Origin of the sequence: Streptomyces sp. NPDC003077, from assembly GCF_040611095.1 — a bacterium.
Lineage (GTDB): Bacteria > Actinomycetota > Actinomycetes > Streptomycetales > Streptomycetaceae > Streptomyces.
Map to the genome: position 1 here is coordinate 1 of NZ_JBEXNM010000004.1, position 54,961 is coordinate 54,961.

Annotated in this window: 49 protein-coding genes and 2 pseudogenes; 23 read left to right on the plus strand and 28 right to left on the minus strand. The window is 72.7% G+C overall.

Annotation, left to right across the window (positions count from 1 at the left end):
- Positions 1-170: 170 nt before the first annotated feature.
- The 4 genes from ABZX96_RS04005 to ABZX96_RS04020 all read right to left on the minus strand — a co-directional run bounded on the left by ABZX96_RS04005 (position 171) and on the right by ABZX96_RS04020 (position 4,606).
- Positions 171-1,022, minus strand: a complete 852-nt coding sequence (locus ABZX96_RS04005; RefSeq protein ID WP_355537418.1) for a 1,4-dihydroxy-6-naphthoate synthase — start codon at positions 1,020-1,022, stop codon at positions 171-173.
- Positions 1,023-1,134: 112 nt separating this feature from the next.
- Positions 1,135-2,073: a futalosine hydrolase gene (locus tag ABZX96_RS04010; protein ID WP_355537421.1), complete on the minus strand. Its 939-nt coding sequence runs from the start codon at positions 2,071-2,073 to the stop codon at positions 1,135-1,137.
- Between the two features lie 23 nt (positions 2,074-2,096).
- A complete protein-coding gene (locus ABZX96_RS04015; protein ID WP_355537424.1) occupies positions 2,097-2,606 on the minus strand; it encodes a hypothetical protein in 510 nt (169 codons plus the stop codon).
- A gap of 551 nt (positions 2,607-3,157) precedes the next feature.
- Positions 3,158-4,606 (minus strand): MFS transporter, encoded by a 1,449-nt coding sequence (locus ABZX96_RS04020; RefSeq protein ID WP_355537427.1) that lies wholly within the window; start codon positions 4,604-4,606, stop codon positions 3,158-3,160.
- Between the two features lie 358 nt (positions 4,607-4,964).
- Between ABZX96_RS04020 and ABZX96_RS04025 the strand changes: the two genes are divergently transcribed.
- Positions 4,965-5,870 (plus strand): DUF3027 domain-containing protein, encoded by a 906-nt coding sequence (locus tag ABZX96_RS04025; protein WP_355537430.1) that lies wholly within the window; start codon positions 4,965-4,967, stop codon positions 5,868-5,870.
- A gap of 739 nt (positions 5,871-6,609) precedes the next feature.
- Positions 6,610-10,032 (plus strand): molecular chaperone Hsp90, encoded by a 3,423-nt coding sequence (locus ABZX96_RS04030; RefSeq protein ID WP_355537433.1) that lies wholly within the window; start codon positions 6,610-6,612, stop codon positions 10,030-10,032.
- Positions 10,033-10,221: 189 nt separating this feature from the next.
- On the opposite strand, the gene ABZX96_RS04035 is transcribed toward ABZX96_RS04030, so the two are convergent.
- Together ABZX96_RS04035 and ABZX96_RS04040 are read right to left on the minus strand one after the other, a co-directional pair.
- Positions 10,222-12,804 (minus strand): HAD-IC family P-type ATPase, encoded by a 2,583-nt coding sequence (locus tag ABZX96_RS04035; RefSeq protein ID WP_355537436.1) that lies wholly within the window; start codon positions 12,802-12,804, stop codon positions 10,222-10,224.
- Between the two features lie 192 nt (positions 12,805-12,996).
- Positions 12,997-13,287: a DUF2530 domain-containing protein gene (locus tag ABZX96_RS04040; RefSeq protein WP_355537439.1), complete on the minus strand. Its 291-nt coding sequence runs from the start codon at positions 13,285-13,287 to the stop codon at positions 12,997-12,999.
- A 379-nt stretch (positions 13,288-13,666) separates the two neighbouring features.
- Here ABZX96_RS04040 and ABZX96_RS04045 point away from each other — a divergent pair, with 379 nt between their 5' ends.
- Positions 13,667-15,136 (plus strand): NCS2 family permease, encoded by a 1,470-nt coding sequence (locus ABZX96_RS04045; RefSeq protein ID WP_355537442.1) that lies wholly within the window; start codon positions 13,667-13,669, stop codon positions 15,134-15,136.
- A gap of 214 nt (positions 15,137-15,350) precedes the next feature.
- Here ABZX96_RS04045 and ABZX96_RS04050 read toward each other — a convergent pair whose 3' ends face one another.
- Positions 15,351-15,539 (minus strand): ribbon-helix-helix protein, CopG family, encoded by a 189-nt coding sequence (locus ABZX96_RS04050; RefSeq protein ID WP_355537445.1) that lies wholly within the window; start codon positions 15,537-15,539, stop codon positions 15,351-15,353.
- Positions 15,540-15,666: 127 nt separating this feature from the next.
- Here ABZX96_RS04050 and ABZX96_RS04055 point away from each other — a divergent pair, with 127 nt between their 5' ends.
- Both ABZX96_RS04055 and ABZX96_RS04060 read left to right on the plus strand, forming a co-directional pair.
- A complete protein-coding gene (locus tag ABZX96_RS04055) occupies positions 15,667-16,104 on the plus strand; it encodes a MarR family transcriptional regulator (protein ID WP_355537448.1) in 438 nt (145 codons plus the stop codon).
- Positions 16,105-16,133: 29 nt separating this feature from the next.
- Entirely contained in the window at positions 16,134-17,798 is a 1,665-nt protein-coding gene (locus ABZX96_RS04060) for an MFS transporter (protein ID WP_355537451.1), read from the plus strand.
- 156 nt (positions 17,799-17,954) lie between these two features.
- On the opposite strand, the gene ABZX96_RS04065 is transcribed toward ABZX96_RS04060, so the two are convergent.
- Both ABZX96_RS04065 and ABZX96_RS04070 read right to left on the minus strand, forming a co-directional pair.
- Positions 17,955-18,338 (minus strand): fic family toxin-antitoxin system, toxin component, encoded by a 384-nt coding sequence (locus ABZX96_RS04065; protein ID WP_355537454.1) that lies wholly within the window; start codon positions 18,336-18,338, stop codon positions 17,955-17,957.
- Entirely contained in the window at positions 18,335-18,664 is a 330-nt protein-coding gene (locus tag ABZX96_RS04070) for a hypothetical protein (RefSeq protein WP_355537457.1), read from the minus strand. The genes ABZX96_RS04065 and ABZX96_RS04070 overlap by 4 nt, the downstream gene beginning before the upstream one ends.
- Before the next feature lie 153 nt (positions 18,665-18,817).
- Here ABZX96_RS04070 and thpR point away from each other — a divergent pair, with 153 nt between their 5' ends.
- Positions 18,818-19,384 carry an RNA 2',3'-cyclic phosphodiesterase gene (thpR, locus tag ABZX96_RS04075; RefSeq protein WP_355537460.1) on the plus strand — a complete coding sequence of 189 codons (567 nt, stop codon included), beginning with the start codon at positions 18,818-18,820 and terminating at the stop codon, positions 19,382-19,384.
- A 322-nt stretch (positions 19,385-19,706) separates the two neighbouring features.
- On the opposite strand, the gene ABZX96_RS04080 is transcribed toward thpR, so the two are convergent.
- The 3 genes from ABZX96_RS04080 to ABZX96_RS04090 all read right to left on the minus strand — a co-directional run bounded on the left by ABZX96_RS04080 (position 19,707) and on the right by ABZX96_RS04090 (position 22,157).
- The gene (locus ABZX96_RS04080) at positions 19,707-20,504 is read right to left on the minus strand and encodes a GAF and ANTAR domain-containing protein (protein WP_355537463.1); all 798 of its coding nucleotides are present in this window, start codon (positions 20,502-20,504) and stop codon (positions 19,707-19,709) included.
- 1 nt (position 20,505) lies between these two features.
- Positions 20,506-21,324 carry a GAF and ANTAR domain-containing protein gene (locus tag ABZX96_RS04085; protein ID WP_355537466.1) on the minus strand — a complete coding sequence of 273 codons (819 nt, stop codon included), beginning with the start codon at positions 21,322-21,324 and terminating at the stop codon, positions 20,506-20,508.
- Between the two features lie 131 nt (positions 21,325-21,455).
- Positions 21,456-22,157, minus strand: coding sequence for a GDSL-type esterase/lipase family protein (locus ABZX96_RS04090; protein ID WP_355537469.1), 702 nt, complete (start codon positions 22,155-22,157; stop codon positions 21,456-21,458).
- Between the two features lie 169 nt (positions 22,158-22,326).
- Between ABZX96_RS04090 and ABZX96_RS04095 the strand changes: the two genes are divergently transcribed.
- Positions 22,327-23,367, plus strand: coding sequence for a hypothetical protein (locus ABZX96_RS04095; RefSeq protein ID WP_355537472.1), 1,041 nt, complete (start codon positions 22,327-22,329; stop codon positions 23,365-23,367).
- Between the two features lie 75 nt (positions 23,368-23,442).
- Here the strand turns inward: ABZX96_RS04095 and ABZX96_RS04100 are convergent, their stop codons facing one another.
- Positions 23,443-24,387 (minus strand): TetR/AcrR family transcriptional regulator, encoded by a 945-nt coding sequence (locus tag ABZX96_RS04100; RefSeq protein ID WP_355537475.1) that lies wholly within the window; start codon positions 24,385-24,387, stop codon positions 23,443-23,445.
- A gap of 86 nt (positions 24,388-24,473) precedes the next feature.
- Between ABZX96_RS04100 and ABZX96_RS04105 the strand changes: the two are divergent.
- Positions 24,474-25,421: pseudogene (locus tag ABZX96_RS04105) on the plus strand (ATP-binding cassette domain-containing protein); the annotation flags it as partial.
- Between the two features lie 275 nt (positions 25,422-25,696).
- Entirely contained in the window at positions 25,697-26,572 is an 876-nt protein-coding gene (locus ABZX96_RS04110; protein WP_355537478.1) for an ABC transporter permease, read from the plus strand.
- Between the two features lie 108 nt (positions 26,573-26,680).
- Here the strand turns inward: ABZX96_RS04110 and serC are convergent, their stop codons facing one another.
- Positions 26,681-27,799, minus strand: a complete 1,119-nt coding sequence (serC, locus tag ABZX96_RS04115) for a phosphoserine transaminase (protein ID WP_355537481.1) — start codon at positions 27,797-27,799, stop codon at positions 26,681-26,683.
- Between the two features lie 10 nt (positions 27,800-27,809).
- The gene (locus ABZX96_RS04120) at positions 27,810-28,988 is read right to left on the minus strand and encodes a WYL domain-containing protein (protein ID WP_355537484.1); all 1,179 of its coding nucleotides are present in this window, start codon (positions 28,986-28,988) and stop codon (positions 27,810-27,812) included.
- 157 nt (positions 28,989-29,145) lie between these two features.
- On the opposite strand from ABZX96_RS04120, the gene hemC reads away from it, so the two are divergent.
- From hemC to ABZX96_RS04135, 3 genes are all read left to right on the plus strand, one after another.
- On the plus strand, positions 29,146-30,081 hold the full coding sequence (gene hemC / locus ABZX96_RS04125) for a hydroxymethylbilane synthase (RefSeq protein WP_355537487.1): 936 nt from the start codon (positions 29,146-29,148) through the stop codon (positions 30,079-30,081).
- 200 nt (positions 30,082-30,281) lie between these two features.
- Positions 30,282-33,338 (plus strand): FAD-binding and (Fe-S)-binding domain-containing protein, encoded by a 3,057-nt coding sequence (locus ABZX96_RS04130; RefSeq protein WP_355537490.1) that lies wholly within the window; start codon positions 30,282-30,284, stop codon positions 33,336-33,338.
- A 532-nt stretch (positions 33,339-33,870) separates the two neighbouring features.
- Positions 33,871-34,698, plus strand: a complete 828-nt coding sequence (locus tag ABZX96_RS04135) for an EamA family transporter (RefSeq protein WP_355537493.1) — start codon at positions 33,871-33,873, stop codon at positions 34,696-34,698.
- Between the two features lie 156 nt (positions 34,699-34,854).
- Here ABZX96_RS04135 and ABZX96_RS04140 read toward each other — a convergent pair whose 3' ends face one another.
- The 5 genes from ABZX96_RS04140 to ABZX96_RS04160 form a co-directional block, all read right to left on the minus strand.
- Positions 34,855-35,835 carry an LPXTG cell wall anchor domain-containing protein gene (locus ABZX96_RS04140; protein WP_355537496.1) on the minus strand — a complete coding sequence of 327 codons (981 nt, stop codon included), beginning with the start codon at positions 35,833-35,835 and terminating at the stop codon, positions 34,855-34,857.
- Positions 35,836-35,988: 153 nt separating this feature from the next.
- Entirely contained in the window at positions 35,989-36,126 is a 138-nt protein-coding gene (locus tag ABZX96_RS04145) for an LPXTG cell wall anchor domain-containing protein (protein ID WP_355537499.1), read from the minus strand.
- A gap of 238 nt (positions 36,127-36,364) precedes the next feature.
- Complete coding sequence (locus ABZX96_RS04150; protein WP_355537502.1) at positions 36,365-36,622, minus strand: hypothetical protein; 258 nt, start codon at positions 36,620-36,622, stop codon at positions 36,365-36,367.
- 105 nt (positions 36,623-36,727) lie between these two features.
- Entirely contained in the window at positions 36,728-36,910 is a 183-nt protein-coding gene (locus ABZX96_RS04155) for a hypothetical protein (protein WP_355537505.1), read from the minus strand.
- Positions 36,911-36,921: 11 nt separating this feature from the next.
- A complete protein-coding gene (locus ABZX96_RS04160; protein ID WP_355537508.1) occupies positions 36,922-37,152 on the minus strand; it encodes a hypothetical protein in 231 nt (76 codons plus the stop codon).
- Between the two features lie 101 nt (positions 37,153-37,253).
- Between ABZX96_RS04160 and ABZX96_RS04165 the strand changes: the two genes are divergently transcribed.
- The 5 genes from ABZX96_RS04165 (at position 37,254) to ABZX96_RS04185 (ending at position 39,176) form a co-directional block, all read left to right on the plus strand.
- Positions 37,254-38,072 (plus strand): helix-turn-helix transcriptional regulator, encoded by an 819-nt coding sequence (locus ABZX96_RS04165; protein WP_355537511.1) that lies wholly within the window; start codon positions 37,254-37,256, stop codon positions 38,070-38,072.
- Entirely contained in the window at positions 38,069-38,278 is a 210-nt protein-coding gene (locus ABZX96_RS04170; protein ID WP_355537514.1) for a DUF397 domain-containing protein, read from the plus strand. Before ABZX96_RS04165 ends, ABZX96_RS04170 begins: the two co-directional genes overlap by 4 nt.
- 251 nt (positions 38,279-38,529) lie before the next feature.
- Complete coding sequence (locus ABZX96_RS04175) at positions 38,530-38,727, plus strand: DUF397 domain-containing protein (protein WP_355537517.1); 198 nt, start codon at positions 38,530-38,532, stop codon at positions 38,725-38,727.
- Positions 38,728-38,755: 28 nt separating this feature from the next.
- Positions 38,756-38,941, plus strand: coding sequence for a DUF397 domain-containing protein (locus ABZX96_RS04180; protein ID WP_355537520.1), 186 nt, complete (start codon positions 38,756-38,758; stop codon positions 38,939-38,941).
- A gap of 40 nt (positions 38,942-38,981) precedes the next feature.
- Positions 38,982-39,176 (plus strand): DUF397 domain-containing protein, encoded by a 195-nt coding sequence (locus tag ABZX96_RS04185; protein WP_355537523.1) that lies wholly within the window; start codon positions 38,982-38,984, stop codon positions 39,174-39,176.
- 72 nt (positions 39,177-39,248) lie between these two features.
- On the opposite strand, the gene ABZX96_RS04190 is transcribed toward ABZX96_RS04185, so the two are convergent.
- Genes ABZX96_RS04190 through ABZX96_RS04200 form a run of 3 tightly spaced genes read right to left on the minus strand, consistent with a single transcriptional unit; the run spans position 39,249 to position 41,059 of the window.
- Entirely contained in the window at positions 39,249-39,692 is a 444-nt protein-coding gene (locus ABZX96_RS04190) for a peptidase inhibitor family I36 protein (protein WP_355537525.1), read from the minus strand.
- 9 nt (positions 39,693-39,701) lie between these two features.
- Positions 39,702-40,652, minus strand: coding sequence for a hypothetical protein (locus ABZX96_RS04195; RefSeq protein WP_355537528.1), 951 nt, complete (start codon positions 40,650-40,652; stop codon positions 39,702-39,704).
- A gap of 2 nt (positions 40,653-40,654) precedes the next feature.
- Positions 40,655-41,059, minus strand: coding sequence for a hypothetical protein (locus ABZX96_RS04200; protein ID WP_355537531.1), 405 nt, complete (start codon positions 41,057-41,059; stop codon positions 40,655-40,657).
- 865 nt (positions 41,060-41,924) lie between these two features.
- Here ABZX96_RS04200 and ABZX96_RS04205 point away from each other — a divergent pair.
- From ABZX96_RS04205 to ABZX96_RS04230, 6 genes are all read left to right on the plus strand, one after another.
- Entirely contained in the window at positions 41,925-42,968 is a 1,044-nt protein-coding gene (locus ABZX96_RS04205; RefSeq protein ID WP_355537533.1) for a teichoic acid biosynthesis protein C, read from the plus strand.
- 538 nt (positions 42,969-43,506) lie between these two features.
- Positions 43,507-44,352, plus strand: coding sequence for a TIGR03084 family metal-binding protein (locus ABZX96_RS04210; RefSeq protein ID WP_355537535.1), 846 nt, complete (start codon positions 43,507-43,509; stop codon positions 44,350-44,352).
- Positions 44,353-44,601: 249 nt separating this feature from the next.
- Complete coding sequence (locus ABZX96_RS04215) at positions 44,602-46,332, plus strand: acyclic terpene utilization AtuA family protein (RefSeq protein WP_355537537.1); 1,731 nt, start codon at positions 44,602-44,604, stop codon at positions 46,330-46,332.
- Positions 46,333-46,866: 534 nt separating this feature from the next.
- Positions 46,867-48,468: a carboxyl transferase domain-containing protein gene (locus tag ABZX96_RS04220; RefSeq protein ID WP_355537539.1), complete on the plus strand. Its 1,602-nt coding sequence runs from the start codon at positions 46,867-46,869 to the stop codon at positions 48,466-48,468.
- Between the two features lie 15 nt (positions 48,469-48,483).
- On the plus strand, positions 48,484-50,697 hold the full coding sequence (locus ABZX96_RS04225; RefSeq protein ID WP_355537541.1) for a biotin carboxylase N-terminal domain-containing protein: 2,214 nt from the start codon (positions 48,484-48,486) through the stop codon (positions 50,695-50,697).
- Between the two features lie 59 nt (positions 50,698-50,756).
- Positions 50,757-51,935: an acyl-CoA dehydrogenase family protein gene (locus ABZX96_RS04230; RefSeq protein ID WP_355537543.1), complete on the plus strand. Its 1,179-nt coding sequence runs from the start codon at positions 50,757-50,759 to the stop codon at positions 51,933-51,935.
- Between the two features lie 159 nt (positions 51,936-52,094).
- On the opposite strand, the gene ABZX96_RS04235 is transcribed toward ABZX96_RS04230, so the two are convergent.
- The 5 genes and pseudogenes from ABZX96_RS04235 to ABZX96_RS04255 all read right to left on the minus strand — a co-directional run.
- The gene (locus ABZX96_RS04235; protein ID WP_355537545.1) at positions 52,095-52,349 is read right to left on the minus strand and encodes a hypothetical protein; all 255 of its coding nucleotides are present in this window, start codon (positions 52,347-52,349) and stop codon (positions 52,095-52,097) included.
- Positions 52,346-52,603 carry a hypothetical protein gene (locus ABZX96_RS04240; RefSeq protein ID WP_355537547.1) on the minus strand — a complete coding sequence of 86 codons (258 nt, stop codon included), beginning with the start codon at positions 52,601-52,603 and terminating at the stop codon, positions 52,346-52,348. The genes ABZX96_RS04235 and ABZX96_RS04240 overlap by 4 nt, the downstream gene beginning before the upstream one ends.
- Positions 52,604-52,663: 60 nt before the next feature.
- Entirely contained in the window at positions 52,664-53,506 is an 843-nt protein-coding gene (locus ABZX96_RS04245; protein WP_355537549.1) for a peptidoglycan-binding protein, read from the minus strand.
- A gap of 163 nt (positions 53,507-53,669) precedes the next feature.
- The gene (locus ABZX96_RS04250; RefSeq protein WP_355537552.1) at positions 53,670-54,563 is read right to left on the minus strand and encodes a hypothetical protein; all 894 of its coding nucleotides are present in this window, start codon (positions 54,561-54,563) and stop codon (positions 53,670-53,672) included.
- A gap of 116 nt (positions 54,564-54,679) precedes the next feature.
- Positions 54,680-54,961: pseudogene (locus tag ABZX96_RS04255) on the minus strand (hypothetical protein); the annotation flags it as partial.

Here is a 54,961-nt window from a genome sequence, read left to right on the forward strand (position 1 = left end):
GCCTGATGGTTGTGGCTGTGTGGGGGGGGGGGGGGGGGGGGGTGGGGGGGGGGGGGGTCTTGCGGGGGGGGGCGGCGCGTGCGACCCGGGCCCCCCCCGCTCTGTTTCTTGGGGGGCGGCGGCACGTGCCGCTTATGCCGCTTATGCCCCTCGTGCCCCTGTGTGTCGGCTCAGGGAAAGTCCAGGGCCTCCGGGGCCAGGGGCGGTACCAGGCCCTCGTCCGCCGCGCGGCCGAGCAGGGCGCGGACCGCCGCGTAGCCGTCCGTCCCGAGGTCGGCCGTGAAGGTGTTGACGTACAGCCCGATGTGCTGGTCGGCGACGGCCGGGTCCATCTCCTGCGCGTGCTCCAGTACGTAGGCACGCGAGGCGGCCGGGTCGTTCCAGGCCCTCTCCACGGACGCGCGGGCCGCCGCGGCCAGCTCGCGCAGCCGGTCGGCGCCCAGGGACCGCTTGGCGATGATCGCGCCGAGCGGGATCGGCAGGCCGGTGGTGGCCTCCCAGTGCTCGCCCATGTCGGCCAGGCAGTGCAGCCCGTAGTTCTGGTACGTGAAGCGCGCCTCGTGGATGACCAGACCGGCGTCCACCTTGCCGTCCCGGACCGCCGGCATGATCTCGTCGAACGGCAGGACGACGACCTCGCCGACGCCGCCCGGCACCTCGGCCGCGGCCCACAGCCGGAAGAGCAGGTACGCGGTCGAGCGCTCGCTCGGCACCGCGACCCGCTTGCCCGTCAGATCGGCCGCCGCCCCCGGCTCCCGGGTCAGCACCAGCGGCCCGCAGCCGCGCCCCAGCGCCCCGCCGCAGGGCAGCAGCGCGTACTCGTCCAGGACCCAGGGCAGGACGGCGTACGACACCTTGAGCACGTCGTACTCGCCCCGCTCGGCCATCCCGTTGGTGATGTCGATGTCGGCGAAGGTGACGTCCAGCGCGGGGGCGTCCGGGACCGTGCCGTGCGCCCACGCGTGGAAGACGAAGGTGTCGTTGGGGCACGGGGAATAGGCGATCTTGAGCGGGTCGCTCATGCCGGCGTCCTCCTGGGGCGGGCGGCGCGTGTCAGCGCCTGCGGCGGTTGGGGTTCAGTGGGTGCGGTTGTCGTTGGCCAGGCCGTTCGGTCCGTGAGGGGTGCGGTGGTGTTCAGTCTGGGCGGGGGGCGTCGTGGGGGCCGTTCTGGGGGCGGTGCCGCGGGTCGTTCCGGGGTGGCAGGGCCTGCGGGCCGTCCCGGGGTGGCAGGGCCTGCGGGAGTGCGGCGAAGGCCGTGGTGAGTGCGGCGAGCGCCTCTCCGATCCGCCAGGCGGCGCGGTCTCGCGGGCCGACGGCGTTGGAGATGGCGCGGATCTCGCACACCGGCACGCCATGGGCGGCGGCGGCCTCGGCGACCCCGAACCCCTCCATGGCCTCGGCGAGCGCCCGCGGGTGACGCTCCGCCAGCTCGGCGGCGCGGGCCGCGCTGCCGGTGACGGTGGAGCCGGTCAGGACCGTGCCGCGCCGGCCGCCGGTCGCCGCCGCGATGGCCGCGACGAGGTCGGCCGGGGGGCGGTGGGTGACGGTGCCGAAGCCGAGGTCGGTGACGGGGAGGAAGCCGGTGGGGGTCTCGGCGCCGAGGTCGGCGGCGGTGATCTCGTCGGCGATGACGAGGGGGGCCTCGGCGGTCGGGGTGGGCGTGGTGTTGCCGGCCACGCCGGTGGCCGCCGCGGGGTGGACGAAGCCGCCGCCGATGCCGGTGGAGATCACCAGGTCGTAGGGCGGGGTCCGGCCGTCGGCGGACGCGTACGCGGCGGCCGTCAGCGCCGTCGCGGTGCCGGTCGCGGCGGCGGCGGGGCCGACGCCGGCTGCCAGGACGTCCAGGGTCAGGGTGGGCTTGCCGGACGGGGCTCCGTTTTTATTTCCGTTCCCGTCCCTGTTCCCGTCCGGTGGGAGCGTTACTCGGTGCAGTTCGTAGCCGCCGGGGAGCGTTTGCCGCTCGGGCGGCTGGTTCGGCTGCCGGTCCGGATGCCGTTCCGGCCGCCGCGGAGCCGCGGACGCGGTGACCGCGTCGCGTTCCGCGGCGACGGCGGTGACGACCAGGACGTGCATCGGGGCTACGGGTTCGGCGGAGCTCAGGATTCCGCGCGCTCCAGCTTGATGTTCCACACGCCGGTGTAGCTGTTGTCCTTGGACGTCATGATCGTCACGGTGGTGGACTTGGCCATGGACTGCGTCTGCTGGTTGAAGAAGAGCGACTCGCCGTCGAAGGAGGCGTACGTCTGCTTGCTCAGGTTGCTGATCCGGGAGCCGCCGGACAGCGCGAACCAGCCCTGCTCGGCCATGTCGGGCTCGACGCCGAGGCGGACCTTGTCACCCGGGTGAACCGTGATCGTCTTCTTGGGCGTGGCGGACAGGCACTTCTGGAGCTCGGTCTCGCCCTTCTTGTCCTTGCCGGACAGGTCCCCGAGCGTGCCGCCGTCGTCGTAGCAGGCGGCCTCGGCGGTCACGGTGTCCTTGCCGACGCTCACCGTGGCCAGAGGGGTGGGCTTCTCGCAGGCGGACAGGGTGAGGAGCCCAGCGGACACGACACCGAGGGCGGCGGCGGCACGGCGGCCCTTGCGCCAGGAAGAGAACACGGTCATGCGGGCAGGCTATATGGCGTGCGTAAGCGGGTGGCGCGCGGGTTTGTCGTCGCGGGCGGTTCGCCCGCTCCGGGGGGTGTTTGTGGGCCTTGGCCCCCTGGGCCCGCTGGCGCCTTGGTGGCGGGCTGCCTTGTGGGTTTTGGGCTGCGCCCGGGCTGGGTGGGGGTGTTTCGCCTTCGGCGGGAGGGGGGTGTGGGGCGGACGCGGGGTGCGTTTTTGGGTCGGGGCCGCCCCGGGGTACCTCCTCGCGGCAGTTGCGCTTAGCCGACGCTATGTAGGTCACCGGCCGTCGCGCCCCAGTCCGCTGCGGGGGCACCCCGGGACGTCCCCTTCCGTGGGTTGCGCGTCCGCCCCTTTGTGGGGGGTGGAAAAGATGTGGGTTGCCCCGGTTTTTGTCGGTGCGGTCTGTGGGGGCGGACGGTCGTCGTTGTGGGTGGCACCCGGCCGACCCGTTGGCGGTTGGGTGCGGTGTGGTTGGCCCGGGGGAGATGTGCGGGTTTGTTGTGCTGGAGCCGGAGGTGGAGGGGCGGGGTGGGGTGGGGTGGGGTGGGTCAGGCGACTCGGGGGCGGGGGCCGGGGTGGTGGGTGTGGCGGGCGGCGGTGAGGAGGCCGCGGAGGGCTAGGGTCGCGCCGGTGGTTACCAGGGCGGCTGCTACGGACATGCCGACGGTGCCGTTCAGGGGGAGGGTGATGCCGATGGCGCCGCCGAGGACCCAGCACAGTTGCAGGACCGTTTCGGAGCGGGCGAAGGCCGAGGTGCGGACGTGCTCGGGGACGTCGCGTTGGATCAGCGCGTCCAGGGAGAGCTTGGAGAGGGCCTGGCACAGGCCCGCCGTGGCGGCGGCGGCCGTGACGACCACGATGGCCACGCCCTCGTAGAAGATCGCCGCGGTGGTCGTCGCGCCCAGGGCCAGGCCCAGCATCGTGGCGATGATCGTTTCGGGGCCGCGGGCGCGGAGCCAGGCGCCGATCGCCGTGCCCAGCGCGTTGCCGGTGCCGGCGGCCAGCACGGCCAGGCCGAGTGACGCCTCGGGGCGCAGCCCGTCGAGCGGATGCTCGCGCAGCATGAAGGCGAGGAAGAAGGTGAGGAGGCCGGACAGGGAGCGCAGGGCGGCGTTGGCCTGGAGGCCGTGCAGGACGGACGGGCCGACCGTGCGCAGACCGGGGCGCCGGGCGGGAGCGCGTCCGTCCTTCTCCTCGTCCCGCTTCGAGGCCAGCCGGGCGCGCGCCTCCCCCTTGGCCGAGTCGACCTTCGGAGGGAGGGAGAAGGACAGGAACGTGCCGGTGATGAAGATCGCGAAGGCGCCGTACAGCGGCCAGCCGGACCCGATCAGGTGCAGCCCGGCGCCGAGCGGCGCGGCCAGCCCGGTGGCCAGCAGTCCGGACAGGGTGACACGGGAATTCGCCTTCACCAATGCGAACCGGGGCGGCAGCAGCCTCGGCACCACGGCGCTCCGCACCACCCCGTACGCCTTCGAAGCCACCAGTACACCCAGCGCCGCCGGGTACAGCTCCATCGCGCCGCTCGCCACCGCGCCCGCCATCGTCAGCGCGAGCAGGGCGCGGGCGAGCATGGCACCGGCCATCGCGGCCCGGCGCCCGTGCGGCAGCCGGTCCAGCAGCGGTCCGATAACGGGGGCCAGCAGGGCGAAGGGCGCCATGGTGATGGCGAGGTAGAGGGCGACCCGGCCGCGCGCCTGGTCGGTCGGTACGGAGAAGAAAACGGTCGAGGCGAGGGCAACCGTGATCATCATGTCGCCCGCCGCGTTCACGGCGTGCAACTCGATCAGCTTGCCGAGACCCGACTCGCCGGCGCCGTGCGCGTGAGTGACGCGGCGTATGCGGCGGGCGGTGGCGGCGACGGGGCGGCCCAGCGCGCGACCGGCGGCCCGGCCCGCCCGACGGGCCCGGTTGCCCTCGTCTCCGCCTCTGGACGACGCCCGGGACACCCGCGAGGTCCGACGGGCCTTCGACACCCTTGCGGCAGCCACATTGGTCATAGTGCCGCAACTCCCCCGACGCGGAGTGGTTTGCGGGCCCTCCTCCGCGCGGCGTCGCCGGTCGGGGTCGATGCCCCTGACATTTGCCGACGCCCGCCGATGGGTCGTACACGATTGAAGGGGTAGCGTGTGTGGCGCGCCACCGGCGGTCGTCCTTGACCGCGCGCCTTGCCGCGATCCCGCAGAATGGTTCGTAAAGGTGCGCTCGACCGAGACGATCGGGCGCGGACGTCGACGCGGTCCCCCGGTCCGCTCCGCCCGCCCCGCCCGCCGGTCGTCCGGTCAGGACAAGGACAGCTCCGGCTGGCGCACTCGTGAGACGGCGTGGAAGAGAGAATCGATTCTTGTGAGTGCTGCGATGCGAAGCCGTACCCCTGACCGCCTGTGCGCCGAGGCGGTCGACCTCGCCCGTGCGGCGGCCGAGGAGGCCGCGCTCCCGGGCATGGTCGGCGAGCACGTCGGCGCCGTCGCCGAAGGGGACCGCGTCGTCACGCACCTGTTCGAGTGCGAGGAGCCCGGCTACCGGGGCTGGCGCTGGGCGGTCACGGTGACCCGCGCCTCCCGCGCCAAGCTCGTCACGCTGGACGAGTCGGTGCTGCTGCCGGGCCCCGACGCGCTCCTGGCCCCCGAGTGGGTCCCGTGGAGCGAGCGCCTGCGCCCCGGCGACATGGGCCCCGGCGACCTGCTGCCCACGGAGTCGGAGGACCTGCGCCTGGAGCCCGGCGTCTCGGGCGAGGACACCCCGCCGCCGAACTCCGTCGTCTCCGATGAGATGCAGGACCGCGCCGCGGCCGAGGACGCCGAGGTGACCCCCGGCACGCCCGCCGAGCAGCCCACCGCGCCCGCCCGCGGCAGCATCGCCGAGGTCGGCCAGGAACTGGGTATGGGCCGCGCCCGCGTCCTGTCCCGCTACGGCCTGCACACCGCCGCCGACCGCTGGGAAGAGGCGTACGGCCCCAAGACCCCCATGGCCCAGGCCGCCCCGGCAGCCTGCATGACCTGCGGCTTCCTCGTCCCGCTGGCCGGCTCGCTGCGCCAGGCCTTCGGCATCTGCGCGAACGAGTTCGCCCCCGCCGACGGCCGCGTCGTCTCCCTCGGCTACGGCTGCGGCGGCCACTCCGAAGCCGCCGTCATGCCGAAGCCCCCCCGCCCCGCCCCCCCGGTCATCGACGAGACGGTCGTCGACCCCTTCCCCCTCCGCGCCGACCGCATCCGCGGCTCGGTGGAGGACACCGGCCCAGCGGAAGAACTCGGCCACTCCTGACAGGTGCGATCCCGGTTTCCCTCTGACCCGAGCGTCTCCTTTCGGGTGGGGCCGCCGTACCTGATCCGGTCAGTGACCGGCGGGCAACTGGGTGGGAGACCTCGCGTCGCCGGGGACAGGTAGCCTCGGCCCGACCAATCTGCGTCGGGCCGGAAGGCCGGGCGCCCGGCGCCTTTAGGGGCCGTACCGGACACCCGGTCCCCTACCTGGAACGGTCACCACAAACGACGCCCCTCCGTCCCCACGAACGGCACCGACAAAAACCGGGGCAACCCACATCTTTTCCACCCCCCACAAGGGGCGGACGCGCAACCGACGGAAGGGGACGTCCCGGGGTGCCCCCGCAGCGGACTGGGGCGCGACGGCCGGTGACCAGATCTCGTCGGCTAAGCGCAACTGCCGCGAGGAGGTACCCCGGGGCGGCCCCGACCCCAAAAACAACGAGGCGTCCGCCCCACACCCCCCTCCCGCCGAAGGCGAAACACCCCCACCCAGCCCGGGCGCAGCCCAGCACCCCCGAGGCAGCCCGCCACCAAGGCGAGCCCCAACCGCCCGCCGCCAGGCGAGCAAAAGCCCGCCACCAAGACGAGCCCCCCAAAAGCCCGCCGTCAGGCGACCCGGTAAAAGAGAACCCACGGCGGCGAAGCCCCGACAACGCAAGGCGCGCCCAACGCAGGGGCGCACCGACCGGGGCACCCGGCACACAGCCGGGTGCCCCCACGCACGCGGAGGAGAAAACGTGAGCGCATCGGCCGACCCCTTCGGCACCGCACGACTGCGGCGCGGCGTCCTGGACGCCTGGGCGGCCTCGCCGGCCCGGTTCCGGGAGGACGCCAACGCCGAGGAGGACCTCGCCCTCGGCGGCTACCGCGACCGGCTCGCCGTGGAGCTGGCGCAGAACGCCTCCGACGCGGCGGCCCGCGCCGGCACCCCCGGCCGACTGCGGCTGACCCTGCACCCGGGCCCGGACAGGGGCCCGGACGGGGGCCCGGGCGGGAGCCCGGAGAAGGACAAAACCAAGGACGAAACCAAGGGCGGAACCGTCCTCGTGGCCGCCAACACCGGCGCCCCCCTCGACGCCACCGGCGTCGAGTCGCTGTCGACGCTGCGCGCCTCCGCGAAGCGGGAGAGCGCGGCGTCGGCCGGCTCCGTGGGCCGGTTCGGCGTCGGCTTCTCGGCCGTCCTGGCGGTCAGTGACGAGCCCGCGCTCGTCGGCCGGATGGGCGGCGTCCGCTGGTCCCTCGCCGAGGCCCGCGAGCTCACGCTCGGCGTCGCCGCGCACAGCCCCGGCCTGGGCGGCGAGCTGCGCCGCCGCGACGGCCACGTGCCGGTGCTGCGGCTGCCGCTGCCGGCGGAGGGCGACGTGCCCGAGGGGTACGACACCGCCGTGATCCTGCCGTTGCGGGACGCCGCCGCCGAGGACCTGACCCGGCGTCTGCTGGCGGGCATCGACGCTTCGCTGCTGCTGACGCTGCCGGGGCTGGCCGAGGTGGTGGTGGAAACCCCGGAGGGCGTTCGGGAGCTGCGGCGCCGTCAGGACGGCCCGTACGTCGTCATCGAGGACAGCGAGCGCGGCACCACCCGCTGGCGGGTGGCGAGCGACGGCGGCCCGCTGGACCCGGCGCTGCTCGCCGACCGCCCGGTGGAGGAGCGGCTGCGGCCCTCCTGGTCGGTGACGTGGGCGGTGCCGGTCGACGCGTCGGGCGCGCCCGCCCGGCCGGACACCGCGGCGGTCGTGCACGCCCCGACCCCGACCGACGAACCGCACGGGCTGCCCGCGCTGCTGATCGCGTCCTTCCCGATGGAGCCGACGCGGCGGCATGTCGCCCGGGGGCCGCTGGTGGACTTCATCCTCGGGCGGGCCGCCGAGTCGTACACGGGGCTGCTGCGCGACTGGCAGCCCGTCTCGGTGGGGACGCTCGACCTGGTCCCCGGCCCGCTCGGCCGCAGCGAACTGGACAGCGAACTCCGCCGCCTGATCCTCGACCGCCTGCCTCGCATCCCCTTCCTCCCGAGCGCCGCGGCCCCGTCCGGCACCACCCCCGGCCAGGGAACGAGCACCCCGCCAGGAGTCGGCACCCTGCCCGAGGAAACCCCGCACCAGGGAACCGAGGGGACCGACACCCCCACCCCCCACACCCTCCGCCCCACCGAAGCCGAACTCATCGAGGGCGCGGGCGCGGCCACCGTCACCGTGCTGGCCGAACTGTTCCCGAGCCTGCTGCCCGCCGGCCTGGAGCGACGGCAGGAACTGCGCGCGCTCGGCGTCGCCCGGGTCCCGCTGGGCGAGGTCATCGACCGGCTGGCGGGCGTCCAGCGCCCGCCGTCCTGGTGGTGGCGGCTGTACGACTCGCTGGCCGGCACCGACCCGGACCGCCTCAGCGGCCTCCCGGTACCGCTGGCGGGCTCGGCGGGCCCGAAGGCCGGGCGCGGCGGCCAGTGGAACGGCCGTACGGCCATCGGCCCCCGCCAGGTCCTGCTGCCGCTGCCGGGCAGCGCGGAGGGCACGGACACCGCCCGGCACCGCACCCTCGCCCGCCTGGGCCTGAAGGTCGCGCACCCGGACGCCGCGCACCCGCTGCTGGAGAAGCTGGGCGCCACCCCGGCCTCCCCGCTCGCCGTCCTGCGCACCCCGCAGGTCCGCGCGGCGGTCGCGGCCTCCCTGGACGCGGACGAGGACGCGTACGACCTCTTCGCCGAAGCCGACGCCGAAGCCGCAGTCGACGCCGACGCCGACGCCGACGCCGACACCGAAGCCAACGGCACCACCCCCGGCGAACCGTTCCTCTTCGGCGAAGCCCTCGCCGACACCGTCCTCGGCCTCGTCCGCGACGCGGGCCTCGCCCCCGGCGACGAACCGTGGCTCGCCGCCCTCGCCCTCCCCGACGAGGACGGCGAACTCGCCCCCGCCGGCGAACTCGTCTACCCGGGCAGCCCCTTCGAGCAGGTCATCCGTGAGGGTGAACTGGCCGCCTGCGACCCGGAGCTGGCCGAGCGCTGGGGCGAGCAGCCGCTGACCGCCGTCGGCGTCCTCGCGGACTTCGCGCTCGTCCGGGCGCAGGACGTGGTGCTGGACCCGGACGAACTGGAGCCGCGCGACGGCGACTTCGTCGAGCCGGACGACGTCGGCGTGCTCGACGCCGTGGACGTGTGGTGCGAGGACGTCCTCGACGGGCTGCCGGAGACGTCGGTGCCGCCGGTCGCCACCGAGATCGTCGCGGTCCGGGACCTGGACCTGGTGGACGACGACGCCTGGCCGCAGGCGCTCGCCATGCTCTCCCGGCCGCCGCTGCGCGACGCGCTCACCGCACCCGTGCGGGTGCTGCTGCCGGACGGCCGGACCGAACTCGTCCGCCCCTACGCGGCCTGGTGGCTGCGCGGTCACCCCGTCCTGGACGGCCGTCGCCCGGCCGGTCTGCGCGCGGCGGGCGGCGACCCGCTGCTGGCGGGGCTGTACGAGCCCGCGGACGCCGGGGACGTGGACGCGCAGGTGCTGCGCGCCCTCGGCGTGCGGACCTCGGTCGCGGCGCTGCTGGACGAGCCGGGCGGCGCGGCCGAACTCCTGGCCCGCCTCGCCGACCCCGAGGCCGAGGTGAGCGCCGCCCAACTGCACGCCCTCTACAGCGCCCTGGCGGACCTCGACCCGGAACAGGTCACGCTCCCGGACGCGCTGCGGGCCGTGGTCGGCCGCGAGGTGCGGGTCGTGGACGCGGCGGACGCCCTGGTCGCGGACGCGCCCGACCTGCTGCCGCTGGCCGACGACCGCCCGCTGCTGCCCGTACGGCCGTCGAAGGCCGCCGACCTGGCGGAGCTGTTCCAGGTACACCGGCTCAGCGAGGAGTTCACCGGGGCGGTGCGTTCCGAGGGCAGCCGGCACGACGTACCGGAAGCGGTCCGGGCGCTGCTCGGCCCGGACACCCCGGAGGCGTACGTCGAACACGAGGAACTGGTCCTGGACGCCGAGAACGGCGCCGACGGCGAGGGCGTCGAACTCGACTGGCGGCTGACGCCCGACGGGACCCTGCACGCCGCCACGCTGGAGGGCGTCGCCGCGGGGCTCGCCTGGGCCACCGGCCAGTGGCCGCGCCGCTTCGAGGTGGCGGCCCTCCTGGAGGACCCGGACCGGGTGACGGAACTGGCGGAGGCCCGCTGGTTCGACTGATCCGCAGGGCGGTACGCGTCCGGACGGGGCGGAAGTGGGCCGCGTCCGGGCGAAGCGGACGAAGCGCAAGCGGGCAGCGTCCGGACGAAATAAGCGAGGGAAAGCAGGAGCCGGGTGGCGGGCCGCAGCCGGACGAAGCAGGGCCCGGAGCCGGAGCCGGATGGCGGGGCACTCTATAGGGCGCCCCGCCTACCCCTCCTCCTCGAACCGCCCCCGCACCACCCGCCACACGACCTCCAGCAACACCGCCGCCACCACGGCCACCCCCACGGCCACCCACGGCATCGTCGTCCCGACCAACCGCAGGTCGAAGAACTTCTGCAGCCACGGCACCACCAGGACGACCAAAAACCCGAGGGCCATCGCCAGAACCAGTCCGACCCGCCACCACGTATACGGGCGCGCGATGATGACGAGCACCCACATGGCGGTGAGGAAAAGCGTCAGGGTGGCGGCGCTGGTCTCGGCGCTCAGGGCGTCCGGGCCGGTGTAGTGGCTGCGGGCGGCCATGTACGTGAGGAACGCGGCGACGCCCGTGATGAGGCCGGACGGCACCGAGTACCGCATCACGCGTTTGACGAACTCCGGCTTGGCGCGCTCCTTGTTGGGGGCCAGCGCCAGGAAGAAGGCGGGCACGCCGATCGTCAGCGTGGACAGCAGCGTCAGGTGGCGGGGCAGGTACGGGTAGGGGATCTGCCAGCAGGCGACCAGGATGGCGAGCAGCACCGAGTAGACGGTCTTGGTCAGGAAGAGCGTGGCGACCCGGGTGATGTTGCCGATGACCCGGCGGCCCTCGGCGACCACGGACGGCAGGGTGGCGAAGCTGTTGTTCAGCAGCACGATCTGCGCCACGGCCTTGGTCGCCTCCGACCCGGCGCCCATGGAGACGCCGATGTCCGCGTCCTTCAGGGCGAGGACGTCGTTCACGCCGTCACCGGTCATCGCGACGATGTGACGGCGCGACTGGAGGGCCCCCACCATCCGCTGCTTCTGCTGCGGGGTGACCCGCCCGAAGACGGCGCCCTCCTCCAACCGCCGGGCCATCGCGTCCGCGTCGTCGGGCAGTTTCCGCGCGTCCACGGGCGCGTCCGCACCCGGCAGCCCGAGTTTCCCGGCCACCGCGCCGACCGACACCGCGTTGTCGCCGGAGATCACCTTGGCCTGCACGTCCTGCTCCTCGAAGTAGCGCAGGGTGTCCCGGGCGTCCGGCCGCAGCCGCTGCTCCAGGACCACCAGCGCCACCGGCTGGACGTCCCGGTGGGCCTCCGGGTCGTCCAGCTCCCGCCCGGACCGGGCCAGCAGGAGGACCCGCATGCCCTGCGCGTTCAGGTCGTCGACGGCGGACAGGGCCTCGTCGCCGGAGGGCAGCAGCACGTCCGGCGCGCCCAGGAGCCAGATGGCGCGGGCGCCGTCGCCGTTCTCCAGGGACGCGCCGCTGTACTTGCGGGCGGAGGAGAACGGGAGCGTCCCGGTGGCGCGCAGCGGGCCGGCGTCCGGGTAGGCGTCGATGATCGCCTGGAGGGAGGCGTTGGGCCGCGGGTCCGCCTGCCCGAGCGCCCCCAGCACCTGCCGGACGTACGCCTCCCGGGAGCAGCCCTCCCGGGAGCCGTCCTGTCCGGAGCCGCCCTCCCCGGAGCCGTCCCCGGGGGAGTGGCCCCCCTCGGAACCGTCCCCGGGGGAACCGTCCCCCTCGGAACGTTCCTCGCCGGAACGACCACCCGGAGAGCCCAGCATCCGCAGCTCGCTCACATCCATCCCGCCCTCGGTGAGCGTGCCCGTCTTGTCCAGGCAGACCACGTCCACCCGGGCGAGCCCCTCGATGGCGGGCAGCTCCTGGACCAGGCACTGCTTGCGGCCGAGCCGGATGACGCCGATGGCGAAGGCCACGGAGGTGAGCAGCACCAGGCCCTCGGGGATCATGGGGACGATGCCGCCGACCATGCGGCGCACCGCCTCGTCGCCCGCCATGTTGAGGGTGAACAGGTGGCTGAGGATGAGGCCGATGGCGGTCGGGACCATCATCCAGGTCACGTACTTCAGGATGCGGCTGATGCCGGTGCGCAGCTCGGAGTGGACGAGGGTGAAGCGGGACGCCTCCTCGGCGAGCTGGGCCGCGTACGCCTCGCGCCCGACCTTCGTCGCGGTGAAGGCGCCGCCGCCGGCGACGACGAAGCTGCCGGACATCAGCTTGTCGCCGGGCTTCTTGACGACGGGGTCGGCCTCGCCGGTCAGCAGCGACTCGTCGATCTCCAGCCCGTCGGCCTCCAGGACCTCGCCGTCCACGATGATCTTGTCGCCGGGACCGAGCTCCAGCACGTCACCGAGCACCACCTCGGAGGTGGAGACCTGAACGGCCTGCCCGTCCCGGCGCACCGTGGGCTTGGCCTCCCCGATGACCGCCAGGCTGTCCAGCGTTTTCTTGGCGCGCAGCTCCTGGATGATGCCGATGCCGGTGTTGGCGACGATGACGAAGCCGAAGAGGCCGTCCTGGATCGGGCCGACGATCAGGATGATCGCGAAGAGGACGCCGATGATGGCGTTGAAACGGGTGAAGACGTTCGAGCGGACGATGTCGGCGGTGGACCGCGAGGACCGCACCGGGATGTCGTTGACCTCGCCTCTGCCTACCCGCTCGGCGACCTCGGCGGCGCTCAGCCCGCCGTGCCGCCGCTGGTCCGGGGCCCCGTCGCCGGTCTGGTGGCCGGTTCCGCCGGGGCCGCTCCCGTCTCCGGGTCCGGGTTCCTCGACTTCGGTCCTCGCCCGCTGCGTCATGCCTTCGACGTTACGGGCGCGGCGGGCACTTCACGCGTTGGATGAGGCTGCCGAGACGGATGTGACGGAAGAGGCAGGAGGGACAGGCCACTGCCAACGAACGCGGATCGCCCCCCGTCACAAGAACAGGCCCCTATAGGCACTCACAGGCACCCCTCAGGCCTCAGGCACCCACAGCACCCCTCAGACCTCTCAGGACGCCTCGGCCCCGTCCGGCACCCGCTCCGCCTCGGCCCGCGCGGCGGCGGCCCGCTTGATCGCGGCGTCGCGCTTGCGCACGTACCAGATGCCGAGCAGGCCGAGGCCGCCGCCGGCCAGGCAGGTCCACACCCACCAGGTGTGGTCGTTGTCGGCGAACCAGCCGTAGAAGGGGAGCTGGGCGAGGAAGAGGACGAACCAGATGATCGTGCCGCCGGTGATCGTGCCGACGACAGGGCCCTCAAGAGGCGCCGGGGCCTCGCGCAGTTCGGACTTCTTCCACATGGGATTCAGCTTACGGGCAGGGGCGACGGGCCACGCGGTGGGCCGGGGACCGTGCCGCACGCCTCATCGATCCCATGGTTCCCAGTGGCCCCAGGGGTCTACGCGCGGAGATAGCGATCAACGCTTTGTTTATTCATACTGAACCTAACCGGATCTGACTGGTTTGGCTCGTTCGTTCCTCCAAAAGGACTCCGTTTTTTCGGCTCGGAGTCCCATGGGATCGCCAGGCGACTCATCCATCCGATCCGGTCGCTCGCGTGATCGCGACTCAGACGCCGGGGCACCGCCGCTCCGCGCGCCCGCGGTCGCGCTGGTGTCCCCGTTCCGGCCCGTGCCGGACCCCGCGCCTTCCCCAGGCCCGTACGACTGAGGTTCTCGCATGTCCTCCTCGGCCACCACGTCGGTCGACGCCGTGAACGATCACGGTCCGCAGCCGCCGAAGAACGGTCTCGACCGGTTCTTCAAGATCTCCGAACGGGGATCGACGGTCGGCCGCGAGCTGCGCGGCGGCGTCGCCACGTTCTTCGCGATGGCCTACATCATCGTGCTGAACCCGATCATCCTCGGCGCCGGACAGGACAAGTTCGGCCACCACTTGGACAACGGTCAGCTCGTCACGGCCACCGCCCTGATGGCGGGGCTGTCCACGATCCTCATGGGCGTCATCGGCAACGTCCCCATCGCCGTCGCCACCGGCCTCGGCATCAACGCCGTCGTCTCCCTCCAACTCGCCCCCAAGATGAGCTGGCCGGACGCGATGGGCATGGTGGTGCTCGCCGGTCTGGTGCTGATGATCCTGGTGGCCTCCGGGCTGCGGCAGCGCGTCATGGACGCCATCCCCAACGGCCTGCGGCGGGCCATCGCGATCGGCATCGGCCTGTTCATCGCGCTGGTCGGCCTGGTCGACGCGGGCTTCGTCTCGCGCAACCCGGACGCCGCGCACACCACCGTGCCGCTCGCGCTCGGCCAGGGCGGTCAGCTCCAGGGCTGGCCGGTGCTCGTCTTCGTCCTCGGCCTGGCGCTGATGTTCCTGCTGACCGTGCGCAAGGTGAAGGGCGCGATCCTGATCGGCATGGTCGCCATGGCGGCGCTCGCGATCGTCATCAACGCCATCGCGACCATCCCCGACGCGAGCTGGGGCCTGGCCGTCCCGAACGTCCCGGACAGCGTCGTCGGCGCCCCCGACTTCGGCCTCGTCGGGCAGATCAGCCTCATCGGCGGCTTCAAGGAAGTCGGCATCCTGACCGGCTGCCTGTTCGTCTTCACCGTCCTGCTGTCCGGCTTCTTCGACGCCATGGGGACGATCATCGGCGTCGGCGAGGAGGCCGGCCTGACGGACGAGAACGGCAACCTGCCGAACATGGGCCGCATCCTCATGGTGGACGGCATCGCGGTCGCCGCCGGCGGCCTCGGCTCCGCCTCCGCCAACACCTGCTTCGTGGAGTCCACGGCGGGCGTCGGCGAGGGCGCGCGCACCGGCCTGGCGAACCTCGTCACCGGCGGCCTCTTCCTGCTCGGCCTGGTCTTCACGCCGCTGGCCACCGTCGTGCCGTCGCAGGCGGCGACCCCGGCGCTGCTCGTCGTCGGCTTCCTGATCATGTCGGCGAACGTCCGGGACATCGACTGGAGCGACTTCACGATCGCGATCCCGGCCTTCCTGACGATCATCTCCATGCCGTTCACGTACAGCATCACCAACGGCATCGGCATGGGTGTCCTGGCCTTCATCCTGCTGCGGACGGCGACCGGGCGGTTCAAGGAGATCCCGTGGCTGCTGAACGCGGTCGGGGTCTGCTTCCTCGTCTACTTCCTGCTGAACCCGATCGAGCAGGTGCTCGGCGTCAGGTAGCCGCCCCGGCGGACGGGCCGCGCGTCAGCGCCGGACAGCCGTCCCCCGAACAGCACGGAAGCGGCCCGCGCGGGCGAACGGCGCGGGCCGCTTCCGATGCCGGACGGCAGTGAAAGCCGGACGGCAGTGAAAGGCGAAACGGGCAAAACGCACGACAAGAACGAGAACGAGAACGAGAACGAGAGCGAGAACGAGAGCGAGAACGACGGCAGCTTCACAGGGGCGGAGTCGTGTAGAAGCGCTCCGTCTCGTCGACCGACGTCTTGAAGCGCTGGTCGAAGTCATCGCGGATGAGCGTCCGGACCACGTAGTCCTGGACGCTCATTCCGCGTTTGGCGGCGTGCTGCCGCAGGCGCTCCAGCAACTCCCCGTCCACGCGCAGGCTGAGCACTTCCGATCCCATGAGGACCACGCTCCCCCCGCAAGGCAGCCAGGTGGGCCGATTTTCCCTGCGTCCTCACCCGTACGGGTGAGGCGAACGTGTCGGTATTGGCTGTCTTTAGAAAAGGTAATGAGTTATGCTAACGAACATGCCGGAACTGTCCAGCCGTGACGACGACGCCGCGGTGAACGCCCTGCGGGCCGCCGTGATGCGCCTGTCCCGCCGACTCAAGCACCAACGGGTCGACGAGTCGCTGACCCCCACCGAAATGGCGGTGCTCGGCACCCTGGCCCGGTGCGGTCGCGCCACCCCGAGCGAGCTGGCCCGCAAGGAGCACGTCCAGCCGCCGTCGATGACCCGCATCGTGGCGATGCTGGAGGCCAAGGGACTCGTCCGGCTGGAGCCGCACCCCGAGGACCGCCGGCAGAAGGTCGTCACCCAGACCGAGGAAGCCGAGGCGATGCTCGAAGAGAGCCGTCGCAAGCGCAACGCCTGGCTGGCCGAGCTGGCCGCCGGGCTGGACGAGGAGGAGTGGGCCGTGCTGCGGACCGCCGCCCCCGTCCTGGAGAAACTCGCACAGCTATAGCGCCCGAGCGCCGAGGAGGCGAACCCACTTTGAGTACGGGAACCGGAGCAGACTCCGCCCCCGCACCGAACCCCTACGACACCCCCGCCCACGGTGCCCCACGCACCCCGAACCTCCCGAGCGCCCTGCCCGCGCCCCGCCCCGCCCCCACCGCCGGGACCGAGCGCTCCTTTGGCGCACCGCACGCCACCTCCGGCGAGGCCTCGCACACCGCCTCGGACGAGGGCTCGCACGCCTCCCCGGGCGACGGTGACGGCGAGACCGCGTCCCGCACCACCCCGGACGAGGGCTCCGGTACCGCCTCCGAGGACGACATACGCCGGACGGCCCAGGGCCGTCCCACCCCCGACGGCGGCCCCGCCGCCACCCCGGCCCCCCGCAAGCGCGGCACCGGCACCTTCAGCTCCCTCAGGATCCGCAACTACCGCCTGTTCGCCACCGGCCAGGTGCTCTCCAACACCGGCACCTGGATGCAGCGGGTCGCCCAGGACTGGCTGGTGCTCTCCCTCACCGGTTCCTCGGCCGCCGTCGGCATCACCACGGCGCTCCAGTTCCTCCCGATGCTGCTGTTCGGCCTGTACGGCGGTGTGATCGCCGACCGGGTCTCCAAGCGCAAGCTGCTGCTGTTCACGCAGGCGGCGATGGGCCTGACCGGCCTGTTCCTGGCCGCCGTCACGCTGTCCGGACACGTCCAGGTGTGGCACGTCTACGCGATGGCGTTCGTGCTCGGCCTGATCACGGTGGTGGACAACCCGGCGCGGCAGGCGTTCGTCGTCGAGATGGTCGGCCCCGACGACCTGCGCAACGCCGTCAGCCTGAACTCCGCCAACTTCCAGTCCGCCCGCCTCGTCGGCCCGGCCGTCGCCGGCGTGCTGATCACGGCGGTGGGCAGCGGATGGGCCTTCCTCCTCAACGGCCTGTCCTTCGTCGCGCCCCTCGCCGGACTGCTGATGATGCGGACGAGCGAACTGCACAAGGTCGAGCGGGTGCCGCGCGGCAAGGGCCAGCTGCGGGAGGGCCTGCGCTACGTGGCGGGCCGGCCGGACCTGATCTGGCCGATCGTGCTGGTGGGCTTCATCGGCACCTTCGGGTTCAACTTCCCCGTCTGGCTGACCGCCTTCTCGGACCAGATCTTCCACGCCGACGCCGGTACGTACGCGCTGCTCAACACCCTCATGGCGGTGGGTTCGCTGGCGGGCGCGCTGCTCGCGGCCCGGCGCGGCAACTCGCGGCTGCGGCTGCTGGTGGGCTCGGCGCTGCTGTTCGGCGCCCTGGAGATCGTCGCCGCGATGTCGCCGTCGTTCTGGCTGTTCGCCCTCCTGCTCGTGCTGATCGGCATGTTCGGCCTGACGATCAACGTCACGGCGAATTCGAGCGTGCAGATGGCGACCGACCCGGCGATGCGCGGCCGGGTGATGAGCCTGTTCATGATGGTCTTCATGGGCGGTACGCCGCTGGGCGCCCCGCTGGTCGGCTGGATCACCGACGCGTACGGGGCCCGGGTCGGCTTCCTGGCGGGCGGTGTGGTCTCCATGGCCGCCGCGGCCGGGGTCGGCCTGATGCTGGCCCGGGTCGGCGGCCTGCGCCTGAAGATCGACCTGCGGCGGGGGCAGCCGCACGTGGCCTTCGTCCCCAAGGTGTCCCAGGACGCGTCCCGGAACGCCACGGAGGAACGGCTCGCGGCGGCGGCGTGAGGGCGGGGCCCGGCCCCCATAGGAACCCCGTTCCTGGGAACCCCGGTCCTCGCGGGCCGCTGATGGCCCCGGACACGCTGATGCCCCGGCCGTCGGACAGCACCGATGGCCGGGGCACCTGCTATCTGCTCGAACCGCCCCTCAGCCCCGCGCCCCTCAAGGGGCCTCGGGCCGGGCCCACCGCGTGAGCCGTTCGGCGACGGCCCGTACCCCCGCGGCGCCCGGCTCCACGGAGGCGAGCAGCGCGCGCAGCTCGTCCGGCCGGGGCCGGATGTGCAGGCCGTTCGCCGCCAGGAAGGCCCGGGCGGCGCCGAACCCGAGCATCCTGTTGCCGTGCTCCAGCGGGCGGAGCAGCACGAGGGTCTGGAGGAGCGCGGCGGCCTTGAGCGGTGCGGAGTCGTAGACCTCGTTCCGGAACACCTCGGCCGTCGTGCGGTGGGCCGCCGCGATCAGCGCGCCGTGGTCGTGCACGCCCGGCGCACCGGGCAGCCGTCTGGCGGCCCACAGGAGCTGCCGGGCGTCGATGTGGTGGACGGTCATGTGAGGGCGGACCTCCCGTCCGGGGCGTCCGGAGGCGCGTCCGATGGCGAGCCGCCCGGCGGTGCGCCATCCGGCGGTGCGCCATCCGGCGGTGTGCCGTCCGTCGACGTGCCGTCCGTCGACGCGCCGTCCGCCGCGTCCGCGAGCACCCCGCCGTACAGCGCCAGCGTCTGGGCGAACGCCTGCTGGAAGCGGTCCTCGAACTCCGTTCTCCGCAGGGTCGTGACGACGAACTCCTGCATCGTCATCCCGCGCTCGGCGGCCCGTGCCTTGACCGATTCGAGAGTCTCGCTGTCTATGCGCACGCTGAGCATCCTGGTGGCCATGCGGTTATGTTTGCGGCTTGTCTGCGCAGGCCAAAGCGGAAGTTCACGTTCGGGTGGACGCTGATGGAAAGAGATCGGGAAGTGCCGTCAGGCAGACCTCCGGTGCCTTTCCGATGCCTTTCCGGTGATCGAAGAGCGCGGCAGACTGATCGCATGAGACTCTTCGCGGCCGTCCTCCCGCCCGACGCGTGCGCGGCGGAGCTGGCCGGGGCGGTGACCCGGCTCCGCCGGCTGCCCGGCGCGGACGACCTGCGCTGGACCGGGCAGGACGGCTGGCACTTCACGCTCGCGTTCTTCGGCGAGGTCCCGGACGACGTGCTGCCCGGCCTCCGCGAGCGGCTGGCCCGGGCCGCCCGCCGGCACCCGCCCTACCCGCTGCGGCTCGCGGGCGGCGGCCGGTTCTCCGACCGGGTGCTGTGGGCCGGGGCCGAGGGCGATCGGGCGGCCATGCGCGGGCTCGCCGGCTCGGTGGCGGCCGGTGCGCGCCGGGCCGGGGTGGCGATGGACCAGCACGTCTCGTACACCCCGCACCTCACCCTCGCCCGGAGCCGGACGGGCGCGGTGGACCTGAAGCCGTTCGTGGCGGAGCTGGCCGGGTTCCGGAGCGCGGAGTGGACGGTGGCGGAGCTGGTGCTCGTCCGCAGCAACCTGCCGCCCGGCGGGGCGCCCGGGGCCCGTCCCCGCTACGAGACGGTGGCGGGCTGGCCGCTGGGACGCTGAGGCGTCCGGTTACGCTCGATGACGTGGACCCCAAAACCCGGAACCGGATCATGTCCGGCCTTTTCGCCCTGCTGCTCGTCGTCGTGATCGTGGCGGCGGCCCTGCGCTGACGCGTCCGCACGGAGCCGACCGGGGCCGTGCGGAGGGTGCGAGCCGGGGTCGTACGGAGCCAATCGGGGTCGTACGGCGCGAACCAGGATCGTACGGCGCGAACCAGGATCGTACGGACAGCGCGCGGAGCACCGGACGGACCACCGCGCGGGCTCCCGCCCCAGCCCGAAAGCAGTCGCCCCGAACCGTCACCCCCGAACCGGTCACCCGCTCAGCCGCGCCCCCGCTCGGACCCCCCGCGCCGCCCGTCTCCGGATCGAAGGTCCCCGGTTCGCGCGTCCCCGGATCGCCCCACCACGGCCTCCAGGCGCAGGGTCCGCTGGACGAGCCCCTCGGCGACGTCGGCCAACCGGACGTGATGGCTCTGGGCGTAGTGCCGCAGGATCACCCCGGCCTCCGCGACCGGGACCCGCGCGTACTCGGCGATCATGCCCTTGGCGATGTCGAGCGTGCCCTTGACCGCGATGGCGCTCTGCGTGCGGGTCAGGATGTCCTCGGGCCGGGTGGGCTCGCTCGACCAGTGCAGCAGGGCCAGCGCGGCGACGTCGGCGAGCGCCTGGGCGAGCCGCTCGTCCTCAGGGGCCAGCGGTCCCGGCCGGGTGCGGAAGAGGCCCAGCGTGCCGATCGTCCGCTCGTGCAGCCGCAGCGGCAGGGCGTGCACCGCCCGGAAGCCCGCGTCGAGGGCGAAGGGCGCCAGCCCCGGCCAGCGGTCCCGCTCCCGTGTCAGGTCGTCGACGTCGACGCGGTGACCGGCGTGGTAGCAGTCGACGCACGGCCCGACACCGGCGTGCAACTGCAGCAGCTCCATGAGGGCGGCCTCGTCGGAGGAGACACCCATGGTGCGCAACCGCCCCCGTCCGTCGGCCATCAGGACGCCGGCCGCGTCGGTGTCGAGCAGGGTCACGCAATGGCTGACGAGGCGGTGGAAGAGCCCGAGCGGATCGAAGTCGTCCGCGAGGGTGTCCGCCAGCTGGACGAACGCCTCGGTGAGCTGCTGTTCCCGACCCATGTCAGTCTCCTGTTCCCAGACCTGAGTCACTGTCGTGAAAGGCGATTCTCCGGTCGATGATGTCCCGGGCGATCTCGGTCGCGGTCCTCCCGAGCGCGAAGGCGCGCGCCCGGATCCTGGCCAGGGCGTCCTCGGCGCTCAGGTCGAGCTGCACCATGACCATCCCGACCGCCTGGTGCACCTCCTCGTGGCCGGCCTCCGCGGTTTCCAGCCACCGGGCGGTCTCGTCCGGTCCCACGGGCTGGTCGTGGTTCATGCCGAGGACGACGAGGGTGACGGCGTCCGCGATCATCAACGCGGTCCGCACCTTGGCCGCGCTCAGGGCCCCGGTCTTGGTGCTGTAGAGGTCCAGCGTGCCCAGGGCCGTGGTGGCGGTGCCGAGCGGCATGGAGAACACCGCCTCGACGCCCTTCTGCACGGCCTGCCGGGCGAACATGGGCCACCGCTGCGGGTCCGGGCCGCCGAGGAGGTCCGGGGCGAACACCGGGGCGGCCAGCGCTCCGGCCTGGAGGCAGGGCCCCTCGCCGAGCGTGTACTGGAGCTCGGCCAGTTCTGCCGCGACGTTGTCGGTGGCGCACAGGGTTATTCGTACGTCACCGCCGGAGACGACGGAGATCGACGCCCCGGAAACCGGCAGCAGCCGGGGGCAGGCCGCGCACAGCCGCGCCGGGACCTGCTCGGGCGGCACGCCCCGCATGGTGGCGGTCAGCTCCCGCGCGACTTCCGCCTGCTCGTTCATCCGGTCCTCGGACGCCCGGCGGTATCCGCCACCGTGCAGGAAGTCGTCGCCGTGGTCGGGATCGGTCTGCACGGAACTCACCCCTGTCTGTGGGTCTCCCTGCCATGGTTCGGCATCGGGTCCGATAGGGCCCGCGCACCGGCCCGTGCGGGTGGCGCCGAGCAGGCCGGGTACGAGCCATGTGCCCGGACGATACGCCGTATCCTGCCTGATCAGGCGAGTGCACCCGACTCCGCGGGCAGGTACGGCCCGCCGACCCCCCACCCCTGGTGCAGGGCGTCCGCGAACGCCGCCGCGATCCGGTGCTCCCCCGAGGGCGAGGGGTGGGTGCCGTCGTACGTGTCCCGGTCCAGGTCGTAGTCCGGGGGAGGGGACGCGAGCAGCAGCGGGGAGGACGCGGTGTCGAGATCGGCGACGGTCTTGGCGAGGAGTTCGTTGAACCGCGCGCATTCGGCGCCGAAGGGCTCGTCCGTCCACGCCCGTATGTTGGGGATCACCGGCATCAGGACGGCGCGGACGCGGGCGTTGCCCTCCCTGGCCGCCGTGACGAAGCGGCGGACGTTCTCGGCGGTCTGCTCGGCGTTGGTGTAGAAGCCCAGGTCGATGAGGCCGAGGGAGACCAGCAGCGTGTCGGCCCGGTGCTCGCGCACCGCGTCGCCGATCAGCGGTGCCATGTGCAACCAGCCCTCTCCCCACCCGGCGAGGTGCCGGCGGGCCGCCTCGGGGAAGGCGGCGTCGGCGTAGTCGTACGAGACGGCGGCGTCCGCGTGCGGCGCGTACAGGGCGTCGCGCGGGCCGACGATCCGGTACGGGCCGCCGTAGGTCCGGTTCAGGTGCGACCACATGCGATAACGCCAGGTGAAGTCGCCGGCGCTGCCGATGGTCATGCTGTCGCCGACGAAGAGGATCCGCATGCGGACATGATGACGGACGGGCGTTACCGGCCGGTACGGGGGCCTGGGCGCCCGTCGTGAGCGTGTGCGCCGGTCGGCTCCCCTCCGCCGCTCCCTCTGTCCCCCCGTCCCTCCGCCTCCGTCCTCCCGTCCCGCCAACCCGCCGTCCCCCGGATGGCAGGCTTGGCGCATGCGATCGCTACTGTGCGCGGCCGGTGCCGCGGGAGTCCTGCTGCTGCCGGCCGCCGCCCCCGCGTTGGCCGCCCCCGCGTCGTCCGCCGCTGCCGCCGACGACGCGGGCTTCACGATCGAGGACCCCCGGATCACCGAGTCCAGCGGCCTGGCCGCCAGCCGCGCCCACCCCGGCGTCTACTGGACCCACAACGACAGCGACGACGGCCCGTACGTCTACGCCGTGGACGGCCGCACCGGACGGACGGTGGCCACCATCACCCTGGGCGGCATAGGCGCGCCGCGTGACGTGGAGGCGATCTCCGTCGGCCCCGACGGCGACGTGTACGTCGGCGACATCGGCGACAACCTCGGCGGCACCTGGAAGAACGTCTGGATCTACCGCTTCCGCGAACCGGCCGACCTGCGCGACCAGACCGTCCGGGCCACCCAGTACACCGCCACCTACGCCGACGGCCCGCGCGACGCGGAGGCGCTGATGGTGCACCCCAAGACGGGGCGGGTCTACATCGCCAGCAAGAAGAAGACCGGCGGCGCGCTGTACGAGGGACCGGCGCACCTTTCTCCGGACGGCGGCGGCATCGTCTTCCGCAAGGTGCGCGACGTCGACCTGTGGGTCACCGACGGGGCCTTCTCGCCGGACGGGACGCGGCTGGTGCTGCGCGGCTACTTCGGCGCCCGGATGTACCGATGGTCGGACGAGACGGCGCGGGACCTCGGCCAGGTGGACGTGCCGTTGCAGATCCAGGGCGAGTCGGTCACCTTCACGCCGGACGGCCGGACGCTGCTGTACGGGTCGGAGGGCGAGGGCAGCAGGGTGCAGCCGGTGGAGCCCAAGGGGGAGCAGCTCCCGGAGAACGCGGCGAAGGACGGGAACGCGGGGAAGGACGGCGGCGCGACGACCGGCCCGAGCGGCGCGCAGGGCAAGGACGCGGGGGACGGGGACGGCCTGCGCGGCCCGGCCCTGTGGGCGGTGCTGGCCGCGGCGGGGGCCGTCCTGGTGGGGATGGCGGTACGGAAGGTGCTGCGGCGGGGGTGAGGGGGAGCGCTGACGAGGTCTCTCCAGGGTGGGAGCCCCACCCTAGGGTGAGCGGCGCCGTGCGGGGAGCCTCGTTCAGCTCTCCTTCACGTCCGGCTTCTGGGCGGGCTTCCCGTCAGGCTCCTCGGCGGGCTTCCCGGTCCGCTCGCGCTCCTGACAGAGGCCTCCCGTCCGCTCACGCTCCTCGCCGAGATCTCCCGTCCGCTCACCCTCCTCGGCCGGGGCGCCGAGATCGGCCGCGCCTTCCCCCCGGCCCTCGCCGAGCTGCCTGCCCCGTTCCTCGATGAAGCGGGCGAACCCGTCCAGAAGGCTGCGCAGGCCCAGTTCGAAGACCTCCTCGCTGCTCCCGGCGAAGGCGTCCTCGGAGAGGGCGGCCATCCGGGGGTACCGGCCGCTCGCCATGACCTCGGACAGGATCGGCTCCTGGGCCTTCCAGAAGTCCTCGTCGCTGATGCCGGTGCGCTGTTCGGCGCGGGCGGAGTTGAGCTGGGTGCGCGCGGTGCCGGTGACGAAGCCGTCCAGGGCCACCAGGACGTGCACCTTCTCCTGGTCGGTCAGGCCGGTCCCGGCCAGGCCCCCGAGGGTGAACTCCAGGCTGTCCAGCGCGTTGGGCCCCAGCAGCGGACGCGCCTGATCGACCTGGAGGAGCCACGGGTGGAGCTGGTGGAGCCGCCAGATCCCGCGTGCGGTGGTTTCCAGGACGGCGCGCCAACCCGCCGCGCCGGGGTCGGGGCGGGGGCCGTAGTCGATCCCCACGACCTCGTCGAGCATCAGGTCCAGCAGCTCGGCCTTGCCGGGGACGTACCGGTACAGGGACATCGTGCCGACGCCCAGTTCCGCGGCGACCCGGCGCATGGACAGGGCGCCGATCCCTTCGGTGTCGGCGACCGCCACCGCCGCGGTGACGATCCGGTGCAGGGTCAGGCCGGGCTTCGGCCCCCGGCTGGGCCGGTCGCCGGTGCCCCAGAGGAGCTCCAGGCTGCGCGACACATCGCCGTCGCCACTGTGTTCCGTCGTCATGATCCCCGCATCCTAAGCGGTGCCAAAAAACTGGGTACGTCGTACGCGCTTTAGGGTACGGTGTACCCAGTTTGGAAGGGGAGCCTATGAAGACGCCCGAACTCGCGGTACACGCCGAGGACTTGGTGAAGCGTTACGGAACCAAACACGCCCTGGACGGCCTCCACCTGACCGTCCACCCCGGCACCGTGCACGGCCTGCTCGGACCGAACGGCGCCGGGAAGACCACCGTCGTCCGCATCCTGGCCACCCTGCTGCGGCTGGACGGCGGACGCGCCCGGGTCGCCGGCCACGACGTGACCCGCGCACCGCGCGCGGTGCGCCGCCGCATCGGCCTGGCGGGCCAGTACGCCGCCGTGGACGAGATCCTCACCGGCCGGCAGAACCTGGAGATGTTCGGCCGGCTCTTCCACCTCGACGCGCGGCGCGCCCGCGCCCGCGCGACGGAGCTGCTGGCCCGGTTCGCCCTGACCGACGCGGCGGACAAGCAGGTCAAGGCCTACAGCGGCGGCATGCGGCGGCGGCTGGACCTGGCCTCCAGCATGATCCTCGCGCCCGACGTGCTGTTCCTGGACGAACCGACCACCGGCCTCGACCCGCGCAGCCGCAACGAGGTCTGGGAGTCGGTCCGCACCCTCGTCGCCTCGGGGACCACGGTGCTGCTCACCACCCAGTACCTGGACGAGGCGGACCAGCTGGCCGACCGGATCTCCGTCATCGACAGCGGCCGGACGATCGCCGACGACACGCCGGACGGCCTCAAACGCGACATCGGCGGGGACAGCGTCGAAGTCGTCCTGCGCACGGCGGCCGACCTGCCGCGGGCGCGGGCCGTGGTCGCCCGGGTGGCGGCGGACGGTGCGGAACCGGCGGTGGACGAGGACGAGCGACGGATCGGCGTCCCGGTCACGGACGGCGTGGCCGCGCTGACCGAGGTGGCCCGCACCCTCCAGGACGAGGGGCTGGGCGTCGCGGACATCGGCCTGCGCCGCCCGACCCTGGACGAGGTCTTCCTGCGGCTGACCGGGCACCGGGCGCAGGAGCGGCCGGGGGACGCGGCGGGCGCGGCGGACACGGCGGGTGAGGCGGGCGAGTCCGACGCGGCGGGCGAGGCGGACGCCGGGAAGCCGCCCCGCGGCGACGGTGCCGCCCCGGCGGCCCGTACGGCCTCCCGCGACGCCGGACCCGCGGCCCCTGTCACGACGACCCCGCAGGGCTCGCGGCCTCCCCAGTCCCCGGGGCGGACGACCGCGCCGCCGCACGGCAATGCCACCGCCACCGCCACCCCGAACGGAAAGGAACCCGTCGCATGACCAGCCCCGCCCCCCTGGCGGCCGGCCCGGACACGCTCACCCTGTCCGACCCCGAGCCCAAGGACCTCGCCACCGGGCCCGAGCGCCGCGCCTACTGGGCCGTCGTCGACTGCTGGACCATCGTGCGGCGCGAGCTGACCCACCTCGTCAAGCAGCCGGCCAACATCGCCTGGCAGCTCGGCTTCCCGGTGGTCTCCGTCCTCCTGTTCGTCTACGTCTTCGGCAGCGCCATGCAGGTGGGGCCGGGTGTGGACTACAAGGACTACGCCATGCCCGGCATGTTCGCGATGACCATCGCCTTCAGCTTCATGAACACCGCGGTGCTCATGGTCGTCGGCAAGGAAAAGGGCGTCATGGACCGCTTCCGCTCCATGCCGATGGCGCCGTCGGCGGTGGTCAGCGGGCGCGGGGTCGCCGACGTGATCGGCGCCGTCATGGACCTGGCGGTGCTGGTCGTGATCGCCTACTGCGTCGGCTGGCGCCCCCACGGCAGCATGCTCGCCACACTCGGCGCCTTCGGCCTGCTGATGCTGTTGCGCTTCGCGCTGACGTGGATCGGCGTCTTCCTCGGCCTGCTGGTGCCCAACCAGGAGGCGGCGGGCGGCCTGTTCGCGGTGGCCTTCCCCTTCGGGATGATCTCCAGCGTCTTCACGCCGCCGTCGATGATGCCGGACTGGCTGGGCGCGATCGCGATGTGGAACCCGGTCTCGTCGACGGCCAACGCCATCCGCGAACTGTTCGCCGGCCCGGTCACCACCGGCGACAGCTGGGTGGAACAGCACGCCGTCCTGATGGCGATCCTGTGGCCGCTCGCCCTCACGGCCGTCTTCCTGCCCCTGGCGGTCCGGCGCTACCAGCGGCTGAGCCACTGAGGCACCGGGGTGCCCCATGACGCGCGCGACCCCGGCCCCGCGTGATCGGGGGCCGGGGGCGCGCGATGTCCGCCGTGGCCCGTGTGCCGTATCGGGATCGGGCCGGGCTCAGAGCTTGTCGATCACGTAATCCACGCAGGCGGTCAGCGCCTCGACGTCCGCCGGGTCGATCGCCGGGAACATCGCGATCCGGAGCTGGTTGCGGCCCAGCTTGCGGTACGGCTCGGTGTCCACGATGCCGTTGGCGCGCAGCGCCTTGGCGACGGCCGCCGCGTCCACCTCGTCGTCGAAGTCGATGGTGCCGATGACCTGCGACCGCTTGGCCGGGTCGGCGACGAACGGGGACGCGTACTTGGAGTCCTCGGCCCACCCGTACAGCGTGCGCGCGGAGGACGCGGTGCGCTCCACGGCCCAGTCCAGGCCGCCCTGGCCGTTGATCCACTTGAGCTGCTCGTTCAGCAGGAAGAGGGTGGCCAGTGCCGGGGTGTTGTACGTCTGGTTCTTCAGCGAGTTGTCGATCGCCGTGGGCAGCGAGAAGAACTCCGGGACGTGCCGGCCGGAGGCGTGCACGGCCCGCGCGCGCTCCAGGGCGGCGGGGGAGAAGACGCCGATCCACAGGCCGCCGTCGGCGGCGAAGGACTTCTGCGGCGCGAAGTAGTAGACGTCGGTCTGCGCGATGTCCACGGGCAGGCCGCCGGCGCCGGAGGTGGCGTCCACCAGGACCAGCGCGCCCTCGTCGGCGCCCGCCACCCGCCGGATGGGCGCGGCGACACCGGTGGAGGTCTCGTTGTGGGTGAAGGCGTAGACGTCCACGCCCTGCTCGGCCCGCGGCTCCGGGTGGGTGCCCGGGTCGGAGGCGATGACGGTGGGCTCCTCCAGCCAGGGCGCGAGCTTGGCGGCCTTGGCGAACTTGGAGGAGAACTCGCCGAACGACAGGTGCTGGGACTTGCGCTCGATCAGACCGTGCGTCGCGATGTCCCAGAAGGCCGTCGACCCGCCGTTGCCGAGGACGACCTCGTACCCCTCGGGCAGCTTGAACAGGTCGCGCACGCCTTCGCGCACCGCGCCGACCAGGTTCTTGACCGGGGCCTGGCGGTGGGAGGTACCGAGGAGGGAGCTTCCGGTGGCGGCCAGGGCGTCGAGCGCCTCCGTACGCACTTTGGACGGGCCCGCGCCGAAGCGTCCGTCGGCGGGCTTGATGTCAGCGGGGATCTGGATATCAGCCACGTAGGTCAGCCTAATCTGTGGGCGGACGGCGCTCCGAGGAGAGTCCAGCCGGTGAGACGGGGGCCGCTGTGGCATGGGCACCGTAGAGCGACAGGAGAGACGCGACGGCACGGCCCAGCTCGTCGCGCACTTCAGGCGGCCCCAGCACTTCCAGCGACTCCCCGAACTGGAGCAACTGCCGAACGGCCTTCAACTCCGCGAACACGATCTCGACCGGCACCCAGGGGCCGGCACCGCCGTCCCCTTCCATCCCCTCTGCCTTCTTCTCCGTTCCTTCCGTCCCCTCCGACTGCTCCGTCTTTCCTTCCACCTCCCTCGTCCCCTTCGCCCTCTCCGTGCCTTCCACCCTGCCCGTCTCTTCCGCCTCGCCCGTCTCTTCCGCTCCCCCCGTCCCGTCCGGCCCCCCGGACACCAGCGCCCCGCCCAGGATCCGCGCGGCCATGTCCAGTCGGCTGTGCCGTATCCGCGCCCGTACCCGCACCCGGGCGGGCCGGTCCTCCACCCGGCTGCGCAGGGTGTCCCACACGTCGGCCAGCTCCACGCCCTCCCGGCGCCGTACCGGGGCGTCGGTGACGGTGGCCGAGGCCATCCGCTCCACCCGGAACAGCCGGGGCACCCCGCGCCGGTCCGCGACGAGGTACCAGGTCCCGGCCTTGGCGACGAGCCCGTACGGATCGACCGTGTACGTGCTCGGGCGGGAGTCGCCCGCGTGCCGGTAGCGGATGCGCAGCCGCCGGTCCGTGAAGACGGCGGTGTGCAGCGCGTCCAGCTCTACGGGCGGACGGGGACCGGACATCCAGCGGTCCGGATCGACCAGGATGCGGCGGCTGGTGAGCTCCGCGGCGGGACGGTGCGGAGCGGGCAGCGCGGCCATCACCTTGCGCAGCGCCGAACCGAGCGCGCCGTCCAGCCCGAGCGCGGCATGCGTCCCCTGCGCCGCCAGGACGAACAGCGCCCGGGACTCGTCACCGGTCAGCCCCGTGACGTCCGTCCGGAACCCGGGCAGCAACGCGATCCCGCCGTACCGGCCCCGCTCCGCGTACACGGGCACCCCGGACGCCGACAACGCCTCGACATCGCGGTAGATCGTACGAACGGACACCTCCAGCCGTTTGGCGAGCTCGGCGGCCGACACCCGGCCCCGCGTCTGGAGCAGCAACAGGATCGAGAGCAGACGGTCGGATTTCATCGGGGACAGTGTCGCCGCTGCCTTCGCGGAAAGGCGACGCGGACGGTGCGCCCGTCCCCGCCCCGGGCGGTTTCCGTAGCGCGGAGGGCCACCCGCCCGGCTGACATGTCGGCGTACGTACGAGGGGAAGGGGGCCCGACCCCCTACCGTGAGCCGCATGTCCACCCCTGAGCTGATCCGCATCGTCTCCCGCGACTCGCCCATGGCCCTGGCCCAAGTGGAACGCGTCCGCGCGGGCCTGGCGGCGCTGCATCCGGGGCTGCGGACGGAGGTGGTGCCGGTCAAGACCACCGGGGACAAGTGGATGGGGGACCTGGGGGCGGTGGAGGGGAAGGGGGCGTTCACCAAGGAGGTCGATGCCGCTCTCCTCGCGCACCAGGCGGACCTGGCGGTGCACTGCCTCAAGGACGTGCCCGCCGATCGGCCGCTGCCTGAGGGCACGGCCTTCGCCGCGTTTCTCGAACGGGACGACATCCGTGACGCGCTGGTCCACCCGGGCGGGCTCGGCCTCGACGAACTGCCGGCCGGGACGCGGATCGGCACCTCCTCCACGCGCCGTGCGGCGCAACTCGCCGCCTCGCACCCTCACTTGCGGTGCGTTCCGTTCCGGGGCAACGCCAACCGACGGCTGGCCAAGCTCGCCGCGGGAGAGGCCGACGCGGTGCTGCTGGCGGTGTCCGGCCTGGAGCGCATCGGCCGGGCGGAGGTGATCAGCGAGGTGCTGCCGCCCGAGGTGATGATGCCGCCGATCGGGGCGGGCATCCTGGCCCTCCAGTGCCGTGCCGACGATCAGCGCACCATCGGCACCGTCAGCGGACTCGGTGACCCGCGCACCCATCGAGAGGCCACCGCCGAACGCATGTTCCTGCACGTCCTCCAGGGCCACTGCAACTCACCCGTCGCCGGTTACGCGAGGGCGGAGCGCGACGGTGGCCTGTCCCTCCGGGCGTGCGTGTTCACGCCGGACGGCAAGCGCGTCCTCAACGCCCACGAATGGGCCGGGCCGCTGGACCCCGCCACGCTCGGCACCGCCGTCGCGGTCGCCCTCCTGCGCCAGGGAGCCCGCGAGCTGATCGACAGCATCGCGCACTGAGGGGGAGGGGCTCGCGCTGGGCCGGGTGTTGGGGGACAACGTCCATATATCGGCGGGGAGTTGGGGGCATCGGCGGTGCGTCGGCGGGGCGGGCGACCGTGCGGTCGTCGTGAAAGGCCCCGCGGCAAGGCCCGGTCTCTCGCACAGAACACCCGCGCCACCTGCTGACCGCCCCGCCCGCTCCGGGGCAGTCTGTCCCCATGGCTGATCCCAACCCCGTTCCCGGTCCCGTTTCCAACCCCGTTCCCGGTACTGGTCCCGATCCTCGCCGCACCCCCTCCGAGAAGACCGCCGCCGACGACCTCGCCCGTGCCCTGCGCCGGGCCGTCCGCGGCGAGGTGTCCGTCACCGCGGGCGACCGGGCGCTGATGACCATGGATGCGTCCAACTACCGCCGCGTGCCGCGCGCCGTGGTCGCGCCCCGTGACGCGGAGGACGTGGCGGCGGCGCTGCGGGTGTGCCGGGAGCGCGGGGTGCCGGTGGTGGCGCGGGGCGCCGGGACGTCCATCGCCGGGCAGGCGACGGGCGTCGGTGTCGTCCTGGACTTCACACGGCACATGCGGCGCGTCGTGGCGCTGGACGCGGAGGCCCGTACGGCCGTGGTGCAACCCGGTGTGGTGCTGGACGACCTGCGGGCGGCGGCGGGCGGCCACGGCCTGACCTTCGGCCCGGACCCGTCCACCCACAGCCGGTGCACGCTCGGCGGCATGATCGGCAACAACTCCTGCGGCGCGCACTCGGTGGCCTGGGGGACCACCGCAGACAATGTCTACGCCCTGGACCTGCTCACCTACGGCGGCGAACGGGTACGGGCCGGGCGCGGCACGGCGGCCCTGGACGCGCTGCCCGAGCGGCTGCGGGACGGCGTCCGGACCCTGGTGGACGGGAACCTGGCCCTGCTGCGCACCGGCTACCCCGACCTGCCGCGCCGCATCTCCGGCTACGCCCTGGACGCGCTGCTCCCCGAGCGCGGCATCGACCTCGCGCGGGCGCTCACCGGCAGTGAGGGAACGCTCGGCGTCCTCACCGAGGCGACCGTGCGGCTGGTGGACGCCCCGAAGGCCCGCGTGCTGGCCGTCCTCGGGTACCCGGACGAGTCCGCCGCGGCCGAGGCCGCCCACACCCTCCTGCCGCACCGGCCGCTGACCGTCGAGGGCATGGCCGCCGACCTGGTGCCCGGCGCCACCGGCCTGCCCAAGGGCGGCGCCTGGCTGTTCGTCGAGATGGGCGGCGACACCCCCGCGGAGGCGCGGGCGCGTGCCGAACGGCTGTGCCGGGCCGCGTCCGACGGCACGGTGGACCACGCGGTGGTCCACGACCCGGCGGGTCAGCGCGCCCTGTGGCGCGTCCGGGACGACGCGGCGGGCACCGCCACCCGCGTCCCCGCCCACGCGGGCGGCGGCGAGGCGTGGCCCGGCTGGGAGGACTGCGCGGTCCCGCCCGCCCGCCTCGGCGCCTACCTGCGGGACTTCCGCGCGCTGCTGGCGGAGTACGGGCTGCGCGGCACGCCGTACGGGCACTTCGGCGAAGGCTGCGTCCACGTACGGATCGATTTCGATCTGCTGACCGAGCCGGGCGTGGCCCGGTTCCGCGCCTTCTCGCAGGACGTGGCGGAGCTGGTGGTCGCGCACGGCGGCTCGCTGTCCGGCGAGCACGGCGACGGCCAGGCGCGCGCCGAACTGCTGCCGACGATGTACGGGGACGAACTGGTCGGCCTCTTCACGCGGTTCAAGGACCTGTGGGACCCGGCGGGCGGCCTCAACCCCGGGATGGTCGTGCGGCCCGCCCGCCTGGACGAGAACCTGCGCTTCGCGCCGCTGCCGAGGCGTCCCGTCCCGGTGGCGTTCGGGTTGCCGCACGACGGGGATGACTTCTCGGCGGCGGTCCGCCGGTGCGTCGGCGTGGCCAAGTGCCGGGAGACGGCGCCTCGTTCGGCGAGCGGCAGTGTCATGTGCCCGTCCTTCCGGGTGACGGGCGAGGAGCGGCACTCCACCCGAGGGCGCGCCCGTCTGCTGCACGAGATGCTGGCCGGCGAGGTGATCACCGACGGCTGGCGCTCGGAGGAGGTGCGGGACGCCCTCGACCTGTGCCTGTCCTGCAAGGGCTGCCGCAGCGACTGCCCGGCCGGCGTGGACATGGCCACGTACAAGGCGGAGTTCCTGCACCACCACTACGCGGGCCGCCGGCGCCCCGCCGCCCATTACTCGATGGGCTACCTACCGCTGTGGCTGCGCGCCGCCGCCCCCGCCGCCCCGGTGCTCAACGCGCTCGCCCGCACACCGCTGGCCGCCGTTGCCAAACGGCTGGGCGGCATCGCCCCTGAGCGCGATCTGCCTCGGTTGGCGTCGCCCACTTTCGTCCGGTGGTGGCGGGAGCGGCTGCGGCGGGATGAGCGCGCGGGAGGGCTCCCGGCCCGCGAAGTCCGGCTGGGCCGCGTTCTGCGGAAGGACGCGGACGGGGAGCCGGACGCCCGGGAACGGACCGCCCGGACGGTCGTCCTGTGGCCCGACACCTTCACCAACCACCTCACTCCCCAGGTCGGACGCGCCGCCGTCCGCGTGCTGGAGGCCGCCGAGTTGAATGTCGTGCTGCCGTCGTCGGGCCACCTGCCCTCGGACACGGAGGGAGCAAGAAGGATCTCCGTACTTCGCGCCGCCGGACGTCGCACGTCCCTGTGCTGCGGGCTGACCTGGGTCTCCACCGGGCAGCTCGACCGGGCCCGGAAGGTCATGCGGCGCACCGTGGACGCGCTGTGGCCGATGGTGGCGGAGGGGCTCGCGGTGGTCGTCCTGGAACCGAGCTGCGCCGCGGCCCTGCGCACCGACCTGCCGGAGCTGCTGTCCGCCGATCCGCGCGCCGCCCGGGTCGCCGCCGCCGTCCGGACCTTCGCCCAGGTCCTGGAGGAACGCGCTCCCGACTGGACGCCCCCGCGCGTCGACCGCCCCGCCGTCGGGCAGACGCACTGCCACCAGCACGCGGTCCTCGGCGACGCGGCCGAACGCCGGCTGCGCGCCCGGGCCGGGCTGACGGGCGAACTGACCGGCGGGTGCTGCGGCCTGGCGGGCAACTTCGGTTTCGAGCGGGGGCATTACGAGGTGTCCACCGCCTGCGCCGAGGAACGCCTGCTGCCCTCCCTGCGGGAGGCGGGCTCCGGCGCGGAGGTGCTCGCGGACGGGTTCTCCTGCCGCACGCAGATCGACCAGCTCGCGGGACGGCGGGCCCGGCACCTGGCGGAGGTGCTGGCGGAGCGGCTGTGAGGGGTCTCTGCCACGCGGAAATCAAGTGCCGCGTACGCGGGTCGGGCCGTAGCGTGAGCGCGTGGAACCGTCTCCCAACGAACCGAGACCTCAGGGGAACGCGCGGCCTGTCGTCGAGCCGGGGCGTCAGGGGAACGCGCGGCCTGTCGTCGAGCCGGGGTCTCAGGGGGACGCGCGGCCCGTCGTCGAGCCGGGGTCTCAGGGGGACGCGCGGCCCGTCGTCGAGCCGGGGCGTCAGGGGGACGCGCGGCCTGCCGCCGAGCCGGGGTCTCAGGGGAACGCGCGGCCCGGCACCGAACCGGCACCTCAGGGGAATGCACGCCCCGCCCTTCCGTTCCCCTGCGAGATCCTTCCCTCAGCCGAGGCCGCTGCCCCGCAGCACGTCGGCCACGCGTCCGCCGTTCCCGCGCACACCGTCCCCGCGCCTGCCGTTCCCGCGCCCGCCGTCCCCGCGCCCCCTGAAACCGTCACCCCCGCGAAACGGGCGGGGGGCCCGGCGAAGAGCTCGGCGACGAGTGGTCGGCTGACCTCCGTGGCGCTGGTGCTCGGCGGGATCGTCTCCGTCCAGTTCGGGTCGTCGCTGGCCGTGCTGCTCTTCCCCCGGGCGAGCGCGCTGGGTGTCGTCACCCTGCGCCTGGTCGTCGCCGCGCTGGTGCTGCTCGTCTTCTCGCGTCCCAAGGTGCGCGGGTACGGCCGGGGCGACTGGGCCACCATCGTGGCCTTCGGCGTCGCCCTCGCCGGCATGAACTCGCTCTTCTACCAGGCGGTGGACCGCATTCCGCTGGGCGCGGCGGTGACCTTGGAGTTCCTGGGCCCGCTGATCCTGTCCGTGGTGATGTCGCGCCGCGCCCTGAGCCTGCTGTGGGCCGCGCTCGCGTTGGGGGGCGTGGCCCTGTTCGGCCGGGAAGGGGTCGACGGGCTCGACCCGGTGGGCGCGGCGTTCGCCCTCGCGGCGGGCGCGTTGTGGGCCGCGTACATCGTGCTCTCGGCCCGTACGGGGCGGCGTTTCCCGCAGGTGGACGGGCTGGCCCTGGCGATGGCCGTGGGGGCGCTGCTCAGCCTGCCGCTCGGGATCGCGACGGCGGGCACGGCCCTGATCGACCCGGTGACGCTGGGCCTGGGCGCGGCCGTCGCGCTGCTGTCCTCGGTCCTGCCCTACACCCTCGAACTGCTCGCCCTGCGCACCCTCCCCGCCTCCGGGCTCGCGGTCATGATGAGCCTGGAACCGGCCGCCGCCGCGACGGCCGGCTTCCTCGTCCTGGACCAGGCGCTGGGCTGGCCCGAGATCGCGGCCATCGCCTTGGTGGTGGTGGCGAGCGTTGGGGCCGTACGGAGTGCGGGGAGCGCGGCGTCGGGGTGAGGCGCTACCCGCGCTCCGTACGGGGACGCGCCGCCCAGGTCGTTGCCGCGTCCCTGGGCGGCGCCCGCAGATAGGCGATCGGGCTGATCGGTTACGAGCTACCGGGGCCGGGCCCGTGAGGCCGGTCCGGGTCCGTCAGGCCGCGACGGACCGTCCTCAGTTCGTCCGGCGACGGCGGGTGATCAGGACGGCCGCGCCGCCCGCGAGGACGGCGGCGCCGCCGATGAGGCCGACGGTGGGCAGGGCGTCGGAGGAGCCGGTCTGGGCGAGGTTGCCACCGCCGCCGGTCGGGAACTGGGCCGCGACCGCCACGACGCTCGGCGAGGCGTAGGGGGCACTGGGCCTGGCCGTCACGGGGGCGGTGGGCTTGGTGGGCACGGGGGAGCTGGTGGGCGTGTGCGTCACGGGCGCGGTGGGCTTCGGCGTGGTGGTGGCGCTGGTGCTCGGCTTGGGTGTCGACGTGGTGGGGGGCTTGGGCTTGCCGGTCGGGGCGGGCTTGTCCGTCGCGTTCACGAACTTGATCGATTTCTGGCCGGTGGAGCTCCCCAGGCAGGGGACGACACGACCGTCGGGCTTGGGGAAGCGGTAGGAGTCCACGAACGACACCTCGACGGAGACGTCCGCCCAGGTCATGTGTGCGGGCAGGTCCGCCTTGGCGCGCAGGCGCAGGTCATAGGTGACCGACTTCTTGGCCTTCAGGACACCGTTACGGACGAAGTGCTCGTAGTAGCCCAGCGGGATCCACTTCCCGGTTTCCCGGTTTTTGTACTCGACATCGACGAACGAGGCGACCACCGGGTCCTCGTCTTCCACCTGCCGCCATGTGTAGACGGCTGCGTTGAGCGTCGTCACATCCTTGTTGCTGATGTTGGTCACCGTCGCGTGGAAATTCCGCCAGCCCCCGCCCCGCACGACCGGTCCGTCGACATCGGTCTGGTTGAGCGTGAGCGTCTTCTGCTCGTAGTCCCCGTACGCGGTGGACACCGTCTCGCAGCCAGGCACCTTCTCCTCGGTGCGTGTGGCGCCTTGGGTGGCTTGGGTGCCTTCGGCGGCGTACGCGGCGGGGGCCACCAGCAGGGCGGCCGGGGCCAGCGTGGCCACGGCGACGGCCGTGGCCACGGTGTGGCGGAGCTTCATGCAGTCCTCTTCCCGTAGGAGACGTAAGGGTGCGCTCGGATGTTCGCGAGGCGTTCATGAGACGTTTGTGGCGGGAAGAGGGTTGTGTGGTTCGGGGAGTGAGCCCGGCCTCCCCGTGCCGGTGACGGCGTCCGAGGTCGGGCCGGGCCGTCCTCAGTTCGTCCGGCGTCGACGCGTGATCAGAACGGTCGCGCCGCCCGCGAGGACGGCGGCGCCGCCGATGAGGCCGATGGTGGGCAGGGCGTCGGAGGAGCCGGTCCGGGCGAGGTTGCCGCCGTTGCCGGTCGGCACGAACGCCGCCGGTACGACGCTCGGCGAGGCGGTGGCGCCGCCGGGCCTGGTCGTCGCGGGCGCGGGGTGGGCGGCCGTGGGCGTCGGGGAGCCGGTGGGCTTGGCGCCGGACGGCTTGCCGGCGGTCGGGTGGGGCTTGGACGGCTCGTTCGCGCTCGTGGTCGGCTTGGGCTTCGATGTGGTGGGGGCTTGGGCTTGGCGGTCGGGGCGGGCTTGTCCGACGCGTTCACGATGTGGATCAGGTTCTGGCCGGTGGGGCCCGCCGTGGCGCGCAGGCGCAGGTCGTAGGTGACCGACGCCGGGCCTTCAGCATGCCGTCCGTTACGAAGAGGCCGGTGGCGTCGTCACTCACGGGAGTCCACGCCCCGGTCCCCGGCGACTTGTACTCGACCTTGACGAACCGGCTCAGCGCCGGTTCGTCGTCCATCTGCCGCCAGGCGTAGGCGGCGACCCTGACCGGGGATATGTCCTTGTCGCTGGTGTTGGTTACCGTCACCCGCAAGGACCGTGGGCCACCGCCCGGCGCGAGCGGCCCGTCGGCGTCGGTCTGGAACAGCGTGAGGGAGTTGTCCCCGGAAGCCGTGATCTGCGGTAACGGGGCTCAGTCGGTCCGGGCGTCGCCTTCCCCGGCGGTGCCGTCCTGTTCCCGGTGCCGCGGACACCGGCAGGGCGGATAGACCGGAGAGCCGTTCTCGATCCCCTCCGGGTCGTCCGCCCGCACCAGCACCGAACGGAGATCACTGCGCTCCCCGTCCGGCCCGACCTGGTAGACGGCGATCGTCATTCGTCGTGGCCTCATGACTCGGCGCGCTCACGGATCCATGAGGCGAGGCGGCGCACTTCGTCGGCACCGGCCCCGCCGAGATGGACGAACCCCTTGCCCATGACGGGAAAGTCGCCCCGGAGCGACGGCAATTTCACTCCCACCAGGGCAAGCGCCTCGACCAACTCCCGTGCCGCTTCCCGGCCCTCCAATAGGGCGCCATCCCCGAAAGAGGGACTTCGCAGGCTGCTTTTCTCGTTCATGCCGCCACGATCGCGGAGCGTCACTAGCTTGGAAAGTGATGGCGCGCGTACGGAGCGTGACTGGTGTCCGTCGCGCATGGCTTGTGTCCAGGAGGTGAGTGATGGACCTCGAAAACGATGAGGCAGCGTCCGCAGTCGTGACGGTTTTCGGTGGTCAGCTGAAGATGTGCCGTGAGTTCGCCGGATTGTCCAGGGAAGAACTGGGCAAGCTGCTCGGCTATGCCATGCACACCATCAAGGCATACGAGTTGGCGACACGCATCCCTGAGGAGGCCACGGTGCTCAAGGCAGACGAAGTGTTGTCGGCCAGAGGAATGTTGAGTGCGTGGGTGCCCGTTCTGGCAGAGGTGCGCTTTTCGCCGTTTGTGAGGCCGCTGGCCAGGTACGAGGCGCATTGCGTCAGCCGGTACTCGTATGACCCTCTGGCGGTGCCCGGACTCTTGCAGACCGAGGAATACGCGCGTGCAGTGGTAGGCGCTGCTGTGCCGGCGATCACCGAAGGGGAAGTCGAACGCGGTGTTGGCGAACGGCTGGCACGGCAGGAGGTACTGGACCGTGAGAGCCCGCCCACAGTGAACTTCGTGATCGAGCAGTCAGCTCTTGAGCGTCCCATCGGAGGAAGTCGCACTCACCGTGCGCAATTGGAGCAGGTACTGAGGCGCGGAGAGCAACGAAGCCTGTCCATCCAAGTGATGCCTACAGGAGTGAAAGAACACCCTGGCATCGATGGTGGCATGATCTTGCTCGAAATGCCTGAGCGGCGCAAAGTCGGGTACATCGAGAGCCAGGCGAACCGCCAGTTGGTAACTGATCGCAAAGCGGTCAGTAGGCTGATGCTGCGGTACGACATGATCCGGACGCAAGCGCTTCCGACAAGCGAGTCAGCCGAAATCATCGAGAAGTTGGCGGGACAAGTATGAGCAGCGAGCCAATCTGGCGAAAGTCCAGCTACAGCGGTCCGCAAGGCGGCGACTGCGTCGAATTCGCCGCGGGCCACAGCACCGTTCGAGTCCGTGACTCGAAGAACCGGTCGGGACCCGCGCTCGCGGTGTGCCCCCGTGCATGGACCTCGTTCGTCCACTACGTACGGAGTCACCCGCGCGGCACCGTGTCAGCCGAGGGCTGAACCGACAGCACGAGGACACAGGGCCCGGCGACCGCTTACTCGCTCGCCGGGCTTCGTCCCTGCCGGAGGCGATGGGGCGACGTGGCCCTCTGCTGGACGAGGCGTTGCCGCCGAGCGCCGGGCCGTCGGCTGAACTCCGGACGGAGGAGGTCGCGGCTGACGATTCAGGTAAGAGACGCGCGTCGGGGCCAAGTGGCTGTCATGTTGGGAGGACGGCCGCTATGTCATGGTGAAAAATTGGTGGGGCCACTATGGGTGATCGGCGATGTTGGTTGAAGTCCACCTACAGCGGTAATGAAGGCGGTGACTGCGTGGAAGTCTCCACGTCCGGCGACGAGACGGTGCACGTACGCGACTCGTATAACCGCACAGGAGCGGTCATTGGCGCCAGTGCGGAGGCTTGGACGGCGTTGATTGATTTCGTGGCCGGTCATGGCTCCGAGGTGTAGCTTCTCGGCAATCAGCAGGGGAGTCGCTATGGGCGAAGAAGGTGCTTGGTCCAAGTCCAGTTACAGCGGCAACCAGGGCGGTGAATGTGTCGAAGTAGCCGTCACCCGTAACGTGGTTCGCGTGCGCGACTCGAAAGATCGTCTCGGCCCTGTCCTTGCGGTTTGCCCTGCGGATTGGGCGTCGTTCGTATCGTTTTCCGTGCGCGCCGGATGAGCTTCGGGCGCGCTACGTCGTTAGGTGATGATCAGTCGTCATGACTCCGACTCTCGCGGGTGCCTTCGTCAAGTCCTCGGCGAGTGGTCAGCAGGACAACTGCGTCGAGGTCGCCCCGCTCCCCGACGACGGCAAGGCCGTCCGCGACAGCAAGAATCGGCGCGGGGCCACTCTGTTCTTCACGTCCTCCGAGTGGTACGCGTTCGTTGAATGCGTAAAGGGCGAGAAGTTCTAGTCTCCGTTCGTAGCGAGCAGTGAAAGGGGAAGCCCCCGCATCCTGCGGGGGCTCCTTCGCGGTCGGTGGGGTTCAGCAGCCCGTCACCCACTTGTGGGACGAGATGTTGTCGTTCAGGGACTGGCCGGCTCCCGAGCCGTTGTTCGGGAAGGTGTAGTTGGCCAGGTTGTCCAGGTAGACGCCGCGTGCGACGCAGTAGGAGGCGCCGCCGTAGCTGAGGCCCCAGTACATGCGCACGTCGTCGTACGTCTCCTCGTAGCCGAAGTTCAGTACGGAGGAGGCTTGGTTGCGCAGCGAACAGCCGGAGTTCCAGTTCGTGGAGTTGCCCGACCAGCGGCAGCTCGTGCCGTTCTGGCCGGCGTGCAACCAGGCGTAGAAGTAGCCGTCGGCGGCGGGCGGCGGCGCGGTGGGACGGGCGGGCGCGGCGTTGGCGGTGGTCGGCAGGGCCAGGACGGTTCCGGCGGTGAGGGCCAGGGCCGCGAGGCCGGTGCGGATTCTGCGGGTGGTCGGGGTCATCGGTTCCTCCTAGGAGTGTGTGGACGGGGAACGGGCTGGGCTGGGTGCGACGGCGCGGGCGCGTGGCAGGGCGGCGTGTTCGCGCCGGAGCCGGTCTTGGAGCGCCGTGCGGTACTGGGTGCGCAACGTCGCGTCGTAATGGCGGTCGAGGCGGCGCGCGGTGGCGGCGAGGCCGCTGTCGCGGGCGCACCGGGCCTCGTCCACCGCGGTGGCGATCTCCCGCGCGCGCTGGGCGGGCGTGCGCGGGTCGGCGAAGGCGGCGCGGCTGGCGCCGGGGTCGGCGTAGTCGTGGCCGCGTCGGTTCATGCAGGTGGACCACTGGCGTATGGCGTCCCGGTAGGCGGGGTCCGCGAACACCCGGCTCTGCCGTGTGCCCGACAGGTTGTCCGTGAGCGTCTGCACGCGGAACCACGCGTCGAGGTCGCCGTACAGGTCGCGCAGGGCCGCCGAGGTGCAGCCGTGGCGGCTGCGGCCCAGGACCGTGCCGTCGGGCAGGGTGACCTTGGGCCCCTCCCGGACGGCACCGTTGAGGGCGGCCAGCGCCGCCGCGCGGCGTGCCGGGGGAAGGCCGCGCAGGTACCGGCGATTGGGGTCGGCCGCCCGCACGGCCTCGATACGGCGCTGGAGGTCGCTCCCGTAACCGTGCCGCGCCGCCCAAGCCGGGTCGTCGACGACGTACGGGAAGTCCCGGGCGTCCGGCACGGGGTCGGGGGGCGTCGGCCACATCCGGAAGCCCTGGGCCGTCATGCAGCGACGGGTGAGGACCTGCTCGGCGGTCCGCAGTACCTGGCGTTCCTGTCCGGTCAGGGGGCGCGGGTCGGCGGAGGATGGGCGGGCCGCGGTCGGGGCGTCGGGTGTGGCGGCGCACCCCGCGGAAACGGTGGCGAGGCAGAGGAGCACGGACGCGAGGAGCCGGGGCAGACCTCTGTGGCGGGCGCCCGGGGCGGTGGGTCCGGCCATGGTCAGCAGTGGTCGACCCAGCGGTGGGACGCGACACCGCCGCTCAATGTGTCCAGGACGGCTTGGGGCGGCAGGCAGTACTGGTTGCCGCGAAAGTACGGCAGTGCGTAGAGAAGCACGTGGGACTTCGGGCCCGGTACCGCGTTGTTGTGTACGCGTCCGCCCGCACCGCTCAGGGCGCAGAGCTTCCAATTGGCGTCATCGGTTCCCTGCTGCCACACGCAGCGTGTGGTGGTGGGGCTCGATGCCTCCAGGTAGCCGTATGGTGCGCCGGAATGACGGGCCGGTTCGGTGGAGGGTGCGGGGCCTGGTGCAGCCGATGCCGGGGCGGCCGGCGCGCCCGTTGCGAGGAACAGCAGAGTGCCGGTGGCACCGATGGCGGTGCGGAGTGCTGCGCGGTGTCTCATTTCCCCTCCCTTGGCTGCCGTTGGACAGCATGGCCGGTAAGCACGGGTCGGAAAGCAGCGATATCGGCCGGTCTGAACATGTCGGGTTCTGGTGCCCGGAACGGTGCGTTCGTGGCGGAACGGTGTCCTCATGACAGGGGAGGAGCGAGGGCGCGGCGGCGCTCGGAGGGGGTGACGTGGGGCGCGGGGCGTGCGCCGGATGCGGCACGGGTGCTTCCGGGCGACCCGCGTGTACCGGCCACGGACGACAACGCGCCACGCGTGCTTGGCGCCGGGGTGGCGGAAGGCTGATGTGCGGTGCGCTCGGTTCCGGTCGTACGTGAGGACGTGACCTGCGGAAAGGCGCGGCCGGCCGGACGGTGATGTGAAGCCTGGCGATGCTGGGCGGGGAGTGGCGATGGCGGGAACCCGACCCTTGGGGGATGTCCCGGAGAAAACCGTACGAGCGAGCTCGGGGATACGTGGGGGACGTCTCGGGGTTGCCGGTGGATTTGCGGGGGCGTACGCCGGACAAGCCTTTGACATGGGGTGGTTGGGACGCAGGCAAGTGATTCTGTTCGGTGGTGTTCTCGCGGGACACGGCTGGTGGCCGGGCCGGTGCCGCGGCGAAGGGCCCACCGGGCGCCGGTCGGCGGGGACGGAGGGCGGTGGAGGTGGCTCACCTGGTGCGGAGGTTCCGGGCGGCGCCGGTGCGGCCGGTCCGGGCACGCACAGATCAGCGGGTTATGTGGGGAGGGGAGTTGAGGAGGGGACGAGCGCCGGGGACGGCTTTCCGTCGGGGTCGGGGCCGGGGTCGGGATCAGGGTCGGGATCGGGGCCGCGCACAGGAAAGGGGCCGTACGCGTGGGACCGGCCGGGCGCGGACGTGGACGAACGGCGACCGTACGCGGAGGTGCGCGAACGGGACGGGCCACGCGGAGACGAGACCGGCATGGAGGGCGGACCGCAGACGCGTGAACAGGCCGGGCGGCGGCCCGGCCCCGGAGCGGGGCAGCGGGAAGCGGACGGCATCCGGCTGACGGGCCCCGCGCGGCTGCTCATCGACCGGCGACGGCTGGCGCACACCACGGTCCTGCAGTCCTTCGCCTTCGACGAGCGGCGTGGCCACCTGTATGCCATACAGGTCATGGAGGGCGGCGTGCGGCTGCCGGGCGAGCCGCGCGCGTACGGGCACGAGGAGCGCAGGCGCCGCGGTGACCTGTGCCTGAACCGGCTTACGACGCGCGGTGATCGGCTGGGGCACATGTTCCTCCTCGGGTTCGGGCACGGTGGGGCGTTCGGGCTGGAAGACGGGGGTGCGGGCGGCCCCGCCTTGTGGACCGAGTGGGACGACAACCCGGTCTCCGGTTACGGGCGCGGCATCTGCCGCTTCCACTTCCGGCACGGGGCGGTACTGCGAGCCCGGGGCTCGGGGCTCGCCACGTACCGGCCACTGCCCGGCACCACGAAGAACCACCCGGCGATCGATCCGGCCACCGGCCGGCTGCTCCTCCGCTACCGCCGACGCGGCCGGTACCGGTACGCCGTCTACGACTTGCGCCGGTTCGCCGCGCGGGACTACCGGCCGCTGGCGGACCTGCCCCAACCCGCCGCGGGCCCGCCCTTCCAGGGCATGGCGCTGCACGGCGACCACGTCTACCAGCTGACCGGCAGCGGCTACGGACCGGGCAACCCGCCGTCGTCGGGCGGAAATGTGCGGCTGCAACGGGTGGACCTGCACACCGGCCGGGTGGACCAGCAGATACGGGTCGGGTTCGGGCAAGGACTCCGTCCGCGCGAGCCCGAGGGGCTGGCGGTGCTGCGCGGACACGGCGGCAGCTCCCGCCTGTGCCTGGCCCTGACGTCGGGGCCGACACGGGGGCGGCGGTATTCGGTGTACGCGATCGGGGGTGGGGGCGGGCGGGGGTAGCGGGAGCGGGGGCGGGGTGCGGGGGCCGGGAGGGGGAGGGGGGAGGGCCCCATGATCGGGCGAAATGGTCGCGGGTCAGGGCTACGGGTCGCGCTTGCGGGCCGTAGCCCACACCAGACGTGGGTTGCTCCGTAGGTATTCCGTAGGTACGCGGCGCACGGCGGGCGGCGGGCCGCGTCAGGCCCGGAGCACACAGTCGGCCCGTCGGGGAGAGCGGGTCGACCAACGCGGCGGTCGCCGTCAGCCGACCGACTGCCATCGGGCCGAGCAACACGCCCAGCACCACATGACCAACACGCCGGTCAACCGTCACACGATCGGCGGCCCAGAAGCCCACCCCGCGCCCCACACCACCGCACCCCGTGCCCCACACCGCCCCGTCCCACCACTCCGCGCAAAAATCATGCATGCGTGCTTGATTGTTTCCTGGCCCGCTGCCACGCTCATAGCGCGCGACCCGTTCGACCGCCCGCACCATGTAAGCGGAGAGTCAACTAGCCCTGCCCGTAAGGCAGATGGCCCGACGAGGGGATGCAGCGTGGCCGACGCGAGTGTTGTGCTGGCGGATCTGAGGGACGAGAGCGCGGAGTTGGACGCGTTGGTGGCCGGGCTGCCGCCGGAGCGGTGGGCGGCACCGACGCCCGCGCCCGGCTGGACGATCGCCCACCAGATCGGGCACCTGCTGTGGACCGACCGGCAAGTGCTGCTGGCCGTCACCGACCCGGAGACCTTCCGGAAGACCGCCGAGCGGGCCCTCACCCTGACCGAGAGCTTTGTCGACGAAGGGGCCGCCCGCGAGATCCGGGTACCCCCCGCCGAACTGCTGGCCCGCTGGCGGACGACCCGTGAGGAGATGTGGCGGGCGCTGGCCGCGATGCCGGAGGGCGACCGTTTGCCCTGGTACGCGACGCGGATGAGCGCCGCCTCCATGGCGTCCGGGCGCCTGATGGAGACCTGGGCGCACGGCCTGGACGTCGCCGACGCCCTGGGCGTGACCCGCGAGCCCACCGCACGACTCCGGCACATCGCCCGGCTGGGCGTGCGGGCGCGCGACTACGCGTACATGGCGCGCGGGCTCACCCCGCCGCAGGAGGAGTTCCGGGTGGAGCTGCGCGCCCCGGACGGCGGCACCTGGGCCTTCGGCCCCGAGGACGCCGCCCAGACGGTGACCGGCGACGCGCTGGGCTTCTGCCTCCTGGCCACCCAGCGCGCGCACCGTGCCGATGTGGACGTACAGGCCCGAGGCGCCGACGCCGAGCAATGGCTCGGCATCGCCCAGGCCTTCGCCGGCCCTCCGGGCCCGGGCCGGGAGCCCGGGCAAGGCGTCCTGACCGCGACGGACGACCGGCCCGGTCAGGCGGAAGCCGGCGGAAGCCCCGACTGACGCGCCACACGGAGGAGCGCGCCACACGGAGGAGCGCGCCACACGGAGGAGCGCGCCACACGGAGGAGATCGCCCAGCCCACCCCCACCGGCCCCGCCGACCCGCCTCCCGCCCCGCCAGGAGCCACCTCCACCGGCCCCACCGACTCGTCCTACGCCCCACCCAAAGCCACCCCCACCGGCCCCGCCGCCCCACCAGGAGCCGCCCCCACCAGCCTCACCGCCCCCCGCCCTCCCAGGAGCCGCCCCCATGGCCCAAGCCCCCAACACCCCGCCGCAACCACCCCCCACCCCCCTCCGCATCGGCAACGCCTCCGGCTTCTACGGCGACCGTTTCAGCGCGTTCACGGAGATGCTGACCGGCGGCCCGCTGGACGTCCTCACCGGTGACTACCTCGCCGAGCTGACCATGCTCATCCTCGGCCGCGACCGCCTCAAGGACCCCGGCCGCGGCTACGCCCGGACCTTCCTCCGTCAGCTCGAAGAAGGACTCGGCCTGGCCGTCGAGCGCGGCGTGCGGATCGTCGTCAACGCGGGCGGGCTGAACCCGTCCGGGCTGGCCGACGCGATAAGGGAGTTGGCGGACAAGGCCGGGGTGGACGTCCGCGTCGCGCACGTGGAGGGTGACGACCTGCTGGCGCGCGGGGGCTGGGGCGAGGGTGTCCTGACGGCCAACGCCTACCTTGGGGGCGGCGGTATCGCGGCGTGCCTGCGGGCCGGGGCCGACGTGGTGGTCACCGGCCGGGTGACGGACGCCGCGCTGGTCAGCGGGGCCGCGGCGGCGCACTTCGGGTGGCGGCCGGACGACTGGGACCGGCTGGCGGGCGCGGTGGCGGCGGGCCACGTCCTGGAGTGCGGGGCCCAGGCCACGGGCGGCAACTACGCCTTCTTCGCCGGCCACGACGTGCGCCGCCCCGGCTTCCCGCTGGCCGAGATCGCGGCCGACGGCTCGTCCGTCATCACCAAGCACCCCGGGACCGGGGGACTGGTCGACGTCGGCACCGTCACCGCCCAACTGCTCTACGAGACGGCCGGGGCCCGTTACGCCGGTCCGGACGTGACCGCGCGGCTGGACACCGTACGGCTGACGGACGACGGACCGGACCGGGTGCGTGTCACCGGAGTCCGCGGCGAGGCACCGCCGCCGACGCTCAAGGTGGGGCTGACCCGGCTCGGCGGCTGGCGCAACGAGGTGACCTTCGTCCTGACGGGCCTGGACGTGGACGCCAAGGCCGCACTCGTCCGGGAGCAGATGGAAGCGGCGCTGGACGCGTCCGGGCGGCGGCCGGCCGAGGCGCGCTGGACGCTGGCCCGTACCGACCATCCGGACGCGGCGGTGCAGGAGGAGGCGAGCGCGTTGCTGCGACTGGTCGTGCGGGACGCGGAGCAGGCCGTGGTGGGGCGGGCGGTGAGCGGCGCCGCCGTGGAGCTGGCGCTCGCCAGTTACCCCGGCTTCCACCTCACCGCGCCACCGGGGAAGGGCGATCCGTACGGCGTCTTCGAGGCGGCCTTCGTGGACGCGGCGACCGTGCCGCACGTGGCGGTGCTGCCGGACGGCCGACGGGTCGAGGTCGGGCCGGCGCCCGAGACGCGGGCGCTGGAACCGGTTCCGGAGCCGGAGCTGCCCGAGCCGCTCGCGGACCCGGGCCCGACCCGCCGGGCGCCGCTCGGCCTCGTGGCCGGGGCCCGCAGCGGCGACAAGGGCGGGTCGGCGAACGTGGGCGTGTGGGTCCGTACGGACGCGGCCTGGCGATGGCTGGCGCACGAGCTGACCGTGGAACGGTTCCGGCTGCTGCTGCCCGAGGCCGCCGCGCTGCCCGTCACCCGGCACGTCCTGCCCCGGTTGCGGGCGCTGAACTTCGTGGTCGAGGGGCTGCTCGGCGAGGGCGTCGCCGCCCAGGCCCGCTTCGACCCGCAGGCCAAGGCCGTGGGGGAGTGGCTCCGCTCCCGCCACCTGGACATCCCGGAGGTGCTGCTGTGACCGCCCGACCTGCACCGAAGCCCGTTCCCGGACGGCACGAGCCCATGGCGCGCGGGCGCACCGCGCGGGTTGCGGAGGTGCTGCCGTGACGGCCTCACCTGCACCGAAGGCCGTTCCGGCTCGCGGCGTGCGGGTGCCGCGCATGGGGATCGGAGGTGTTGCTGTGACCGCCCGACCAGGCCCGAAGCCCGTCCCCGCACGCCACCGGCACACGGCGTATGGGGACCCCGCACGACAAACGGAGTTGGTGACCACCCCACCAGCCCCGAAGCCCGTCCCCGCACGGCACCGGCTCACGGCGTGCGGGGACCCCGCACGACAAACGGAGTTGGTGACCACCCCACCAGCCCCGAAGCCCATCCCCGCACGCCACCGGCTCACGGCGTGCGGGGACCTCGCACCACAAACGGAGCTGGCGACCACCCCACCAGCCCCGAAGCCCGCCCCCGCACCCCACCGCCCCACGGCCCACGAGCACCCCGCACCAGAACACAGACCAGCCCTGCCCACCCCACTCCCCCCGGAGGCCCGGCGATGACCGTCCTCGTCAGCGGCCTCGACACCACGAGCCCCGAATACGCCGCGAACCGCGAGACCATGCTCGCCAAACTGGCGGAGATCGAGACTGAGCACGCCAAGGCGATCGGTGGGGGCGGCGAGAAGTACGTCACCCGGCACCGCGAGCGCGGCAAGCTCCTCGCCCGGGAACGCATCGAACTGCTGCTGGACCCCGACACCCCCTTCCTGGAGCTGTCACCGCTCGCGGCCTGGGGCAGCGACTACCAGGTGGGCGCGTCCCTGGTCACCGGGATCGGGGTGATCGAAGGGGTGGAGTGCCTGGTCACCGCCAACGACCCGACCGTACGGGGCGGGGCTTCCAACCCCTGGACGCTGAAGAAGGCGTTGCGGGCCAACGAGATCGCCTACGCCAACCGCCTGCCCGCGATCTCCCTCGTGGAGTCCGGTGGCGCGGACCTGCCCAGCCAGAAGGAGATCTTTATTCCTGGCGGGGCGCTGTTCAAGGACATCACGCGGCTGTCGGCGGCGGGCATCCCCACCGTCGCCGTGGTGTTCGGCAACTCCACCGCCGGCGGCGCGTACATCCCGGGCATGTCCGACCACGTGATCATGGTCAAGGAGCGGGCCAAGGTCTTCCTGGGCGGTCCGCCGCTGGTGAAGATGGCGACGGGGGAGGAGAGCGACGACGAATCGCTGGGCGGCGCCGAGATGCACGCCCGCACCTCCGGCCTGGCCGACTACTTCGCCGTGGACGAGCCGGACGCGCTCCGCCAGGCCCGTCGCGTGATCGCCCGCCTCAACTGGCGCAAGGCGACACCCGATCCGCCCGCCGCCGTCCCCGCGCCCCGGTACGACGAGGACGAGCTGCTGGGCATCGTCCCCGGCGACCTCAAGACGCCCTTCGACCCGCGCGAGGTGATCGCCCGGCTGGTGGACGACTCGGACTTCGACGAGTTCAAACCGCTGTACGGGCCGAGCCTGGCCACCGGCTGGGCGCGGCTGCACGGCTACCCGGTGGGCGTCCTGGCCAACGCGCGGGGCGTGCTGTTCAGCGCCGAGTCCCAGAAGGCCGCCCAGTTCATCCAGCTCGCCAACCAGCGCGACATCCCGTTGATCTTCCTGCACAACACCACCGGCTACATGGTCGGCAAGGAGTACGAGCAGGGCGGCATCATCAAGCACGGCGCCATGATGATCAACGCGGTGTCCAACTCCCGCGTCCCTCACCTGTCCGTCCTGATGGGCGCCTCGTACGGCGCGGGCCACTACGGGATGTGCGGCCGGGCCTACGACCCCCGGTTCCTGTTCTCCTGGCCGAGCGCCAAGTCCGCCGTCATGGGGCCGCAGCAGCTCGCCGGGGTGCTGTCGATCGTCGCCCGAGCCTCTGCTGCCGCGAAGGGGCAGCCGTACGACGACGAGGGGGACGCGGCGCTGCGCGCCATGGTGGAGCAGCAGATCGAGTCGGAATCCCTGCCGATGTTCCTGTCGGGACGGCTGTACGACGACGGGGTCATCGACCCGCGCGACACCCGCACCGTCCTGGGCCTGTGCCTGTCCGCCCTGCACACGGCGCCGGTGGAGGGCGCGCGGGGCGGCTTCGGCGTCTTCCGGATGTGAGAGGGCTGGTTGTTCATGCGTGCTGACAGGGATGCCGACGGGGCCAAGGGGGCCGATGGGGCTCGGGGGCTCACCGAGGAGCCGACCGTTTCAGAGGCAGCTACCGTTCCCGAAGGGCCGACCAGGTCGACCGTTCCCCAGGCGCCCATCCGCTCCCTCCTCGTCGCCAACCGCGGCGAGATCGCCCGCCGGATCTTCCGCACCTGCCGCGACCTGGGCATCACCACCGTCGCCGTGCATTCGGACGCGGACGCCGACGCCTGGCACGTCCGCGAGGCCGACGCCGCGGTGCGCCTCCCGGGCGATGCTCCCGCCGACACCTACCTCCGCGGTGACCTCGTGGTGAAGGCGGCGCTCGCGGCGGGTGCGGACGCGGTGCACCCGGGTTACGGGTTCCTCTCCGAGAACGCCGGGTTCGCGGCGGCGGTGCAGGACGCCGGGCTCGTCTGGGTCGGCCCGCCGCCGGCCGCCATCGAGGCCATGGCCTCCAAGACCCGCGCCAAGGAGCTGATGGGCCGGGCGGGCGTGCCGCTGCTCGCCCCGCTCGACCCCGAACGCGTGACGGAGGGCGACGTGCCGCTGCTGGTGAAGGCGGCGGCGGGCGGCGGCGGACGTGGTATGCGCGTCGTGCGGGAACTCAACGCGTTACCAGCTGAGTTGGAGGCGGCCCGCGCCGAGTCCGCCGCCGCCTTCGGGGACGGCGAGGTGTTCGTCGAGCCGTACGTGGAAGCCGGACGGCACGTCGAGGTGCAGGTCCTGGCCGACGCGCACGGCACCGTCTGGGTTCTCGGCACCCGTGACTGCTCCCTACAGCGCCGCCACCAGAAGGTCATCGAGGAAGCCCCGGCCCCGGCCCTGCCCGCCACGTTGCGCGACCGGCTGCACGCGTCCGCCTCCGAGGCGGCGCGCGCCATCGGCTACCGGGGCGCGGGGACGGTGGAGTTCCTGGTCTCGCCCTCGGGCCACCCGTACTTCCTCGAAATGAACACCCGCCTCCAGGTCGAGCACCCCGTCACCGAGGCGATCCACGGCCTGGACCTGGTGGCCCTGCAACTGCGCGTCGCCGAGGGCCGCCGCCTGCCCGCCGCGCCCCCGCCACCCACCGGCCACGCCGTGGAGGCGCGGCTGTACGCGGAGGACCCGGCGGCGGACTGGCAGCCGCAGACCGGTCCGCTGCACCATCTGTCCGTCCCGGAGGGCGTACGGCTGGACACCGGCGTGACCAGCGGCGACACCATCGGTGTGCATTACGACGCGATGCTCGCCAAGGTCATCGCCTGGGCCCCCACCCGGGACGAGGCGATCCGCCGCCTCGCCGACGCGCTGTCCCGGGCCCGCATCCACGGCCCGGTGACCAACCGGGACCTCTTGGTGCGCTCGCTGCGCCACCCGGACTTCACGGGGGAGGGAGCGGGCGACCAGGCACGACGTGACGACGCTTCCGAGAACGCCCCGGACGCCCCGTTCATCTCGGACGCCCCGGGCGCCCCGGACGTATCGGACGCCCCCCTCCCCACCCTCCCCGGCCTCAACACCGCCTTCTACGAGCGCAACCTCGCCGAGCTCACCGCCCCGTCACCGGAGGCCGCGTCCGGGGCCCGCATCGCCGCCCTGGCCGCCGCGCTCACGGACGCGCACGGCCGGTCCCGCTTCGGCGGTTTCCGCAACGTGCCGTCCCAGCCCCAGGTCAAGACGTACGCGTCCGACGGCACCGAGTACGAGATCCGCTACCGACTCACCAGGGACGGCCTGCGGGCCGAGGGCTTCCCGGGCATCCGACTGCTGTCCCTGGCCGCCGACCACGTGGTGCTCGACGTGGACGGCATACGCCGCCGGTTCGACGTATCCCGCTACGAGGCGCCTCGTCAGGCCCGATCCGGGACGAGCGTCGGCCCCGGCGGAACTACCACCCGCCCGTCTCCAGCCCGCGTCTTCGTCGACTCACCCCTCGGCTCGTACGCCCTCACCGCCGTCCCGCGCTTCCCCGACCCCACGACCCGTACGGAACCCGGTTCGCTGCTGGCCCCCATGCCGGGCACGGTGGTGCGGGTCGCGGACGGTCTGGCGGAGGGGGCGCGGGTGGAGGCCGGGCAGCCGCTGCTGTGGCTGGAGGCGATGAAGATGGAACACAAGATCACCGCGCCTGCCTCGGGCACCCTCACGGCGCTGCACGCGGTCCCGGGCCGCCAAGTGGAGGTGGGCACCCTCCTGGCCGTCGTCACCGCGTGACCCACCACCCCCGGTACCGCCCCCTCCCCTAAATGGTCCCCGTACACAAGGAGCGCCCCGTGAGCAGCAGCCCCACGAGCAACCCTGTGATCGAAACCGAAGAACACCGCGCCCTGCGCGCCGCGGTGGCCGCGCTCGGTAAGCGGTACGGCCGGGAGTACTTCGCCGGTGTCGTCGCCGACGGGCGGCACACCGACGAACTCTGGGCCGAGGCCGCCAAGCTCGGCTACCTGGGCGTCAACCTCCCCGAGGCGTACGGCGGCGGAGGCGGCGGCATCACCGAACTCTCCATCGTGCTGGAGGAGCTGGGCGCCGCCGGATGCCCGCTGCTCATGCTGGTGGTCTCCCCGGCGATCTGCGGCACGGTCATCGCCCGCTTCGGCACCGAGGAGCAGAAGCGGACCTGGCTCCCGGGCCTCGCGGACGGCAGCCGCAAGATGGCGTTCGGCATCACCGAACCCGACGCCGGTTCCAACTCGCACCGGATCACCACCACCGCCCGCCGGGACGGGACCGACTGGATTCTCACCGGCCGCAAGGTCTTCATCTCCGGCGTGGACATCGCCGACGCCACGCTCATCGTCGGCCGGACGGAGGACGCGCGCACCGGCAAGCTCAAGCCCTGCCTGTTCATCGTCCCCCGGGACACGCCCGGCTTCACGCGCAGCCACATTCCCATGGAACTGGCCGCGCCGGAAAAGCAGTTCGAACTCGTCCTGGACGACGTCCGGCTGCCCGCCGACGCCCTGGTCGGCGACGAGGACGCCGGGCTCCTCCAACTCTTCGCCGGCCTCAACCCCGAACGGATCATGACGGCGGCCTTCGCGCTCGGCATGGGCCGCTACGCGGTGGAACGGGCCGTCGACTACGCCCGCACCCGGCAGGTGTGGAAGGAGCCCATCGGCGCCCACCAGGCCATCGCCCACCCGCTCGCCCAGGCCCACATCGACATCGAGCTGGCCCGCCTGATGACGCGCAAGGCCGCGTACCTCTACGACGCCGGCGACGACATGGGCGCGGGCGAGGCCGCCAACATGGCCAAGTACGCGGCGGCCGAGGCCGCCGTGAAGGCCGTCGACCAGGCCGTGCACACCCTCGGCGGCAACGGCCTGACCAGGGAATACGGGCTGGCCGCCATGATCACGGCGGCGCGCGTGGCCCGCATCGCCCCCGTCAGCCGGGAGATGATCCTCAACTACGTATCGCACCAGTCGCTGGGACTGCCGAAGTCGTACTGAGGGTGGGGGACGGGGGCGGGTCGTGCCGCCCTCGTCAGTGGCCCGCTGTGCCGCCACCGGAACGCACGAAAGCCCGCCCCCGCCACCGGAACGAGCCGGCAGCGAGGGCGGGGAAGGGGGAACGGGGCAGGGGCAGCGCGGCCATGCGGCCACGGGTGATCAATGCCCGGACGTGGCCGTCCAGATGGTGACGAGCAGCCCGGCCACCGCGACGAGAGCGGCGATGCTGGGCAGCGGCCAGCGGCGGCGCTCCACGGCATCGAGCCGGGCGTCGAGGTCGGCGAGCTGGCGATCGGTCTGGTCGGAGCGCTGGACGAGGAGCGCGAGAGCACCGTCGACCCGGGCGAACCCCGCTTCGACGGCCCCGCGCAACCGCTCCAGTTCCAGCGCGACCTCAGAGGTGGGGTCGGTCACGCGTCACCTCCGCCGCTGCGGTCCTGGGAGCGCGGCACCGTGGGCGGTTCGGCGCGCAGCCAGGCGGGCAGGAGCGCCTGCACGCCCGGCAGCGCCATGACGCGGGCGAGGCCACCCGCGGTTCCCAGGGCCGCGGCGACCCACGGCAGGGTCGGAGGAATGCCTGAGGCCTCGACGATCGCGGGGAGCAGGACGGCGAGGGCCACCGCCGTCTGGACGACGGTGCGGACGGCACGGCGGGTGGCGTCGGTCATGGCGGGGTGCCTCATTTCAGGGAAGGGCGGAGCGCTCCGCCCAGTGGTGCGGGTGAGGGGTCAGGCAGGAGGGACCTTCAACGCGTCCCAGGAAGCGCGGCCGGGCCAGCCGTCCGCGTCGGCGCCGGTGTACCCGAGCTTGCGCTGCCACGCGGCGTAACCGCGCCGGTCGGCTTCGGTCCACTGCGGATCCGGGCCATCGGCGTAGGCGGCACAGCCCTCGGCGACGAGCCGGCGGCCCATGGCGGTGACGAGCGGGGACCGGGGCGACCGCCTGAACCAGTCCGCGCCGGGGAAGGGGGCGAACGCCTCGACGTTCGTGGCCCTGGCCGCGCTGGGGGAGTCGGTGGCGCTGGGGAGGTCGGCGACCGACGCGGCGTGTGCGAAGAAGGTGACACCGCGCCGCGATCGCCAGGCGGGGTCGGCGAGGACGACGCCCTCGGGGTAGTCGGGGACGCCGTAACCGTGGACGTAGGCGGAGCGGCGCGGGCGCGTCTTCTCGTAGACGCCGTCGCCCTCGGCCGAACCGTTGGCGTTGGTGTTCCCCTCCACGGTGGTGATGGTGGTGTCCGTGTAGGCGACGCACAGCCCGACGTGGGTGCCACCGCCGGGCCCGAAGTAGACCGGTCCGCCGATCACCGGGTAATCGCTGAACCGGCCGCGGACGCGGTACCACTCCACCCCCGCCGCGCACGAGGCCGTGACGGGAGCGAGGCCGGCGGCCCCGGCGGTGCGGAACACCCAGGAGACGAAGGTCGAACACCACGCCTGGCCCTGTGACCACTGGAGCCCGGGCACCGCTGGGCTGTAGCGCTGGACGTTGTTCCAGTGGCCCGACGTCCGCCCTTCGCGGTAGCCGACTTCCGCGCGAGCGGTGGCGATGACCCTGCGAGCTGTGGACATACGACGTGGCTTCCTCTCTGGGCGGCGAACGGAAGGGGCCCGTGCCGCTCCGGGCGGGGAACACCCCGGAGCGGCACGGAGGAGGCGGTGCGGCACCGCCGGGAGGACGGCGCGAGGGCGGCCGGCACCGGGCCTTGGGGACGACGGGCCGGTCTTTGACGGCTCAGGACTTCCAGTAGTTGGCCTGGAGGGTGCCGCTGGTGACGGTGGCGCTGTCGGTGCCGTCGGCGATGTCGATGTGCCACTGGACGCGGTTGCCGTCGGCGACGTAGGCGCCGGTGGTGGTCTGGCTGATGAAGGTGGAGCCGGTGGTGGCGAGGTGTTCCTGGACGGGCAGGAGCTTCTGCGGTTCGCCGGAGCCGGGGCCCTTGACCTCGACGAATCGGGTCTGGATGGTGGTGCCGGGCTTGAGGCCGGTGAGGGTGGCGGAGGCGGTGGCGATGTAGTGGGCGGGGCCGTAGACGAAGGCGGAGCCGCCGGCGCCGTGCTGGTTGCCGGCGTCGTCGTACTCGACGTCGAAGACGAGTTCCTTGCGCTCGTTCGGCTTGAACACGGCTTCGGCGTTACGGCCCAGGCTCACACGCTTCGGCGTGTCGTCGGCGTCGCCCGCCAGCTCGGCGACGAGCTCGGCCGACGCGCGCTCGTGCTTGGCGTAGTACGTGGGAAAGCCACTGCGCTGGACCGTCTGTGCGACCTCCCAAAGCTGCCGCTCAGTCAGGTAGTTCGGCCCGTACTTGCCGGGGCACATCTCCTTCATCGTGGAGAAGAACTTGGCCGAGGAATAGTGCGGGTCCATGATTTGCGCGGGTGTGCCCCATCCCATGGAGGGACGCTGCTGGAAAAGGCCCAGGGAATCCCGGTCACCGCCGTTGATGTTCCTCAGGCCCGACTCCTGAAGCGCGGTGGCGATACCGACCACCGCGCCCCGGTAACCGAGGCCGGCCTTCAGCGCCTCCTCGATGATGACCTTGCCGAAGCCCTTTTGCTCGCTCGTGAACGTCCAATCCTGCTGTGCGTACGTCAGTGTGTACGGGAGTAGCTCATCGACCGTGACCACCGGTGGTTCCTTTCGGAAAGAGGGGAGGGAAAAGGCGGTGTCCCCGTCGGCGCGTTGCGCGACGGGGACACCGCGGGGCGGGCCGGGCCCCTGTGAGGGGGCCCGGCCGTGGTGGGTCAGGACTTCCAGTAGTTGGCCTGGAGGGTGCCGCTGGTGACGGTGGCGCTGTCGGTGCCGTCGGCGATGTCGATGTGCCACTGGACGCGGTTGCCGTCGGCGACGTAGGCGCCGGTGGTGGTCTGGCTGATGAAGGTGGAGCCGGTGGTGGCGAGGTGTTCCTGGACGGGCAGGAGCTTCTGGGGCTCGCCGGAGCCGGGGCCCTTGACCTCGACGAATCGGGTCTGGATGGTGGTGCCGGGCTTGAGGCCGGTGAGGGTGGCGGAGGCGGTGGCGATGTA

Bases quoted from the DNA above. Each gene is read 5' to 3' on its own strand.
- ABZX96_RS04070 (WP_355537457.1), bottom strand. From the start codon at position 18,664: ATGGCCACCAGGATGCTCAGCGTGCGCATAGACAGCGAGACTCTCGAA.
- ABZX96_RS04015 (WP_355537424.1), bottom strand. From the start codon at position 2,606: ATGACCGTGTTCTCTTCCTGGCGCAAGGGCCGCCGTGCCGCCGCCGCC.
- ABZX96_RS04080 (WP_355537463.1), bottom strand. From the start codon at position 20,504: ATGGGTCGGGAACAGCAGCTCACCGAGGCGTTCGTCCAGCTGGCGGAC.
- ABZX96_RS04220 (WP_355537539.1), top strand. From the start codon at position 46,867: ATGACCGTCCTCGTCAGCGGCCTCGACACCACGAGCCCCGAATACGCC.
- ABZX96_RS04090 (WP_355537469.1), bottom strand. From the start codon at position 22,157: ATGCGGATCCTCTTCGTCGGCGACAGCATGACCATCGGCAGCGCCGGC.
- ABZX96_RS04025 (WP_355537430.1), top strand. From the start codon at position 4,965: ATGCGAAGCCGTACCCCTGACCGCCTGTGCGCCGAGGCGGTCGACCTC.
- ABZX96_RS04185 (WP_355537523.1), top strand. From the start codon at position 38,982: ATGACTCCGACTCTCGCGGGTGCCTTCGTCAAGTCCTCGGCGAGTGGT.
- ABZX96_RS04055 (WP_355537448.1), top strand. From the start codon at position 15,667: ATGCCGGAACTGTCCAGCCGTGACGACGACGCCGCGGTGAACGCCCTG.
- ABZX96_RS04200 (WP_355537531.1), bottom strand. From the start codon at position 41,059: ATGAGACACCGCGCAGCACTCCGCACCGCCATCGGTGCCACCGGCACT.
- ABZX96_RS04120 (WP_355537484.1), bottom strand. From the start codon at position 28,988: ATGAAATCCGACCGTCTGCTCTCGATCCTGTTGCTGCTCCAGACGCGG.
- ABZX96_RS04195 (WP_355537528.1), bottom strand. From the start codon at position 40,652: ATGGCCGGACCCACCGCCCCGGGCGCCCGCCACAGAGGTCTGCCCCGG.
- ABZX96_RS04160 (WP_355537508.1), bottom strand. From the start codon at position 37,152: ATGAACGAGAAAAGCAGCCTGCGAAGTCCCTCTTTCGGGGATGGCGCC.
- ABZX96_RS04225 (WP_355537541.1), top strand. From the start codon at position 48,484: ATGCGTGCTGACAGGGATGCCGACGGGGCCAAGGGGGCCGATGGGGCT.
- ABZX96_RS04190 (WP_355537525.1), bottom strand. From the start codon at position 39,692: ATGACCCCGACCACCCGCAGAATCCGCACCGGCCTCGCGGCCCTGGCC.
- ABZX96_RS04040 (WP_355537439.1), bottom strand. From the start codon at position 13,287: ATGTGGAAGAAGTCCGAACTGCGCGAGGCCCCGGCGCCTCTTGAGGGC.
- ABZX96_RS04240 (WP_355537547.1), bottom strand. From the start codon at position 52,603: ATGACCGACGCCACCCGCCGTGCCGTCCGCACCGTCGTCCAGACGGCG.
- ABZX96_RS04095 (WP_355537472.1), top strand. From the start codon at position 22,327: ATGCGATCGCTACTGTGCGCGGCCGGTGCCGCGGGAGTCCTGCTGCTG.
- ABZX96_RS04005 (WP_355537418.1), bottom strand. From the start codon at position 1,022: ATGAGCGACCCGCTCAAGATCGCCTATTCCCCGTGCCCCAACGACACC.
- ABZX96_RS04215 (WP_355537537.1), top strand. From the start codon at position 44,602: ATGGCCCAAGCCCCCAACACCCCGCCGCAACCACCCCCCACCCCCCTC.
- ABZX96_RS04165 (WP_355537511.1), top strand. From the start codon at position 37,254: ATGGACCTCGAAAACGATGAGGCAGCGTCCGCAGTCGTGACGGTTTTC.
- ABZX96_RS04020 (WP_355537427.1), bottom strand. From the start codon at position 4,606: ATGACCAATGTGGCTGCCGCAAGGGTGTCGAAGGCCCGTCGGACCTCG.
- ABZX96_RS04065 (WP_355537454.1), bottom strand. From the start codon at position 18,338: ATGACCGTCCACCACATCGACGCCCGGCAGCTCCTGTGGGCCGCCAGA.
- ABZX96_RS04045 (WP_355537442.1), top strand. From the start codon at position 13,667: ATGTCCTCCTCGGCCACCACGTCGGTCGACGCCGTGAACGATCACGGT.
- thpR (WP_355537460.1), top strand. From the start codon at position 18,818: ATGAGACTCTTCGCGGCCGTCCTCCCGCCCGACGCGTGCGCGGCGGAG.
- ABZX96_RS04035 (WP_355537436.1), bottom strand. From the start codon at position 12,804: ATGACGCAGCGGGCGAGGACCGAAGTCGAGGAACCCGGACCCGGAGAC.
- ABZX96_RS04130 (WP_355537490.1), top strand. From the start codon at position 30,282: ATGGCTGATCCCAACCCCGTTCCCGGTCCCGTTTCCAACCCCGTTCCC.
- ABZX96_RS04050 (WP_355537445.1), bottom strand. From the start codon at position 15,539: ATGGGATCGGAAGTGCTCAGCCTGCGCGTGGACGGGGAGTTGCTGGAG.
- ABZX96_RS04010 (WP_355537421.1), bottom strand. From the start codon at position 2,073: ATGCACGTCCTGGTCGTCACCGCCGTCGCCGCGGAACGCGACGCGGTC.
- ABZX96_RS04170 (WP_355537514.1), top strand. From the start codon at position 38,069: ATGAGCAGCGAGCCAATCTGGCGAAAGTCCAGCTACAGCGGTCCGCAA.
- ABZX96_RS04175 (WP_355537517.1), top strand. From the start codon at position 38,530: ATGGGTGATCGGCGATGTTGGTTGAAGTCCACCTACAGCGGTAATGAA.
- ABZX96_RS04100 (WP_355537475.1), bottom strand. From the start codon at position 24,387: ATGACGACGGAACACAGTGGCGACGGCGATGTGTCGCGCAGCCTGGAG.
- ABZX96_RS04155 (WP_355537505.1), bottom strand. From the start codon at position 36,910: ATGACGATCGCCGTCTACCAGGTCGGGCCGGACGGGGAGCGCAGTGAT.
- ABZX96_RS04245 (WP_355537549.1), bottom strand. From the start codon at position 53,506: ATGTCCACAGCTCGCAGGGTCATCGCCACCGCTCGCGCGGAAGTCGGC.
- ABZX96_RS04110 (WP_355537478.1), top strand. From the start codon at position 25,697: ATGACCAGCCCCGCCCCCCTGGCGGCCGGCCCGGACACGCTCACCCTG.
- ABZX96_RS04140 (WP_355537496.1), bottom strand. From the start codon at position 35,835: ATGAAGCTCCGCCACACCGTGGCCACGGCCGTCGCCGTGGCCACGCTG.
- hemC (WP_355537487.1), top strand. From the start codon at position 29,146: ATGTCCACCCCTGAGCTGATCCGCATCGTCTCCCGCGACTCGCCCATG.
- ABZX96_RS04180 (WP_355537520.1), top strand. From the start codon at position 38,756: ATGGGCGAAGAAGGTGCTTGGTCCAAGTCCAGTTACAGCGGCAACCAG.